This window comes from Inquilinus sp. CAU 1745 (assembly GCF_039839375.1).
Taxonomy (GTDB): domain Bacteria; phylum Pseudomonadota; class Alphaproteobacteria; order DSM-16000; family Inquilinaceae; genus JBDOQU01.
This window is the reverse complement of the sequence record NZ_JBDOQU010000013.1, coordinates 1-57,412: the sequence shown is the minus strand read 5'-3', so window position 1 is coordinate 57,412 and position 57,412 is coordinate 1. Positions and strand designations below refer to the sequence as shown.

The 57,412-nt window shown below is 65.1% G+C and carries 47 protein-coding genes; 26 read left to right on the top strand and 21 right to left on the bottom strand.

Annotated features, from left to right (window positions below; genetic code table 11):
• Window positions 1-178 precede the first annotated feature (178 nt).
• Both AAFN89_RS15020 and AAFN89_RS15015 read right to left on the bottom strand, forming a co-directional pair.
• Complete coding sequence (locus AAFN89_RS15020; protein WP_347539904.1) at window positions 179-619, bottom strand: hypothetical protein; 441 nt, start codon at window positions 617-619, stop codon at window positions 179-181.
• Between the two features lie 142 nt (window positions 620-761).
• The gene (locus tag AAFN89_RS15015; RefSeq protein WP_347539903.1) at window positions 762-935 is read right to left on the bottom strand and encodes a hypothetical protein; all 174 of its coding nucleotides are present in this window, start codon (window positions 933-935) and stop codon (window positions 762-764) included.
• 545 nt (window positions 936-1,480) lie between these two features.
• On the opposite strand from AAFN89_RS15015, the gene AAFN89_RS15010 reads away from it, so the two are divergent.
• Entirely contained in the window at window positions 1,481-2,257 is a 777-nt protein-coding gene (locus AAFN89_RS15010; protein ID WP_347539902.1) for an alpha/beta fold hydrolase, read from the top strand.
• Between the two features lie 304 nt (window positions 2,258-2,561).
• Here the strand turns inward: AAFN89_RS15010 and AAFN89_RS15005 are convergent, their stop codons facing one another.
• The 6 genes from AAFN89_RS15005 to AAFN89_RS14980 all read right to left on the bottom strand — a co-directional run bounded on the left by AAFN89_RS15005 (window position 2,562) and on the right by AAFN89_RS14980 (window position 12,227).
• On the bottom strand, window positions 2,562-3,506 hold the full coding sequence (locus tag AAFN89_RS15005; protein ID WP_347539900.1) for a DUF2493 domain-containing protein: 945 nt from the start codon (window positions 3,504-3,506) through the stop codon (window positions 2,562-2,564).
• Between the two features lie 313 nt (window positions 3,507-3,819).
• Window positions 3,820-4,878, bottom strand: a complete 1,059-nt coding sequence (locus AAFN89_RS15000) for a toprim domain-containing protein (RefSeq protein ID WP_347539898.1) — start codon at window positions 4,876-4,878, stop codon at window positions 3,820-3,822.
• The gene (locus AAFN89_RS14995) at window positions 4,879-9,159 is read right to left on the bottom strand and encodes a strawberry notch family protein (protein WP_347539994.1); all 4,281 of its coding nucleotides are present in this window, start codon (window positions 9,157-9,159) and stop codon (window positions 4,879-4,881) included.
• 165 nt (window positions 9,160-9,324) lie between these two features.
• A complete protein-coding gene (locus AAFN89_RS14990) occupies window positions 9,325-9,573 on the bottom strand; it encodes a DUF6117 family protein (RefSeq protein ID WP_347539896.1) in 249 nt (82 codons plus the stop codon).
• Window positions 9,570-9,989 (bottom strand): hypothetical protein, encoded by a 420-nt coding sequence (locus AAFN89_RS14985; protein WP_347539895.1) that lies wholly within the window; start codon window positions 9,987-9,989, stop codon window positions 9,570-9,572. The genes AAFN89_RS14990 and AAFN89_RS14985 overlap by 4 nt, the downstream gene beginning before the upstream one ends.
• A gap of 99 nt (window positions 9,990-10,088) precedes the next feature.
• Window positions 10,089-12,227, bottom strand: coding sequence for a ParB N-terminal domain-containing protein (locus AAFN89_RS14980; RefSeq protein ID WP_347539894.1), 2,139 nt, complete (start codon window positions 12,225-12,227; stop codon window positions 10,089-10,091).
• A 268-nt stretch (window positions 12,228-12,495) separates the two neighbouring features.
• Between AAFN89_RS14980 and AAFN89_RS14975 the strand changes: the two genes are divergently transcribed.
• Window positions 12,496-12,819, top strand: a complete 324-nt coding sequence (locus AAFN89_RS14975; RefSeq protein ID WP_347539892.1) for an antibiotic biosynthesis monooxygenase family protein — start codon at window positions 12,496-12,498, stop codon at window positions 12,817-12,819.
• Window positions 12,820-12,823: 4 nt separating this feature from the next.
• On the top strand, window positions 12,824-13,255 hold the full coding sequence (locus tag AAFN89_RS14970) for an EVE domain-containing protein (RefSeq protein WP_347539891.1): 432 nt from the start codon (window positions 12,824-12,826) through the stop codon (window positions 13,253-13,255).
• Between the two features lie 23 nt (window positions 13,256-13,278).
• On the opposite strand, the gene AAFN89_RS14965 is transcribed toward AAFN89_RS14970, so the two are convergent.
• Window positions 13,279-13,494: a hypothetical protein gene (locus AAFN89_RS14965; RefSeq protein ID WP_347539890.1), complete on the bottom strand. Its 216-nt coding sequence runs from the start codon at window positions 13,492-13,494 to the stop codon at window positions 13,279-13,281.
• Entirely contained in the window at window positions 13,494-14,456 is a 963-nt protein-coding gene (locus tag AAFN89_RS14960; protein ID WP_347539889.1) for a zincin-like metallopeptidase domain-containing protein, read from the bottom strand. The genes AAFN89_RS14965 and AAFN89_RS14960 overlap by 1 nt, the downstream gene beginning before the upstream one ends.
• Before the next feature lie 311 nt (window positions 14,457-14,767).
• Here AAFN89_RS14960 and AAFN89_RS14955 point away from each other — a divergent pair, with 311 nt between their 5' ends.
• From AAFN89_RS14955 to AAFN89_RS14945, 3 genes are all read left to right on the top strand, one after another.
• Window positions 14,768-18,850, top strand: coding sequence for a PAS domain S-box protein (locus AAFN89_RS14955; RefSeq protein ID WP_347539993.1), 4,083 nt, complete (start codon window positions 14,768-14,770; stop codon window positions 18,848-18,850).
• Window positions 18,851-18,995: 145 nt separating this feature from the next.
• The gene (locus tag AAFN89_RS14950; RefSeq protein WP_347539888.1) at window positions 18,996-19,589 is read left to right on the top strand and encodes an SOS response-associated peptidase family protein; all 594 of its coding nucleotides are present in this window, start codon (window positions 18,996-18,998) and stop codon (window positions 19,587-19,589) included.
• A 22-nt stretch (window positions 19,590-19,611) separates the two neighbouring features.
• Window positions 19,612-19,956 carry an MmcQ/YjbR family DNA-binding protein gene (locus AAFN89_RS14945; protein ID WP_347539887.1) on the top strand — a complete coding sequence of 115 codons (345 nt, stop codon included), beginning with the start codon at window positions 19,612-19,614 and terminating at the stop codon, window positions 19,954-19,956.
• Between the two features lie 11 nt (window positions 19,957-19,967).
• Here the strand turns inward: AAFN89_RS14945 and AAFN89_RS14940 are convergent, their stop codons facing one another.
• The 5 genes from AAFN89_RS14940 to AAFN89_RS14920 form a co-directional block, all read right to left on the bottom strand.
• Window positions 19,968-20,264 (bottom strand): hypothetical protein, encoded by a 297-nt coding sequence (locus AAFN89_RS14940; RefSeq protein ID WP_347539886.1) that lies wholly within the window; start codon window positions 20,262-20,264, stop codon window positions 19,968-19,970.
• Window positions 20,227-20,487, bottom strand: coding sequence for a hypothetical protein (locus tag AAFN89_RS14935; protein WP_347539885.1), 261 nt, complete (start codon window positions 20,485-20,487; stop codon window positions 20,227-20,229). Before AAFN89_RS14935 ends, AAFN89_RS14940 begins: the two co-directional genes overlap by 38 nt.
• A 74-nt stretch (window positions 20,488-20,561) precedes the next feature.
• Window positions 20,562-23,834, bottom strand: a complete 3,273-nt coding sequence (locus tag AAFN89_RS14930) for an error-prone DNA polymerase (RefSeq protein ID WP_347539884.1) — start codon at window positions 23,832-23,834, stop codon at window positions 20,562-20,564.
• Window positions 23,831-25,351: a DNA polymerase Y family protein gene (locus AAFN89_RS14925; RefSeq protein WP_347539882.1), complete on the bottom strand. Its 1,521-nt coding sequence runs from the start codon at window positions 25,349-25,351 to the stop codon at window positions 23,831-23,833. Before AAFN89_RS14925 ends, AAFN89_RS14930 begins: the two co-directional genes overlap by 4 nt.
• Complete coding sequence (locus AAFN89_RS14920) at window positions 25,266-25,991, bottom strand: ImuA family protein (protein WP_347539880.1); 726 nt, start codon at window positions 25,989-25,991, stop codon at window positions 25,266-25,268. The genes AAFN89_RS14925 and AAFN89_RS14920 overlap by 86 nt, the downstream gene beginning before the upstream one ends.
• 180 nt (window positions 25,992-26,171) lie before the next feature.
• Here AAFN89_RS14920 and AAFN89_RS14915 point away from each other — a divergent pair, with 180 nt between their 5' ends.
• The 6 genes from AAFN89_RS14915 (at window position 26,172) to qatD (ending at window position 31,731) form a co-directional block, all read left to right on the top strand.
• Window positions 26,172-26,555: a type II toxin-antitoxin system RelE/ParE family toxin gene (locus AAFN89_RS14915; RefSeq protein WP_347539878.1), complete on the top strand. Its 384-nt coding sequence runs from the start codon at window positions 26,172-26,174 to the stop codon at window positions 26,553-26,555.
• A gap of 4 nt (window positions 26,556-26,559) precedes the next feature.
• Complete coding sequence (locus tag AAFN89_RS14910; RefSeq protein ID WP_347539877.1) at window positions 26,560-26,889, top strand: helix-turn-helix transcriptional regulator; 330 nt, start codon at window positions 26,560-26,562, stop codon at window positions 26,887-26,889.
• 130 nt (window positions 26,890-27,019) lie between these two features.
• Window positions 27,020-28,891 carry a P-loop NTPase fold protein gene (locus AAFN89_RS14905; RefSeq protein ID WP_347539876.1) on the top strand — a complete coding sequence of 624 codons (1,872 nt, stop codon included), beginning with the start codon at window positions 27,020-27,022 and terminating at the stop codon, window positions 28,889-28,891.
• A gap of 205 nt (window positions 28,892-29,096) precedes the next feature.
• Window positions 29,097-29,702: a Qat anti-phage system associated protein QatB gene (qatB, locus tag AAFN89_RS14900; RefSeq protein ID WP_347539875.1), complete on the top strand. Its 606-nt coding sequence runs from the start codon at window positions 29,097-29,099 to the stop codon at window positions 29,700-29,702.
• Window positions 29,699-30,985: a Qat anti-phage system QueC-like protein QatC gene (qatC, locus tag AAFN89_RS14895; RefSeq protein WP_347539874.1), complete on the top strand. Its 1,287-nt coding sequence runs from the start codon at window positions 29,699-29,701 to the stop codon at window positions 30,983-30,985. The genes qatB and qatC overlap by 4 nt, the downstream gene beginning before the upstream one ends.
• Window positions 30,982-31,731, top strand: a complete 750-nt coding sequence (qatD, locus tag AAFN89_RS14890) for a Qat anti-phage system TatD family nuclease QatD (protein WP_347539873.1) — start codon at window positions 30,982-30,984, stop codon at window positions 31,729-31,731. The genes qatC and qatD overlap by 4 nt, the downstream gene beginning before the upstream one ends.
• Window positions 31,732-31,802: 71 nt before the next feature.
• Here qatD and AAFN89_RS14885 read toward each other — a convergent pair whose 3' ends face one another.
• The gene (locus tag AAFN89_RS14885; protein ID WP_347539871.1) at window positions 31,803-33,155 is read right to left on the bottom strand and encodes a tyrosine-type recombinase/integrase; all 1,353 of its coding nucleotides are present in this window, start codon (window positions 33,153-33,155) and stop codon (window positions 31,803-31,805) included.
• 455 nt (window positions 33,156-33,610) lie between these two features.
• Between AAFN89_RS14885 and rhuM the strand changes: the two genes are divergently transcribed.
• Window positions 33,611-34,642 (top strand): RhuM family protein, encoded by a 1,032-nt coding sequence (gene rhuM, locus AAFN89_RS14880; protein ID WP_347539869.1) that lies wholly within the window; start codon window positions 33,611-33,613, stop codon window positions 34,640-34,642.
• A gap of 21 nt (window positions 34,643-34,663) precedes the next feature.
• Here rhuM and AAFN89_RS14875 read toward each other — a convergent pair whose 3' ends face one another.
• Window positions 34,664-35,563, bottom strand: a complete 900-nt coding sequence (locus tag AAFN89_RS14875; protein WP_347539868.1) for a LysR family transcriptional regulator — start codon at window positions 35,561-35,563, stop codon at window positions 34,664-34,666.
• Between the two features lie 133 nt (window positions 35,564-35,696).
• Here AAFN89_RS14875 and AAFN89_RS14870 point away from each other — a divergent pair, with 133 nt between their 5' ends.
• Entirely contained in the window at window positions 35,697-36,860 is a 1,164-nt protein-coding gene (locus AAFN89_RS14870; RefSeq protein WP_347539867.1) for a mandelate racemase/muconate lactonizing enzyme family protein, read from the top strand.
• 30 nt (window positions 36,861-36,890) lie between these two features.
• On the opposite strand, the gene AAFN89_RS14865 is transcribed toward AAFN89_RS14870, so the two are convergent.
• On the bottom strand, window positions 36,891-40,706 hold the full coding sequence (locus tag AAFN89_RS14865; protein ID WP_347539866.1) for a hypothetical protein: 3,816 nt from the start codon (window positions 40,704-40,706) through the stop codon (window positions 36,891-36,893).
• A gap of 520 nt (window positions 40,707-41,226) precedes the next feature.
• Here AAFN89_RS14865 and AAFN89_RS14860 point away from each other — a divergent pair.
• The 10 genes from AAFN89_RS14860 (at window position 41,227) to AAFN89_RS14815 (ending at window position 52,933) form a co-directional block, all read left to right on the top strand.
• The gene (locus AAFN89_RS14860) at window positions 41,227-41,586 is read left to right on the top strand and encodes a hypothetical protein (protein WP_347539865.1); all 360 of its coding nucleotides are present in this window, start codon (window positions 41,227-41,229) and stop codon (window positions 41,584-41,586) included.
• Window positions 41,587-41,704: 118 nt separating this feature from the next.
• The gene (locus tag AAFN89_RS14855) at window positions 41,705-41,971 is read left to right on the top strand and encodes a hypothetical protein (protein WP_347539864.1); all 267 of its coding nucleotides are present in this window, start codon (window positions 41,705-41,707) and stop codon (window positions 41,969-41,971) included.
• Between the two features lie 98 nt (window positions 41,972-42,069).
• Entirely contained in the window at window positions 42,070-44,307 is a 2,238-nt protein-coding gene (locus AAFN89_RS14850) for a type I secretion system permease/ATPase (RefSeq protein WP_347539863.1), read from the top strand.
• Entirely contained in the window at window positions 44,304-45,635 is a 1,332-nt protein-coding gene (locus AAFN89_RS14845; RefSeq protein WP_347539862.1) for an HlyD family type I secretion periplasmic adaptor subunit, read from the top strand. Before AAFN89_RS14850 ends, AAFN89_RS14845 begins: the two co-directional genes overlap by 4 nt.
• Before the next feature lie 20 nt (window positions 45,636-45,655).
• Entirely contained in the window at window positions 45,656-46,465 is an 810-nt protein-coding gene (locus AAFN89_RS14840) for a transglutaminase-like cysteine peptidase (protein ID WP_347539861.1), read from the top strand.
• Window positions 46,462-48,552: an HD domain-containing phosphohydrolase gene (locus AAFN89_RS14835; RefSeq protein ID WP_347539860.1), complete on the top strand. Its 2,091-nt coding sequence runs from the start codon at window positions 46,462-46,464 to the stop codon at window positions 48,550-48,552. Before AAFN89_RS14840 ends, AAFN89_RS14835 begins: the two co-directional genes overlap by 4 nt.
• 64 nt (window positions 48,553-48,616) lie before the next feature.
• A complete protein-coding gene (gene nudC / locus AAFN89_RS14830; RefSeq protein WP_347539859.1) occupies window positions 48,617-49,543 on the top strand; it encodes an NAD(+) diphosphatase in 927 nt (308 codons plus the stop codon).
• A 71-nt stretch (window positions 49,544-49,614) separates the two neighbouring features.
• Complete coding sequence (locus tag AAFN89_RS14825) at window positions 49,615-50,727, top strand: S-(hydroxymethyl)glutathione dehydrogenase/class III alcohol dehydrogenase (protein ID WP_347539858.1); 1,113 nt, start codon at window positions 49,615-49,617, stop codon at window positions 50,725-50,727.
• Window positions 50,728-50,779: 52 nt separating this feature from the next.
• Window positions 50,780-51,616 carry an S-formylglutathione hydrolase gene (gene fghA, locus AAFN89_RS14820; RefSeq protein ID WP_347539857.1) on the top strand — a complete coding sequence of 279 codons (837 nt, stop codon included), beginning with the start codon at window positions 50,780-50,782 and terminating at the stop codon, window positions 51,614-51,616.
• A 360-nt stretch (window positions 51,617-51,976) separates the two neighbouring features.
• On the top strand, window positions 51,977-52,933 hold the full coding sequence (locus AAFN89_RS14815; protein ID WP_347539856.1) for a DMT family transporter: 957 nt from the start codon (window positions 51,977-51,979) through the stop codon (window positions 52,931-52,933).
• On the opposite strand, the gene hppD is transcribed toward AAFN89_RS14815, so the two are convergent.
• Window positions 52,908-53,987, bottom strand: a complete 1,080-nt coding sequence (gene hppD / locus AAFN89_RS14810) for a 4-hydroxyphenylpyruvate dioxygenase (RefSeq protein ID WP_347539855.1) — start codon at window positions 53,985-53,987, stop codon at window positions 52,908-52,910. The genes AAFN89_RS14815 and hppD overlap by 26 nt on opposite strands.
• Before the next feature lie 140 nt (window positions 53,988-54,127).
• Here hppD and AAFN89_RS14805 point away from each other — a divergent pair, with 140 nt between their 5' ends.
• Entirely contained in the window at window positions 54,128-54,616 is a 489-nt protein-coding gene (locus AAFN89_RS14805) for an Lrp/AsnC family transcriptional regulator (RefSeq protein ID WP_347539854.1), read from the top strand.
• A gap of 20 nt (window positions 54,617-54,636) precedes the next feature.
• Here the strand turns inward: AAFN89_RS14805 and AAFN89_RS14800 are convergent, their stop codons facing one another.
• Window positions 54,637-55,818, bottom strand: a complete 1,182-nt coding sequence (locus tag AAFN89_RS14800) for a cupin domain-containing protein (RefSeq protein ID WP_347539853.1) — start codon at window positions 55,816-55,818, stop codon at window positions 54,637-54,639.
• A 49-nt stretch (window positions 55,819-55,867) separates the two neighbouring features.
• Here AAFN89_RS14800 and AAFN89_RS14795 point away from each other — a divergent pair, with 49 nt between their 5' ends.
• On the top strand, window positions 55,868-56,569 hold the full coding sequence (locus tag AAFN89_RS14795; protein WP_347539852.1) for a YggS family pyridoxal phosphate-dependent enzyme: 702 nt from the start codon (window positions 55,868-55,870) through the stop codon (window positions 56,567-56,569).
• Here AAFN89_RS14795 and AAFN89_RS14790 read toward each other — a convergent pair.
• Complete coding sequence (locus tag AAFN89_RS14790) at window positions 56,553-57,071, bottom strand: L,D-transpeptidase family protein (protein WP_347539851.1); 519 nt, start codon at window positions 57,069-57,071, stop codon at window positions 56,553-56,555. The genes AAFN89_RS14795 and AAFN89_RS14790 overlap by 17 nt on opposite strands.
• Between the last annotated feature and the right edge of the window lie 341 nt (window positions 57,072-57,412).

Below are 57,412 nucleotides of genomic sequence, written 5' to 3'. Positions count from 1 at the left end.
CGATACGGTAGGTGACGCAAAGCCGCTGCCCAACGCTTCCCATCAACGCTTCCCATCAAAGGGTCGATCACGACAGGCAAGCGACGACGTTTCTCAACGCCGTTCACCTGCGCCATCCCGCACCGACGTCGGGACTTTGCGCGTCCCGCCCTGGGCCTTCCCCCGTCGAAGCAGTCGGTCAGCCCCGCGCCGCTACCTGCCCGGTCTGACCGGATGGGGCCATCGCCACCACACGGGTCCACGCGGTTAGGCCGATGGCGATGGCGCCGAGAACGGAAAAGGCCATCTGCCACTCTTCCGACGGCATGGTCAGGCGGGTGAGGCCGAGCGTGGCGTGGTAGCCGGTGAAGGCCGCCGGGGCCGCGAACGCGAGGGCAATCGCGAACCGCACCCAGACCGCCCGGACAGTGGTGAACATGAGCTGGCCGAGGCCGAAGGTCAGACCGGCGGCGAAGGCGCCGACGAGGAAGGCGCCGATCGGTCCGGCGCCGGAGTCGTAGGCCCACAGCCCGACCGTCATACCGGCGAAGAAGGGGAGCGCGTAAACAGCCAGGGTGAAGAGCAGCCAGCAGAAGAAGCCGATGCCGGCGACGGACAAGAGGATTCCGAGAGCGATCATGGTGGTGTCTCCGTGACAAAGGGTCGAACGGTCGCGCCTCCACCACCACCACGGCGCGTTATCGAGCATATCCGAAAATGGCCGGTGACGGGAGCGGAAATCCTTGCGGGACTTCCGCGTCGCCAGGCGAGACCGCGCGTCCTCATGGCTGGAAAGGATCGAATTCGTGAACGATGGTGGCAGGGTCACCGTCGTACTCGGCGGTCGGCATGACGCCGAACTCGCCGTTGCCGGCCTGGAAGACGACGATGCAGACCATCAGGGTGGTGGCGAGGCTCCAGCCGAGGGCGTGGGCGTTCGATAGGGATTGCGACATTGTTCCGGCTCCTGTCTGGAGGCGGGGACCATCCCCGCTCGACAGGCGCCCGATGTGTCCGGGGCACGGCCGCGATCACCGCGCAGGCGTCAGCCGGAGTGGCCGCACGCTGCGCGTAGCGGACCCTTCACGGGTTGATCGTGGAAGGCCGGAACCGGACCAAGGATTGCGCCAATGAGAGCGGGGTGATCGTCGAGAAAAAGAACAGCCGATGGTTATCGCGCAGTGAGAATGCTGTAACTGCGGCTCGACATGCCCGTCCGTTTACGGGTGGGAAACGGACTGGCAGGTTTCGGGCGGTTACACGGCAAAGCTGCCTTTCACCTAGTCATCGAGCTTTGGCGGCAGCCGCCGCATTGAAGACGCTCAGGCTGATTTTGACCGTGCCCGGAAGCGGACCAGGAACATTAACGCTCTTACCGGCTTGTGCAGGAAAGTCGGTTGTCGGAACACCTGCAAGGTGACGGACGCGCGGAGACGTGCTGGTCACTGGCCCCTAATGCGGATCGCGATCGTCAGCGTTTTAAGGTAACAAAAGAAGCAGTATGATTAAGCAGATTAAACGGGGCACGGGCCGGAAGCTGCTATTAATCCACGGCCTCGGCGGAAGTTGGCAATCGTGGAGCACTATCCTGGATGCACTTAGCGCCAATCGAACGGTGATCGCGATTGACCTTCCGGGGCATGGGGCCACCCCGGCGGAACACGACAGCGGGACTTTCGACGGTCTTGTCGGCAGCGTCGAGCGCTATATTGCGGACAGCGGACTGGCAGGGATTGACGTTGTCGGCAGCTCGATGGGCGCGCGGATCGTGCTCGAACTCGCTCGACGCGGCAATGTCGGCAACGTGGTGGCGCTTGATCCGGGTGGCTTCTGGCGGGGTTGGGAACGAACCTTCTTTAAGACCACCATAGGAGTTTCCGGGCGCTTGCTCCGGGCAATCCAGCCCAGCCTGCCAATGCTGAGCAAGAATGCGGCGTCGCGCACTGCGCTGCTAGCACAACTATCCGCGCATCCTTGGGCGCTCGATCCGCAGGTAGTTGCGACGGAATTGGCAAGTCTCAGCACTACATCGACATTCGACGCACTGGTCCGTGACCTTGCAAGCGGTCGCGAGCAGACCGGTCCTGCCGCCGATGCCACTGGTCGGATCGTGATTGGGTGGGGCCGGCATGATCGTCTATGTCTGCCAAGGCAGGCGGCGCGGGCAATAGCCGCTTTTCCTTCCGCTGATCTGCATTGGTTCGAGTCCAGCGGCCACTTTCCTATGTGGGACATGCCCGAAGAGACTGTGGCCGTCATTCTTGCCGCGACTCAATGACGTCTCACCACAATTCCGCCAGTCGGCGTGAGACGATTAGCACCTTGCCGCCAGACAATTATCATGTGAACGCCGGCCTGCGGATCGATTATAAGGTGACCGAGGGTATCCAACTGGGAACTGGAAGCCGCAATTTGTTCGACGACACCTATCAGCTGCCGGACGGATTTCCGAGCAGTGCCGCAGCGGACGGGCCGATTTCGGGCCAGTTCTGCCGTCTCTGGGAATTGAACGAACGACAGGTTTCGGGCGGGCACAGAAGCATTCCGAACGGCGACAATGGGGTCGAGAGCGGAAACGCCGCTCACGCGCCGCCTCCTTTCGCGCGGAAGTCGAACAGCGGGATGCCGAGCTTGCGGGCCTTGTCGGCGAGGTTGTCCTGGATGCCCGTGCCTGGAAATACGATGACGCCGATCGGTAGGACGTTGAGCATCTGATCGTTGCGCTTGAACGGCGCAGCCTTGGCGTGCTTCGTCCAGTCGGGCTTGAAGGCGACCTGCGGCACCTTGCGGGCTTCGGCCCATTTGGCAGCTATCAATTCGGCACCCTTCGGCGATCCGCCATGCAGCAAGACCATGTCGGTGTGCTTCGCACGAACCTGATCGAGCTTCGCCCATACCAGTCGGTGATCGTTGAAGTCGGCGCCGCCAGTCAGGGCGACTTTCGGTCCAGCAGGCAGCATCACCTCGGTTTCGGCACGACGCTTGGCGGCGAGGAAGTCGCGGCTGTCGATCATGGCCGAGGTCAGGGCGCGATGGTTGACCATCGAACCGCTGCGTGGCCGCCAGGATGATCCGGTATGGCGCTCGAAGTGCTCGGCCGCCTGGTCGCGCATCAGCTCGAAGGCGTTGCGGCGCTCGAGAAGGGTCTGTCCCTCGGCGACATGGCGCTCCAGCTCGACGGACTTCACCTCGGAGCCGTCCTGTTCACGCTGGCCGCGGCGCTGCGCCTGCTCGTTGTCGTCCAGCTCGCGCTCGATCCGGTCGGTAGCGCGGTGAAAGAGATTGACGGTCGACCAAAGCAGGTCGTCGAGGTCGAGTTCTAGGCGAGTGTCGCTCAAGGTGACGATTAGGGCGTCGAAGATGTCGGCGATTGCGCCAGCGACGATGTTGCCTTCCGGGAGCGGCCTTGGATCGGGTTCGTCCTGGAAGGGGCGAAAGCCGTAGAGCTGGAGTTCGGAGAGGACGTGGTCGGTGGGCGAAGAGGCATGATGGGGTTCGAAGCCGGTGTCGTCGTGATCGGTGGTCATGGGGTGCTCCCTCATCGGATCGACCGCGACCGCCGCGGCCTTCATGGCGACGAAAGGCGGCGGGCGGAGCGGGCCAGCACCGCCGAGCGCAGCGGGAGCGGCCGAAGCGCAGCGGAGGATGGCGAAGGCCGGTTATTTTGCTTCGCGATGCAAAGCGCGGTGTGCCGCGCGGCGGAAAAGAACCGGGCGCAGCCATTGCCGGACCGGGCCGCTTGCCGTTCCGATCGCCCTCTAAGAAGGCCGTGGTCGCGGCTCTCTCCGACCTCAGGGGAACGCCCGCCTGCGATGCATTGCACCGGCCGCGAGACCAACCTCACACCTCCGTTCCGGCCAAAGCCGGCAATTCCATGAAGCGGGCGACGTCCTCCGGGGCAATCTGAACCCTGAGGGCCGCCAGAAGCGCGTTCGACCCAAGCGTGCGGAGATCCTCGTTGAAGTCCCCGAGCCGTGGCGACAGGGTGATCGCCTCGATCCCGGCCGCCTGTGCGCGTTCGATCAACGTCCCCATCGCGCCGTCACCGGCGGGATCGTCGTCGCGGGCGATATAGAGGCGGCGGAGTGTCGCGGGGAACAGGATGGCCGAAAGGTGCGCGGCGGAGAGCGCCGCTGCCGCCGGCATGTGGGGCAGCACCATTCGCAGCGACAGCATGGTCTCGATGCCTTCGCCGGCCGCCAGTACGTCGTGCGCCAGATCGAACCGGACCGCGTTGCCGAGAAGATCGCCCATCGCGCGCCTCGGCGTGTCGACCGGCGCCTTGTCTCGTCCAGATGGGTCGAGCCAGGTGCGATGCGCCCCGGTGATCCGGCCGCCCTGATCGGTGACCGACGCGATCATCGCCGGCCAGGTCTCGGTGGGGGAATGCTTGTCGGGGCGATAGTAGCAGCGCGGGTGGAACCGCAGAGCGCCGGTTCCGTGCAGAGCCGTAATGCCGCGTTCGCGCAAATACGCCTCTACGACCGTGCCCGAAATCAGCTGCGACATGGCGAACAGGCGCCGCGCCGATTCCGGCGATCCGGCTGGTGTCGACGACGGTCGGGGTTTCGGATTGCGCGCCGGTTCCGGTCGAGGCAGGCTGAGGAAGCGCCGCGCCTCCTCCGCGACGTCCTTGAAATCGAGCAGGCCACAGCTCTCCCTGATGACGTCGAGGAGATCGCCGTGCTCGCCGGTGGCGGCGTCGGTCCATTTGCCGGCCGCGCCCTTGCCGGATTCGGCTCCTTGCAGCCGGACGAACATCGATCGGCCGGAGCTGTTCTGAACATCGCCGACCAGCCAGTAGCGGCCTTCGCGACGACCGTTGGAGAGATACTCGCGGCACACGGCCTCGGCGCTGCGGCCAAGACGTTGTGCCAATTCAGAAGCGTCGCGGGCCATTTACGCGGCCTCCCGCTCGGCGACGCGCTGGACCGGATAGCGCTCCAGCACCTTTGCCAGAATGGCGGGACCGCCCGAACCGGTTGGCACGAACATCCGCAGCTTCCACGAGATGATCTCGTGGAACAGGCCATAGGCGCGCAGCCGATCGCGCATCGTGTCGGTGAAGCCGGTCAGCTCGATGCGATTGATGCCCATGACGCGCGACCGCCGGAGCTGGAGGCCTTCGGCCAAGTCGATGATGGTCCTGCCATCTATCAGCGCGGTGAAGGCGTGCTCGGGGCTCAGGGTGCCGCCGCCTGTCGCTATCGCGCCGGCGACCCAGGCGGGGGAGACGCGTCGGCCGACGATGCGCTCGCCGGTGTCGGTCTGAAGGCGATAGACCCGCGTCGACTCGTTCGGCAGGCGCTTCCAGATCGGCAGCAACAGGCCCGACACGATATGGATGGTGCTGTCGGTGAACGCCGGCACCTCGGCCAGTTCGGCCTCCCAGGCGCGGGCGAACGATTGGCGGTCGGTCTCGGCCCAATGGGTCTGAGGCATCATCGCCAGCGGCATGGCCGGACGCTCCATCGGCCGGATGAGCCGGACCCTGCGCTCGACCTCGCCATCGTCGAGCATGACGCTGGTGGTCGGGATCTGCACCGCGGCCCGGCCCGACTGCCCGTTGACGAGCAGAACGGCGCGCGGGTCGGAGGCGTGATCCAGCGCATCGTCGAGGGTGACCGGCCGATTGCGCTCGCGCTGGGTGATGGTGAGCAGCCGTGTCTCGGCCGAGGTGCCGGGATGGGTGTAAATCGCCTGCCGGTCGGTGACGACGAAGCTCTCGGCTGTGAGCGTCTCCAGCCCGACGTCATAGACGCCGGCCGAGATCGCTCCCTCGATGCGCGACGCGAGCAGCTGCTCGAACGCCGTGAACAGGGTGTTCTGAAGGTCGATGGTGAGTGCCAACAGACGGTTCAGGAACGTGGTGATCGGCGGCAGCTCGTCCTTGATGCCGCTGGCGTCGGTCAGCGACAGGCCCGTTGCATCCTCGAACGCCTGCAGCGTGCAACCCTCTACCTTGCCGCCGACAAGTAGCAGATAAAGCCGCCGCAACGCGTCGCGGGCATAGGCGCTCTCCAGATTGTCCTCGGGTCGGAACAGGCCCTGGCCGCCGGTCTGGCGCTGCCCCTTGGTGATGGCGCCGAGCGTGTCGAGCCGCCGGGCAATGGTGCTCAGGAACCGCTTCTCGGCCTTCACATTGGTCGCGATCGGCCGAAACAGCGGAGGCTGCTGCTGGTTCGTCCGGTTGGTCCGCCCGAGCCCCTGAATCGCCGCGTCGGCCTTCCAACCCGCCTCGAGCAGATAGTGGACGCGCAGACGACGGTTCCGTGCCGACAGCTCGGCGTGATAGCTGCGGCCCGTGCCACCCGCGTCTGAGAAGACGAGGATGCGTTTCTGGTCGTCCATGAAGGCGCTGGTCTCGGCGAGATTGGCCGAGCCGGCGCGGTTCTCGACCATCAAGCGGTCGCCCCTGCCGTCGGCACCGGACTTGCGGACGATGCGGCGCGAGCGGCCGGTCACCTCGGCCACTACGTCAGTGCCGAAGCGCTGGACGATCTGGTCGAGCGCGCCCGGGACCGGGGGCTGCGACGCCAACGTCTCGATCAGCCGATCCCGCCTAGCGACCGCCTCGCGGCTCTCGACCGGCTGACCATCACGATAGACCGGCCGCGACGACAGCTTGCCTTCGCTGTCGCTGAACGGCTCGTAGAGCTGAACCGGGAAGGAATGGGCGAGATAGTCGAGGACATATTCTCGGGGTGTGATGTCGACCTGGACGTCGCCCCACTCGTCGGTGGGGATCTCGGCCAGGCGGCGCTCCATCAGCGCCTCGCCGGTGGAGACGATCTGGATGACCGACGCATGGCCGTCCTCGAGATCGCGCTCGATCGATCGGATCAGCGACGGCGTCTTCATGCTGGTGATGAGGTGGGAGAAGAAGCGTTGCTTGGCGCTCTCGAAAGCGGATCGCGCGGCCGATTTGGCCTGAGCATTCAACGTGCCGGTCGAGCCGGTGATGTTGGCGGCCTGCATCGCGGCGTCGAGATTGTTATGGATGACCGAAAACGCCCCGGCATAGGCGTCGTAGATGCGGACCTGCTCGTCGGTCAGCGTATGCTCGACCAGCTCGTATTCGACGCCTTCATAGGAGAGTGAGCGCGCCGCGTAGAGTCCGAGCGCCCGAAGATCGCGGGCGAGCACCTCCATCGCCGCAACGCCGCCGGCCTCGATCGCCTCGACGAACTCGGCGCGCGTGGCGAAGGGAAAGTCTTCGCCGCCCCAGAGGCCGAGGCGCTGGGCATAGGCGAGGTTGTGGACGGTCGTGGCGCCGGTCGCCGAGACGTAGACGATGCGGGCGTTCGGCAAAGCGTGCTGGAGCCGAAGCCCCGCGCGACCCTGCTGCGAGGCAGCCTGGTCGCCGCGTTCGCCCTTGCCCCCGGCGGCGTTCTGCATGGCGTGGCTCTCGTCGAAGACGATCACTCCATCGAAGTCGGAGCCGAACCAATCGACGATCTGCTGGACGCGGGAAACCTTGTCCTCGCGCGCGTCGGACCGCAGCGTGGCATAGGTGGTGAATAGGACGCCTTCCGCCAGACGGATCGGCATGCCCTGGCGGAACCGCGACAGCGGCGTCACCAGCAGACGCTCCATGCCGAGCGCCGACCAGTCCCGCTGGGCGTCCTCGATCAGCTTGTCGGACTTCGACACCCACACGGCGCGGCGTCGTCCCTTCAGCCAATTGTCGAGCAGGATGCCCGCGACCTGACGACCTTTGCCGGCTCCCGTTCCATCGCCGAGGAACCAGCCGCGCCTGAAGCGGACGGCGTTCGCCGCATCATCGCGGGCTGCCGAGACGAGGTCGAAGGTCTCGTCGACCGTCCACGATCCTGCGAGGTGGTCGGTATGGGCTTCGCCCGCGTAGATGACGGATTCGAGCTGGGCGTCCGACAGCAGGCCATCGGAGACGACGGCAAGTGGAAGATGCGGCCGATACGTCGGCGTCGGCGGCGCGACCGAGGCCATCGCGGCCGACTGCACCAGCTTGGTGGGATGCGCCCGAGAGCCAGGAATACGGATCGCCTGCAATCCGTATTCTTCATAAAGCGCCTCGGTGATCTGGCCGCCTTCGGCCGGTTTCCAGTCCACGGTCTCATAGGCGAGCTCAACGCCCTGAGGTTCGGCCGCGGTGGCCCGAGCGGAGGACGGACGCATGACGTAGGCGCGGACCGAGCGGGGAATGGCCGGAGGTGCGACCGTGGCGACCGCGACAGACGCGGCGATCGGGAGCCGAGCCGGGACCTGGCTTTCGACCCAGCCGAGCAGCGTGGCGACATCCGGTGCGATACCGGGCGATGCCGGCAACACGGCGGCATCATTGGCCGCAACCTTGTCGATGACGGTCAGCCGGGTGTCGATCGTGGTCCCATGCTTGGCGTAGACCGACCCGTCGATCGCCGCCGAAAAGACGACGCGCCCGCGTTCCTGCAACCGCGCGAACGCATCGGCCCAGGCATGATTGTCGGGTGAGAAGCTCGATCCGGTGATGGCGACCAGACGCCCGCCCTCGGCGAGCCGCGCCAGCGCTGAGGCGACATGCCGGTAAGCGGCATCCGTCATGCGGCCGGACACGTTGGCCATGACGGAGAACGGCGGATTGATCAGCACGACGCTGGGCACGATGCTCGGGTCGAGATAATCGTCGATTTGCGCCGCGTCGAAGCGGGTGACGACGGTGCCAGGAAACAGGTGGCCGAGCAGCGAAGCGCGGGTCTTGGCGAGCTCGTTGAGCACCAGCGACCCGCCCGCCAGCTCGCCGAGGATGGCGAGCAGGCCAGTGCCGGCCGATGGCTCCAGCACGCGGTCGGCGGGCGTGATAGCGGCGGCGGCGCGCGCCGCGAGGCCCAGCGCGATCGGCGTCGAGAATTGCTGGAACGCCTGGCTCTCCTCGGAGCGACGGGTGTGAGTGGGGAGAAGGCACGCGATCTTGCCGAGCATCGGCAGCATGGCGGCGGGCGACGCGGCCCTGCCGCGAAGGGCCGGACCGAACTTGCGCAGGAATAGGACGGTCGCCGCCTCGCAGGCATCGTAGGCGGTTTTCCAGTCCCAGGCGCCCGACGCGTCGGAGGCGCCGAAGGCGGCTTCCATCGCGGCGCGCAGCATGGGCGCGTCGATGCGATGGCCGCGTTCGAGATCGGGGAGGATGAGCTGCGCGGCGGCGAACACGCGGGACGCCATGCCGGCATCGGCGGCTGTGCAAGACTGTGACGCAGCCGGGAGGGCAAGCGCGGAAGCGGTGGACGTGATCATGAAGGAACCTCGGGAGAGCGGGGACGGTTCGAACCGCAGGGCGCTCTCTCTCGACCCCACCGGCTCAAACCCGTCCCGGCCTTCCTCTCCCTCTCAAACCGGCGCTGGGTCGCTCGCCCCGCCGGAAGCATCGGGCGGCACATAGGCGTCATAGGGACTGCCATCGGCGAGATGCCCAAAGGGCGTCATCACGAAGTCGCGGCCTTCGCGGCCGACAGCGCAGATGACGTATCGCGTCGCGCCGGTGATCGCGTCGGCGCATTCCATCAGCGCCAGATTGCCGTCTTCGGCGGCGCGCAGCAGGGTGTTGAAATTTGTCCGGGCATGATCGGGGATGCTCATCGTCCGTCCTCCGCTCCGTCCGCCAGGGTCAGCGCGAGCCAGCCATTGGTGTCTGTCCAGGCGACGGTCGAGCCATCGGCAAGGTCGAGAACATGGGCGCCGCCGCCGAACGCATTGACGCGCGGTCTGGAGCAGGTGTTCGCCCATTCGAAGCCCCAGCGGCCCGCCAGAGAAAATGCCTTGGCGCATCGCTTGACGAACGTGAGAACCTGCTCGGGATCGCCGGTCACGTCGTCGCGGATCCAGAGCTGGGTGCCACCGTGCTCGGGCTGGATCGACATGACGAAGCCGACGACGCCGATCTCCTCGCGCTCCACCTCCTCGGCGAAAGCAATGTAGAGATCGAGCGCACGGGCGGCGTTGGCGGGCGTGCCGACGTCGAGCAGGCACGAGAAATGGGTGAAGAAATCGGCCATCGGAAAGTCTCCTGAAACGAAGAAGCCCGGCGCGGTGGCCGGGCTTCTTGAAGGGCTGGGAAGGTCGCGGGGCGACGGATGCCGCCCCGCAGGTTCGGGTCATTCGGCGGCGATGGCGTGAGCGGACACCTCGTCCGGGTCGGCGGCACCGTCAGCCGGCTCATCCTCGTCGTCGGCGAGGAAGGCCGGCAGCGCCTCGGCTTCGGAGCCCGCGTCGGGCTCGCCCGTCGCCTCGGCGACCGCCAGGCGCAGCGGTTCCGGCAGCCAGCCGGTGCCGTCGAGAAGCCGTTCTGCCTCTTTGGCCATGTCGGCTTTCTTCAAGTGGTCGATGAGTTGCGCCGACTGTTCGCCCTTGGCCTCACGCACCGCTTCGAGGATGCGCGGCTTGGTCACGCGGCCGAGATAGTTGTCGACCGTCGGCCGCCATCCCGCCTCCACCATGTCGAGGCCAACGGCGTGGGCCAGCCGGTCGGCCTGCGTCAGCCGACGATCGAGCCCGTGCTGCGAGAGCCCGCCGCCGAAGCGATCGACTTTCTCAGAGAGGGCGTTGACCCCATAGGACACGCAGTGGGCCAGCAGCGCGGTGCGGCTGGCGTCGTCGAGACGGACCAGCCAGTCCCACAGCGCATCCTCGTCGCCCGGCATGTCCGCCTTCCAGCCTTCCTGCCGCTCGGCGATCGCCTTGGCGGGCGGGCTGTCCTTGAGGTCGGCGGCCTGAACGGGGAAGAAGACGTGCCGGACCGAAGCCTCAAGGCAGCCGCCGGACGACGATGTGCGCTGGAAGGTGTCGAGCACGAGCTTGTGCAGCAACGCCGTGACCGCGACATGCGGGTTTGCGGCCAGCGCGTCGCGCAGCGCGAGCGTGCGGTGCGCCGTCAGCTCGCCGACAAGCCGCTCCGGCAGCGGCTTGATGACGTCCTCCTCGTCATCCTCCGGCTCAGCCTGGCCGCCGATCGTGATCACCGCGCGTTGGACGCCCGGCGCGGTCGGATCGGATGCTGTGGTCGGGTGCTCATCGCCATCCTCCCCACTGTCGGCCTCGACGTTGGGAGCCTCGTCCTCGGGGCGGACATAGCCGCGGTCGACCGACAACCTGCCATCGGCGCCGATGCTGACGAAGACGCCGGCGCGGGCGATGTCGGCCGGGTCGTAGATGACCGGGCGTTCGTCGAAGGCGGCCAGCGCCGTCTCGATCTCACCGAGCCGCTCATCCACCTCGTCCGGCAGCTCGTCGGCACCCTCATATTCGGCTTCGAGCTTGGCGTATTCGGCTTGAAGCGCCTCCTGCGTCGCTTGTTCGTCGGTGGTCAGCTCGGCGGGGATGCCTGTCAGCTCCCGCAGACCATAGGCGCAATCGTAGGGCGTCTCGACGGCGACCGAGATCCACTTCCAGCCCTCAGTGGCGATGATCTCCGCCTCGGCCTTCAGCTTGTCGGCGACGAGTCGATCGAGCAACGCCACGTCCTCCAGCCAGCCGCCATCGTCGTTCTGGAACAGATCGCGCATGATGACGCCGCCCGCGTCGGCATAGGCTTCCAGCCCGACGAACTGCGCCCGCTTGTCCGAGGCGCGGACCGTGGTTTCGGTCAGCATCCGGCGAATCTGATATGGCTCCTTGCTGTAGGACCGCGCGAGCCCCTCCCAGACCTGCTCCTGGCGGGTGTGGTCATGGGTGACGGTGAAGGCCATCAGCTGTTCCAGCGTCATGCCGTCTTCAGCATAAAGGTCGAGGAGCGTGTCCGAGACCGCGGCAAGACGCAGCCGCTGCTTCACGACGTTGACGGGCACGAAGAAGGCGGCGGCGATGTCCTCCTCGGGCTGGCCCTTCTCCCGCATCGCCTGAAAGGCGCGGAACTGGTCGAGGGGGTGCAGGGCGACGCGCTGGATGTTCTCGGCAAGCGAGTCGTCCTCGGCCAGGATGTCCGTTGACGGATCGCGCACCACGCAGGGCACGGGCGCGGTCTTGGCGAGGCGCTTGCCCTTGACCAACAGCTCGAGCGCCCGGTAGCGGCGGCCGCCGGCGGGGATCTCGAACATCCCGGTCTCGGCGCCATCGGCGTCGACGACGGGGCGGACGTTGAGGCCCTGAAGCAGACCTCGCCGGGCGATGTCCTGCGCCAGTTCCTCGACCGAAATGCCGGCCTTCACACGCCGGACGTTGGCCTGAGACAGGATAAGCTTGTTGAAGGGGATGTCGCGCGAGGCGCAGAGGGTGATCTTCTGAACGGCGGTAGCCATGTCGGTAGTCTCCGTGACGAACGCCGAGAGCCTCTCTCTCGAACTCAATCCGTCACGAAACCGGCGCAGCCCTCTCACTCTCTGGACGAGGAACGCAAAGCAGGAGGCCCGTAAGGGACAACGCCGGATGATCGGATAATGCGGCAAGATCGTTCGATACTGCCAAACAGATCATCGCACCCGAGCATCAATCGCGACTTGCAAGTGCATCGCTCGTTTGATTGGGATGACACTCACTCCCCCCAATACCATTCTTGGAGCAGGCCACATGACCCACATCCAACCGAACGACAGCCAGATCGCCCTGATCAATACCTTCAAAGTCGATCCAGATAAGGCTGAGGCGCTCATCGCCCTGCTCGATAAGGCGACCGAAACCGTGATGAAGCACCGGGTGGGATTCATTTCGGCCAACATCCACCGCAGTCTCGATGGCGGCCGAGTGGCCAACTACGCGCAATGGCGGACGAAGGCCGATTTCGAAGCGATGCTGGCCGATCCCGCCTGTCAGGAGCACATGAAAGCGGCGGCGGACCTGGCGGATTCCTTCGATCCGGTGCTCTACACCGTCTCGTCCGTTCACGGAGCCTAAGCGTTTGGCCCGTTACTGGATCGTGGTTGCGTCCGCCGATCACATCCGGACGGCGGTCGATGGCCATTTCGTGCAGGCCGGCCATGGACGGCGGGCACCGGTTGAGACATTCCATCATGGCGACGGAGTCGCCTGCTATGCCCCGCGCGAGCGGATCTCGGCGGGCGCCAAAGTCCAGGCATTCACGGCCATTGGCGAAGTCAAAGGCGATCAGGTGCTGGCGGTCGACCGTGGCGCGATTGGAATGCACCACCGCCGTCGTGTCGCATGGCAAGATCATGCGTCGTCCGCCCCGATCCGACCCATACTTGATCAGCTTGGATTTACGCGGGACCGGGGGGCAGCGTGGGGGCTGGCGTTTCGACGCGGTCTGTTTGAAATTTCGAAGGACGACTTCCAGATCATCGCCGAAGCGATGGGCGTTGCGCGACCCTAAGTAAGTCATGTGACGCTTGGGTCTTACGCGGTCACCGTAAGACGAAGTTGCGCCGCCTGTGGCTCCCAGCCGGTGTCGGCGAAGATGCCGCAATCGGGCATCGGCTCGATCTCGCCATGCGCCGCCATCAAGGCGAGGGTCGTGGACTGGACGCCGGCGCCCAGGCTGAGGACCCGCAGCCCGATCGTCGGGGCGGGTTGAGGTTCGGCAAAAGCTGCCGCTGACGCGAAGGCGTTCATCAGGCCGCCTCACGCTTGTCGTCCGCAGGAGCGGAGACCTGCTGTTCGGGGCCGGGTCGAAAGGCGAGCAGGTAATCGGCGGCTTTGGACGCGGCCGAGGCCGCGCGCACGATCACCTTCGAGTCCTCGCGCAGCACCTCGAGCCAGGAGCCGATATAGTCGGCGTGGCGAACGGTCGGTGTGATTCCGAGTGTGGCGCAGCAGAAGGCGGCGCACATTTCGGCCACCAGTTCCTCGCGCGCATATTTTCCGGAGCCGAAGCCGCCGGAGAGATCGCGCGCGAGACGGGAGGCGTGGCCGCTCCAGTGGCCGAGCTCATGCAGCGCTGTGCGATGCCAGTTGATCGGCTCGAAATATGCCTCGGGGCGAGGAACCTGGATGTAGTCAAGCGCCGGTGCGTAGAACGCCCTCTCGCCGCCGAGCCGGAGATCCGCGCCGCTCGCCCGGATCAACGCCTCGACCTCCGGCAGGATCAGTCCTTCGCGCACGGGCGGCGGAGCGGTGACGAGCTCTCCCGGCAGGCCCTCGCACTGGTCCGTCGAGAACACCGTGAACCGCTTCAGAAAGGGGATCGCCTGCGCTTCCTCGCCGGTTTCCCGCGCCCGCCGGCGTTCGTCGTCGGGCACGAAGCGGTCGGCATAGACGACGGTCGTGCCGCGTTCGCCCTTCCGGACATTGCCGCCGAGGCTGAGAGCCTGGCGGAAAGTGAGCCAGCTCTGGCAGGAGAAGCCACGGGCGACAACGGCGCCCCAGAGGATCAGGATGTTGATACCGGAATAGGTCCGGCCGGTCGCCGCATTCTTCGGCATGGCGAGCGGTGCCGAGACGCTGCAGAAGCCCCAAGGCTGGACCCAGGGCAGACGGCCGGATTCAAGCTCGGCAATGATGTTCGAGGTGATCTCGTCGTAGAGGTTGGTGCGATCGGCCGCGGAGGCGGATCGGGAAGGATTTGAACGAGGCATCGCGGATCTCCGCGACGGGCCGGCCAGGAGCCTTTCTCTCAGCCTCCAAACCCGTCACGGTGAAAGCCGCCGTCCTCTTCCTCTCGGGGCGTTGCGGGGTGTCCCCGCAGAAGGGGTCCGGCCAGACCGTGGCTGGCCGGCAGGGGAAGGCGTTCCTCTTTAGGGCATCTCTCACGGATCACGATGGCCCCGCATGCCATTCTACGATTGAATAGGCCTGTGAAGAGGCGGCGTGTCTGCTATGGATTGAATGCCCGACCGAGTGAACCAGCACTATAGCGGTCCGACGTTAGGGTCAGGCGCCAGGCTTCATCTGCACGCTGAGGGGACCGGATCACGTCTTCGATTTCGTCAACAACGCGCACAAGCGGCTGTTCGGCGACCGCGATGCCGTCGGCAAGCCGTGGCGCGAGGCCTTCCCCGAGCTGATCGGGCAAGGTTTCGAGGAGCTTCTGGACCGGGTCTACGCGACCGGCGAGCGCTATGTCGCGCATGCGGCGCCGGCGCGGTTTCGCGAAACGCCCGAGGCGCCGGAGGAGGAGCTTTTCCTCGACTTCATCTACGAGCCGATGGTGGACGAAGCCGGGCAGATCATCGGCATCTTCTGCGAAGGCCACGATGTCACCGAAGCGCATCGGCGCCAGGAGGCGCTGCGCGAGAGCGAGGCGAGACTCGCGCGCGCGCTCGAAGCCGGCGATCTGGGCGTGTGGGAGCTGGATCTTGTCACCCATGGTGCCTGGCGTTCCCTGCAGCACGACCGGATGTTCGGGTACGATTCGCTGCTTCCCGAATGGACCTACGAATCGTTCCTTGAGCATGTCCTTCCCGAGGATCGCGATGTGGTGGACCGGAAGTTCCAGGAGGCGCTTGCCAGCGGGCTTTGGAACTTCGAGGCCCGCATCCGGCGCGCCGACGGCGCCGTGCGCTGGCTCTGGGCGCAAGGCAAGGTCGCGTTCGACGCCCGCGGGCAGCCCCGGAGCATGAAGGGCATGGTCCGCGACATTTCCGAGCGAAAGGAGGCCGAGGAGGCGCTGGCGCAAAGCGAGGCGCGGCAGGCGTTCCTGCTCAAGCTCAGCGACGCGCTGCGGCCGCTCGGTCATCCAGTCGAGATTCAGTACGAGGCTTGCCGCCTCTTGGCCGAGTGGCTCGATGTCGACCGGGCCTATTACGTCGAGATCGACGAAGCGGTGGGCGTAGCGCGAGTCGCGCGCGATTTCGTGCGTGACGGAGTGCAATCCCTCGCGGGCACGCATCGGCTTGCGGACTACGCGTGGTCCATCGCGATGCTGCGCCGCGGCGAAAGTTATGCGATCCCCGACACGCAAGCCTCCGAGCTGGTGCCAGATGCGGAGCGCTCCGCCAGCGCCGCCGTACAGCTCATAGCGAACATAGGCGTTCCGTTGATCAAGGATGGGCGACTGGTTGGAGCGCTGTGCTTGAGCAAGAGCCGACCGCGGGACTGGTCGGAGGCCGAAGTGGACCTCGTGCGCGAAGTGAGCGAACGCATCTGGGCTGCTGCCGAACAGGCGCGAGCAGAGGCGGCGCAGCGCGAAAGCGAGGGGCGCCTCCAGCTCGCTCTCGAAGCGGCATCGATCGGCACGTTCGTCTGGTATCCCGGCGAAGACCGGGGCGAGCCCGACGCGCAGATGCTTGCCCTGTTCGGGCAGCCGCCCGAGGGGGGCTTGAACCTTCAGAGCGCTCTCGAAGCCATGATCCATCCCGGCGACCGGGATCGCTACGCCGAGGCGGCTGCCCGGGCGACCAACCCCGCCGGGGGCGGCGTGCTCGACGAGGAAATCCGGCTCGTCCTGCCCGACGGAACCCGGCGCTGGGTAGCGATCAGGGCGCGGGCGCAATTCGAGGGCGATCCGCCGCAGCCCACTCGCATGCTGGGCATGGCGCTCGACATCACCATGCGCAAGCACGCCGAGGAAGCGCTTCGCGAAAGCGAGAGGCGCCAGGCGTTCCTGCTGAAGCTCGGCGACGCGCTGCGCACGCAGCCGAACGAGGACGCGGTCGTGGATGTTGCCGTTCGGATGCTCGCCGAAGAGCTGGGGCTCGACCGATGCTATGCGACCGCGATGTATCCGGCCGAGGATCGGGTGGACGTCATCCAGGAATTCCGGCGCCCCGATCTTGCGCCGATGCCCTCGCCGCTCCGCTTTTCCGATTTTCCGGAAGCAGGCAAGCGAACCTTCGATCGAACGCTGATCTTCAATGATACGGCGAACGATCCTGAGCTGACCGATACCGACAAGCACTCGCTCGCGGCGATGAGTTTCGGGGCGCTCCTCTCTTCGCCGCTGCGCCGTGGAGCAGGCAATCCGATCTGGGCCTTGGGCGCGGTGAGCTCGCGGCCGCGGCGTTGGACGCCCGGCGAGGCGGCGCTAGTGGAAGCAGCCACCGAACGCACCTGGGCGGCGGTCGAGCGGGCGCGCGCCGAGGCGGCGCTGCGCGAGAGCGAGGCGCGGTTCCGGCTGATGGCGAACGCGGTGCCGCAGATCGTCTGGATCACCGACCGGGACGGCCGCATGGAGTTCCTGAACCGGCAGTTCGTCGACTACACCGGCGCGTCCGACGAGGCGTGGACGCACGCCGAGATGGCGGCGAACTTCATGCATGCGGACGATGGCGCGGCCGTCGTCGCAGCTTTCGAGGCGGCGCTGGCGACGGGCGAGCCGTTCGAGATAGAGCACCGCATCCGCTCGGCCTCGGGCGAGGACCGCTGGTTCCTCGCGCGCGCCGAGTCCTATCGCGACCCGCAGACCGGCGAGATCACGCGTTGGTTCGGCGCGTCGGTGGACATCCACGACCGCAAGCTCGCCGAAGCCGCGCTGCGCGAGCTGAATGAGACGCTTGAACACCAGGTTGCCGATCGCACCGTCGAACTTCGCAGGTTTCGGGATATCATCGAGGCGACCGCCTCGCCGATCTGCGCCTTCGATACCGACTATCGCCTGATCGCCTTCAACAAGGCGCACAACGACGAATTCCGTCGCGTGAACGGCTTCGACACGAAGCTGGGCGACGTCTTTCCCGACCTGTTCATCCCTGAGCAGCGGTCGGTCATGCGGGCGCTGATGGACCGCGCGCTGACCGGCGAGCATTTCACCGTCACGGAGGAGTTCGGCCGGCCGGAGCTCGGCGTGCCGCTCTGGGAGATCAGTTACACGCCGCTTCGCGACGGGAATGACGTGATCATCGGCGCCTTCCACCTGGCGACCGATATCTCCGATCGCTTGCGGGCCGCGGCGGAGCTGGCGGCGGCGCAGGAGGCGCTGCGACAGAGCCAGAAGATGGAGGCGATGGGGCAGCTCACCGGCGGCGTCGCGCACGACTTCAACAACCTGCTGACGCCCATCATCGGAAGTCTCGACATGCTGATGCGCCGCGGCGTCGGCAGCGAGCGGGAACGACGCTTGATCGAGGGCGGACTGCAGTCGGCGGACCGGGCAAAAGTCCTTGTGCAGCGCTTGCTGGCCTTCGCCCGCCGCCAACCGCTACAGCCGAGTGCGGTCGATCTGAAGCGGCTGATCGGCGGAATGGCCGACCTGATCGCGAGCACGTCGGGACCCAAGGTCGACGTGCGCGTGCAATTGCCGGACGATCTGCCGCCTGTCAGGGCCGACGCCAATCAGCTCGAAATGGCGCTGCTGAACCTGGCGGTGAACGCGCGAGACGCCATGCCGGATGGCGGCGTGCTGACAATTGCGGCCACGCGCGAGTCAGTCCGCGAAGACCATCGTTCCAGGTTGCGCCGTGGACATTACGTCCGGCTCTGCGTCTCGGACACCGGCACCGGCATGGACGAAGCGACGCTTGCGCGCGCGATCGAGCCGTTCTTTTCGACCAAGGGCATCGGCAAGGGCACGGGTCTCGGCCTTTCGATGGTGCATGGGCTTGCCGCGCAGCTCAATGGCGGCCTGACCATCTCCAGCAAGCTTGGCCAGGGCACGACCATCGAGCTCTGGCTCCCCATCAGCGCCGTCACGTCTGACGACGAAGATCAACAAGTCGGCGAGAGGCTGTCTCCAAAAGCGCTCGGCACGGCGTTGCTGGTCGATGACGAAGACCTCGTCCGAATGAGCACGGCCGACATGCTGATCGACCTCGGCTTCGAGGTGATCGAAGCGGGCTCCGCCGAAGAAGCTCTGCGACTGGTCGGGGAAGGTCTCAAGCCCGACCTGCTCGTCACCGATCATCTGATGCCCGGCATGACCGGAGTGGAATTGGCCGATGCGCTGCGTTCCGGGCAGCCGGAGCTGCCGGTTCTGGTCGTCTCGGGCTATGCAGAGGCCGATGGGGTCGCGGCCGGCTTGCCGCGGCTGACAAAGCCGTTCCGGAACGCCGAGCTGGCGGCAAGTCTCGCCGCTTTGGTTCCGGCGGCGGGGTAGCGGCGGGGCGTTGCGGGGCGGCAGCCCCGCTCGAAGGGGTCGGCCGAGACCTCGGCTCGGCCGCAGGGGAAGGCTTTCCCCTCATTCCGGTTTTCCGCAGAGCCGCCATCCCGTAACGTCGCTTCCACGGAAGGACGGATCGCGGATGTGTAACGACTACGAACAACACGTCGCCTGGGCCGAATACTGCAAGATGATGCAGGCGCTGGAACTCGGCATGCCAACCCACCAAAGTGAGTTGGACCTGCCGCAAGCCGACGACATCAAGATCAACGACATGGCACCGGTTATGCGCGCTGCCGGCAACGGCATCGAGCTCGTGCCGATGAATTTCAGCTTCCCGCCGTCAGGACCACGCGGCGGCCCAGTCTTCAATTTCCGGTCCGAAGGACGGCACTTCGACAAGAGCAACCGTTGCCTGATTCCAGCCTCAGCGTTCTTCGAGTTCACGGGCAAGAAATACCCAAAGGCCAAACACCGCTTCACGCTGAACGATGCGCCGTTCCTAGCGATCGCCGGCATCTGGCGAGAGGGCAAAGATGGCGCTCCGCCCGCGTTCACGATGCTCACGACGGATCCCGGTCCCGACATCGAACCCTACCACAACCGTCAGATCGTGATCCTGCGCCCGAAGGACTGGACTGCATGGATCGACTTGACCAGACCGGAAGCCGAGTTGTTGCGGGCGTTGCCCGAAGGTTCTCTGCATGTGGAAACGGTGCGCGAAGGCAGCGACTAGACACGAGGATCGAAGAGCGATCATGGACCGAAAAGGCGTCGGAAGGGTGTGCCTGGCGTTCACAGGCGCGACCCTGGATCACCCTTGGGGCGAGGACCACGACGCCTATAAGGTCGGCGGCAAGATGTTCGCCATGATTGGGGCGATGGGCGGTTTGTCGTTCAAAGTCTCCGAGATCGCCTTCGAGGTGCTGACCGAGAGCGGCAGGGCGCGCCCGGCGCCATATCTCGCCCGCGCCAAATGGGTGCATCTCGATGATCCGAACGACTGGCCAGACGACGAACTAGCGGACCATCTGCGAGCGGCGCACACCCTGATCGCGGCCAAGCTGACGAAGAAGGTTCGGGCCGAATTGGGGCTGGAATAGCCGACCAGGCGTCAGCCGTTGTGGGTTCGGTGACGTTGCGCCATCTCGTCATCAGCGATCGAGCGAACCGTCGCGATGTCCATCTCGGCGCACGGTGACAGCCTGGCAACCTCGGCCGCCACCTTCGCCCAGTGCATGAATTCTCGTTGCTCGCCCAAGGCGCGGGAGCGTGCCGCCAAGCGCTGCGCCGCACAATAGGCGCCACGCTCATCTTGCGCGATCAGCGACCGCGCGTCTCGTTGCCAGCGGCGCCGTATCGCTCGACGGCGATCAATCCAGCCGCGAACGTGCGAGATCACGCTCCACATCAGTGCTACCTCCAGCCGGTTCCGGCGTCGTCTGGCGAAGAGCGTCTTGTTCCAGCGCCTCAAGGCGCTCCGACATGTCGAGAAGTTTGACAGCCGCTGCGGCGATCGCCTCGCCCATGGTCGGATAGGTTTCCGCGGAGCTGATCGAGGTCGCTCCCGCGAATGTCACCGTCGCTTGATACCCATTGCCCTTGGGCGTCGCCGACAAGGTGACATCGGTCATGTCCCGCATTCCATTGATTGGACTCGTGAAGCTGGACGATAGCGCCGAAACTCCGGGTGGGACAGCCGCACCGGTCAGCGGAAATCCCGCGTCTTCACCTTGATCGTGTCGATGTGCAGGTCCGGGATGTAGATGTCGCGGGTGCGCAGCCCCTTGGGCGGCAACCCGCGCGGGTCGGGCGCTGGACTGCCGTGGTGGAATTCATCGCCGCGTCCGTGCGGTAGTGGGAACGCGGCGTCGCGATCGCCGACGCTGGCGAGTTCTGCCGAAAGGTCGGTGAGCTGATGTGCGACGAGGTGTAAGACTTCGCCTTCGCGCTGGACGCGGCCGCGCACGGCGATCATGCCCGCCGACAGGACGACGCGCCGGTATTTTTCGAACATCTTTGCCCAAACGACGAGATTGGCGATGCCGGTTTCGTCCTCCAGGGTGATGAACATGACGCCTTTGGCCGACCCCGGCCGCTGGCGAACGAGCACGATGCCTGCGGTTTCAAGCCATCTCCCGTCACGCGCCTCCATCGCCTCGGTGCAGGAGACGATCCGCCGGCGCCGCAGATCCTCACGCAGGAAGGACACAGGATGGCTGCGCAAGCTTAGCCCGACATGGCCGTAGTCCTCGACGACCTCGCCGCCGGCGGTCATCGGGCGGAGGAGCACGGCGGGCTCGTCGACCTCCGGCACGGGCCCGGCCTCGCGGGCGGAAGCAGCCGCGAAAAGCGGCAGCGGTTCGTCGCGCAACGCCTTGATCGCCCAGAGCGCCTCCCGGCGGGCCAAGCCAAGCGCGGGGCCGAAGGCATCGGCCTCCGCGACCTGAACAAGGGCTGCAGTGGGCACGGAAGCGCGCCGCCAGAGGTCATCGACTGACGCGAAGGGCTGATCGGCGCGCGCCCCGACGATGGCGGCGCCGTGGGCATTGGCGAGGCCCTTGACCATCCGTAGTCCGAGCCTGACGGCAAAGCGGCTGTCGTCGCCGGTCGGCTCCAAGGTGCTGTCCCACCGCGAGGCGTTGACGCAGACGGGTCGGATTTCGACGCCATGCTGTTGGGCATCGCGCACGATCTGAGCCGGCGCGTAGAAACCCATCGGCTGCGCGTTGAGGAGCGCCGCGCAGAAGACGTCTGAGTGCCAGCATTTCAGCCAAGCGCTGGCATAGGCGATCAGCGCAAAGGAGGCTGCGTGGCTTTCCGGAAAGCCGTAGCTGCCGAAGCCTTCGAGCTGCTTGAAGGTCTTCTCGGCGAAGTCGCGTTCGTAGCCATGATCGACCATACCATCGACCAGCTTCGCCTTGAACGCCGAGACGCCGCCGGTGAATTTGAAGGTCGCCATCGACTTTCTAAGCATGTCGGCTTCGCCGGGCGTGAAGCCCGCACATTCGATGGCGACGCGCATCGCCTGCTCCTGAAAGAGCGGCACGCCGAGGGTTTTGCCGAGCACCTTCTCAAGCTCGGGCTTGGGATAGTGGACCGGCTCCAGCCCTTCGCGGCGGCGCAGATAGGGATGCACCATGTCGCCCTGGATCGGCCCGGGGCGGACGATCGCCACCTGAACGACGAGATCGTAGAAGGTGCGCGGCTTCAGCCGGGGAAGCATCGACATCTGGGCCCGGCTTTCGATCTGGAAGGTGCCGAGGGTGTCGGCCTTGCGGATCATCGCGTAGGTGCGCGGATCCTCGGCCGGGATGGTCGCGAGATCGAGGCTGATGCCTTTGTGCTCGTCGAGAAGATCGAAGCCGCGCTTCATGCAGGAGAGCATCCCCAGCGCCAACACATCGACCTTCATGAACCGCAGGCTGTCGATGTCATCCTTGTCCCACTCGATGATCTGCCGGTCGATCATGGCCGCTGGCTCGATCGGCACCAGCTCGTCCAGCCGGTCGTGGGTCAAGACAAAGCCGCCCGGATGCTGGCTCAGATGGCGCGGCGCGCCCATGAGCTGACGAGCGAGATCGAGCGCCAGGCGCAGCCGTCGGTCGTTCAGGTTGAGGTTCAGCTCCGCGACGTGTTTCGGCTCGACGCCTTCTTCCGACCAGCCCCAGACCTGGGACGACAGCATCTTGATGAGGTCCTCGGTCAATCCGAGCGCCTTTCCGACGTCGCGCAGCGCGCCCTTGGAGCGGTAACGGGTGACGGTGGAGCAGAGCGCGGCGCGGTCGCGGCCGTAGGTCTCATAGACCCATTGGATGACCTGCTCCCGCCGCTCGTGCTCGAAATCGACATCGATGTCAGGCGGCTCACGTCGCTCTTCGCTGACGAAGCGCTCGAACAGCAGATCATTGCGCCCTGGATCGATCGAGGTGATGCCGAGCACGAAGCACACCGCGCTGTTCGCCGCCGACCCGCGCCCCTGACAGAGGATGTCCTTCGAGCGGGCGAACCGCACGATGCTGTTCACCGTCAGGAAGTATGGCGCGTAGTCCAGCTTCGCGATCAGCCGCAGCTCGTGCTCCAGTGAGCGGCGCACCCGGCCGGGCAGCCCCTCCGGATAGCGCTCGGCAGCGCCCTCCCAGGTCAGCTTCTCAAGGGTCTGCTGCGGCGTCAGCGCCGGATCGTCGCGCTCCTCGGGATACTGATAGGCCAGCTCGCCGAGGGAAAAGCGGCAGCGGTCGACGATCTCATTCGTCCGGGCCAATGCCTCCGGATAGCGGCCGAACAGGCGGTACATCTCCTCGGGCGGTTTCAGATAGCGATCGGCGTGCCGCTCCCGTCGGTCGCCTAGCTCGTCGATGGTGCAGGTATGGCGGATGCAGGTCACCACGTCCTGCAGGATGCGGCGAGCGGGCACATGAAACAGGACGTCGTTGGTGACGACGGTGGCGACGCGCATCTGAGCGGCGAGATTGGAAAGCTGCCATAGCCGGAGCTGGTCGTTGGGCCGTCGGCGCAAGGACAGCGCCATGTAGGCACGGTCGCCGAAGACCTCGCGCAGCCGGCGCAGGCGCAGACCGCAGGTCTCGTCCGCCACGTCGGGAATGAGAACGGCGATCAGGCCTTCGCCATAGGCGACGAGGTCGGACCATTCGAGATGGCATTTCGCCTTGCCCGCCCGCTTCTTGCCGAGCGATAACAGGCGGCAGAGCCGCGCATAGGCCGGCCGGTCGGTCGGATAGACGAGCACGGACATGCGATCCCTGAGGTCGAGGCGACAGCCGACCACCAGGCGCACACCCGTGGTCTTGGCGGCTTCATGGGCGCGGACGATCCCGGCGAGCGAGTTGCGGTCGACGACGGCCAGCGCCTCGACGCCGAGCAACGCGGCCTGCGCGAACAGCTCCTCGCAGGAAGATGCCCCGCGCAGGAAGCTGAAGTGGGAGGTGACCTGCAGCTCGGCATATCGGCGACCGCTCATCCGAAGGTTCCATGCAGAAACCAGCGGTGGGAGCCGGTCGCGGCGTCTTCGCCATCGCCGGAGCGGAAGATCCAATAGCGCTCGCCCGCATCGTCTTCGACCTGGAAATAGTCGCGAACGGCGACCAGCTCGGCGTCGCGCTTCCACCACTCCCCGAAGACACGCTCCGGGCCATCAGCGCGGCGGACCCGCCGGCGGATGCCCCGCCAGGTGAAGGAGACGGGCGGCTGGTCAGGAAGCAACGCCACCGTTTCGATCGCTTCGGGGGAGACGAGCAGGCGCGACGGCCGCGGCCAGTGACCGGGCCAGGCCGCGCCCGTGTCGGGCGCCATCGCCGGAATGCGGCAGACGGAGCGCTCGGGCACGTCGCTGGCGACCGGCGCGATCCGGTACAACCGTCTCTCGCCGACCCGGTTCGCGAGGATGTCCATGAGGTCGGAGACGTCCGCCTCGGGCTCGTCAACGAGCGTCGTTGAAGCCTGCTTCTGAAGGAGCGGCTCTGCGACCGTCGCGGCGAGGGTCATGATTTCGATGCCAAAACCCGGCTCGATCGTCTCGATCTTTTCGCAGAGGAGCCGGGTCAGGCGCTTGACGTCCCGCACCGGCTGGGCCGTGCCGACGCGGACGGCCTGGGCGCGGTTGTCGACGCGGTGGCAGACGAGATCGAGCCGGCGCACGCCGAGCCCGTTCGTCTCCAGCGCCTCGCAGAGCTGGACGACGAGCTTGCCGATATTGCGGGCGATGGTCTCGGCGGCGCCGATCGGTTCTGCAAAATTGCGTCGGACCTCGATCAGCTCCGCCGGGCGGATCGGCTCGATGGGCTCGCTGACACGGCCGAGCGCCTGATCCAGACGGCGGCCGAGCTCAGGTCCGAACCGCAGTGTGAGCGGCGCGCGCGGCTGCTCCAGGAGATCGGCGATGGTCTCGAAGCCGAGCACGCGCAGGCCGGCGACCACGTCAGGCGGCAAACGCAACGCGGCGAGCGGCAGCGGCGCGATAGCGGCCGAAACCGATCCCGGCGGGATGATCAACGTCGTCCGCGCGGCGAAGCGGGCGAGCGCATGGGCCGCGCCCCAGGTTTCGGCGATTGCGCCGCGCGCTGCCACGCCAGACGCGGCAAGCCGATCGACAAGCCCCGCGAGCATCGCGAGTTCGCCACCATGGAGGTGGTCGGCGCCGGTCGAGTCGATGACGATGCCGTCCGGCGGATCGGCGGCAACGACCGGCGCGTAGCGCAGCATCCACGCGGCGAGCCGATCCAAACCCTCGGCATCGCCAGCCGGATCGGCGTCTTGAATGACGAGGCCTGGGACCAGAGCCTGGGCCTTGGTCGCGGCCATCCCGACGCGCAGGCCCGCTGCTTGAGCCGCTGCGGACGCGGCCAGCACCACACGCCGTCTCCCGTCACGGCCGACTAGGACGAGCGGCGCCTCAGGCGGAGGCGACGCGTCGCCGGACTTCCTTCTGACCCGATCCGTGGACCAGGTGGGAAGGAAGAGCGAGACGACCCGTGTCATCGCAGGCCTCCAAGGTGAAATCTGCGCTTTCGCCCGCGCGGCAACGGACCAACTCGACCAGCCAGCGGGCCCGTCCGACGCCCGGCACGGGCAAGGGTGTCGATGGCAGCACCGATATTCGCCAGCGTGTGGTTGCGGCGGTCGGCTGGCCGAAGTCGGTCGCCTCGGTCTGGCGCCGCCACCGGCGCACCGCGATCCCGATCGTTCCCGATTGCTCAGCGGCGAGCTGGAGGCGCCGCGAGGCGGTCATCGACAGCCGCGCCACCTCGGCGACGACCGCGCCCAATCCCCCGTGCCGGAGGCCTTCTTCAAAGCAGGCCAGCACCGTCTTGTCGTCCCCGGCTTCGACATAGATGGCGCGGTCGGACGAGAGGCCAGCCTGGGCGAGCGCCGGGGCGAAAAGGTCGGGACGCGTCATGCACCAGAGCACCTTGCCCTTCGTGCGAGCGGCCACGCCGGCGGTAAACAATGCCGCAGCCGCGCCGTCAACGGCGCCGTTACCTCCGCCCGCCACCTCGTGCAGGGCGCCCAAAGCCAGACCGCCGGCGGGGAGTCGCGAATCCAGTTCGGCGATCCCGAAGGGGAGCACCGATTTTGCGCGCCTGTTTTTGCTTTCGATCTTTTGGATCTGGGCGCGCAAGGACTCTATGGCGGGCTCGGGCCGCACGTTTGACGTACACCTCCTGAAACAGACGGATCAGCATGTTCACTATCTGTTCTATCGTCGATGGTTCAGAGTCAAGGGTCGACTGTCGTAAATCCATCGGCGAACACCTGTCGAAAGCCTTGAAAGATTATCCCGAAAGTGGGATATAAGGCGATGGCTCGCGCGATGACGGCAGGTGAGAAGCCGCTCGATTGGGTGGGTTCATCCAAAAAGGACTTTCTCGGCTTTCCCGAGCCGGTGAAGGACGAGATGGGCAACGCGCTGGGGTTGGCGCAGTTCGGAGGCAAGCATCCGTCGGCCAAGCCCTGGAAAGGTCAGGGCGCAGGTGTCTTCGAGGTGGTCGAGGACCATTCGGGCAACACCTACCGGGCGGTCTACACGTTACGCTTCAAGGAGGTTGTCTACGTGCTGCACGCCTTCCAGAAGAAGTCGCCAAGGGGAATCAGGACGGCGCAGGTCGATGTCGATCTCGTCGAGCGGAGACTGAAGGCCGCGCAACAGGATTATGAGGCTCGTTATGATAGGCCGAGGCGCTGAGACGATGAAAGACGACGAAACGATCACGCGCGGCACCGGTAATGTCTTCGCTGATCTCGGTTATGCGGACGCCGGTGAACGACAGACCAAGCTGCGTCTGGCGCACGCCATCAACGACGTGATCGGCCGTCGACGACTTACGCAAGCGGCCACGGCCGAAAAGCTCAACGTCAGCCAGCCAAAGGTCTCAGCGCTGGCCAACTACAAGCTGGACGGCTTTTCGGTCGAACGGCTGATGACCTTCCTGACCGCGCTCGATCAGGACGTCGAGATCGTGATCAAAAAGAAGCCGCGTTCCCGTCCGGCTGGTCGAATCTCTGTGGTTGCAGCGTAGTTGTGCTGACACACGCACTTCGTGCTACGCAGTCAGTAAACTAGCGCAGCGTCATTTTTGAAAGTGGTGTTCGCTGCTGGCATTCGAGTGTTTCCGGAGAGTGGCTCCGTAATGTCAATGAACGGAGCGTATGGTGTGGGCTGATAACGAGACGACACGAGATTTTCTGAATTTCTCTGGCGTCGCCGATACAGTGGCGGAGATTATCGTACAGGCGCGCGGCCGACCGATATCGATCGGCGTATCCGGCGCCTGGGGCATTGGGAAATCCTCGCTAATAAAGCTTACGCAAGCGTCGTTGGCAGCGCGGCCCAACAAGGACGGTGACCGCGACTTCATCTTCGTGGAGTTCAACGCGTGGCTCTACCAGGGCTACGATGATGCCCGCGCAGCGCTGATGGACGTGATCGCCACCAAGCTGCAAGATGAAGCGGCCAAGCGCGAGACCGCGATCGACAAGGTCGCAAGCATTATGAAGCGCGTCCGCTGGCTGCGCGGCGCTAGGCTCGTCGCGGGCGATGCCGCAGCGCTGGCGCTTGGCTTGCCACCGGTCGGGCTGCTCGGCGGCGTCTGGGGACTAGGCAAGCGAGCGCTCGATGGCGTGGACGCTGAGGAGTTGGACGAAGCGCAGAAGAAGGTGGGTGATGCCGCCGCCGCCGCCGGTGGTCTGCTCGCCGCTAGAGCCGAGACCTCGCCGCCGAAGGAAATTCAAGCGCTGCGCGACAGCTTTGAGGAGGCGCTGGAGGAGTTAGGCGTCACATTGGTTGTGCTTATTGACGACCTCGATCGCTGCTTGCCACCGACGACGATCTCCACCCTGGAAGCGATCCGCCTTTTCCTGTTTCTGAAGCACACGGCATTCGTAATCGCCGCCGACAATGAGATGATCAAGCACGCCGTGCGCAAGCATTTCGAGGGCGTCAACGACGACCTTCTCGTGACCAACTATTTCGACAAGCTCATCCAGGTGCCGATCCGTGTGCCCGGCCTAGGCACTCAGGAAGTGCGCGCTTACATGATGCTGCTGTTCATTGAGAACAGCGACCTTGCCGAAGACGTGACGGAGAAAATCCGTGTCGGCGTCTGTCAGCAGCTGCGACAGACTTGGCAGGGTAAGCGCGTCGACCGCGCGTTCGTTCAATCGCTTCACACAGCATTTCCTGACGAACTGGTAGGCAAGCTCGACACTGCGGATCGCCTCGCGCCGTTGATGACCTCAGCCTCCGGCATCTCCGGCAATCCGCGCTTGATCAAGCGCTTTCTCAACGCGCTTGCCATCCGAATGACGATTTCGCGGGCGCAGGGCGTAGGCGTGGACGAAGCTGTACTGGCGAAGCTGCTGCTGTTCGAGCGCCTCGGCAATCCGAAAGCCTACTCCGAGCTGATCGCCGCCGCGAGCGCGAGCGACACCGGCAAGCCTGCGTTTCTCGCTGACTGGGAAGCCAAGGCGACAGCCGGTGCCGAACTTGAGCTCCTACCGCCTTGGGATGACCCGTTCGTCGTGGAATGGCTGACCCTTCCGCCGGCCCTGGCCGACTTGGACCTGCGGGGTGCATTGTACGTTAGCCGCGAGCACGCACCGCTGATCACCCCCGGCGATCGTCTGTCGTCGGACGCCGCCGACCTGCTGTCGGCCTTGCTCGAGCACCCCGACATGGCCGCCTCATTGAAGGCGCGATTGGTCAAGGTAGCGAGGGCTGAGACAACCGTCATGATGGATCGCCTCCTCGATCGAGCGCGTCAGGAACAGGCATGGGGCGTTCCGCCAATCCTGGAGGCTTGTCTCGCCATGTCGGACGCAGACCCGACCCAGGGGGCCCGTCTGGCCGCCTTCCTGCGCGAGCGGCCGAGCGCCCAAATCGAGCCGAACATCGTGCCGAAGATTGGAGACCAATCTTGGGCTCCAGGCTTGTTCCGGGCTTGGGAGAGCGGCGATGTGAGCAAGCCGGTGAAGGCAGCCATCAAGAAGCGGAGGGATAATGGGAACGTCGCAGTCCAGTAAAGGTCCGGGGGCGGGCGTTTCGATGGTGCCGTCTTGGGTAGACGATCCACCGCCCGAGGCACCGACGGCCGACGAACCGGCGGCTGACGACGGGTCGCCAGCGCCCGCCGCTGTCCCGCAGCCGGCACCGTTGGCGCCAGATCGTCGCTGGATGGGAGTCAGTCGAAGCCTCGGCGACTACGCGAGCACTGGCGACACACGGGCGATGCGGCGCGGTTTCGGGCACTACGTGCGCAGCGGCTACGGCGGTGCTGGGACGGCCGCGCGCCGAATGAGAGGAACAGCGGCGACCGCCAGCGCGCTTGGCGGCGCCTTGGCGGGACTAGCCGCCGGCAAGCCTGCAGCACCGGGGAGTTCGCTCGATCCTGCTCTGCTAGCCGGCCGTTCAGCCGATGAGATTATGGATGCCGTAGTTGAGGCGGTCAGACCGGTGGATGGCACGCAAGACGCCGAGGCCGCACGCGCGGCGATCCGGGATGCCCTGTCTGAGCTGCTTACCCGCTTTCCGGACGCGGATCTTCTCAACCTCACGCCCGAACAGCGGGAAATGGCGATCGAGCGCTTTACAGCGCACGATGTCTTTCGCCGTTTCGACCTCGATGTCGGCCAGACCATTCGAGAGAAGGCACCCAGTGCCACCACGGCACTTTCTCGGCTGAAGCAAGCTCGGGACTACGTCAAGGAAACCGTCGCTGCGGCCTTTCGTAGACTGCGGGAGGCCGGCCGCGTCCTGACCGCGGGTCGTATCAGCGAGGTGGTTCGAGCCGCGCTCCGCGAGACTTTTGATGTGTTCGAAGGATATGCGGAATGAGGCTGGTCTGCGCGCCGGAGGACTTTCCGTTCCAAGAGAATGGAGCGCTGAACGTCGTCCTATACGGCCGACCCGGCTTGGTGGAGGACGGTCGCTCGGCCCGGGCCAGCGCTGGTCAAGCCGCGAGAACGGACTTTCTGCGTGCGCGGCTCGAAGCCGCACCCCGCGCGTGGGATCTGCTGTCGTTGGCACTTGCCATTGTGGCCGCCGATCTGGCCGTCTGGCGTTCGCAAAGCGCCGACGGATGGACGCGCGAGATCGAGCTGACGGTGGCCGTCGCCGACGCGGCGTTCTGGAACAGCCAGGCCACAGCCTTAGAGACCGCCCTCAAGTTCCTGTCGACTGACCGCTGGCGGCTGACATTCATTGACGGTGGCATGCAGCCGGCACCGCCGCGAGACCCAATTCGCCCGGACCAGGATGGCGTGGTGCTACTGTCTGGCGGACTCGACAGCCTGATCGGCGCAATCGATCTCGCTAGCTCCGGCCTCAACCCGCTCGCGGTCAGCAACATCGTTCGCGGCGACGGCGACAACCAAGCCGGTTTCGCCGCGGCGATTGGGGGCGGGCTAAGTCATGTCGCGCTCAATCACAATGCGACGCCGCCTTGGACGAAAGAGGCTTCGCAACGCGCGAGGTCGTTGATCTTCATCGCGTTTGGCGTGCTGGCTGGGACGTCGCTTGCCGCCTACCATGATGGTGGCGAAGTGCCGTTCTACGTCTGTGAAAACGGATTCATTGCGATCAATCCGCCTCTGACCGGCTCACGATTGGGAAGTCTCAGCACACGCACGGCCCATCCCGAGTTCCTGAACCGAATCCAAGACGTGTTGGACGCGGCGGGACTGCGCATCCGGATTAAGAATCCCTACGAGCACAGCACCAAAGGTGAGATGCTGAAGGGCTGCGCCGACCAGACGTTGCTGAAGGCGCTCGCGGTGCAATCGGTGAGCTGCGGCCGTTATCGCGTCTTCAACTACAAGCATTGCGGTCGATGTATGCCGTGCCAGATTCGGAGGGCCGCCTTCCATGCTTGGGGCGAACCGGACACCACCTTCTACAAGTTCGCCCCGCTCGGTCGTAACGATGGGGATCACTCGAATTTTGACGACGTCCGATCCGTGGCGATGGCGATCGCTGAGGCTCGGTCAGACGGGTTCGACGCCTGGTTAGGGTCCGCACTGGCCTACCCACGAATGGGCGATCTGGCGCCGATAAGGGCCTTGGTTGAGCGTGGTCTTGAAGAGTTGGCGACGCTGCACAAACACTACGGCGTCAAGTGATCGACTTCCATTGCCACCTCGATCTTTACCCGGATCCTCATGCCGTTGCGCGTGCCTGCGCGGAGAAGGGACTCTACGTCCTGTCCGTCACTACCACGCCGTCAGCTTGGTCCGGCACCTCGGCTCTGACGAGGGGCGCATCGCGCATACGAACGGCGCTAGGCATTCATCCCCAGCTGGCGCATCAACGTAAGGGAGAGATGGCGATCTTCGAGCGTCTCATTCCGGAGACACGCTACGTCGGTGAAATCGGGCTCGACGGCACGCCCGAGTTCAAGAGGCACTGGGAAGACCAAATGCTGGTTTACGGCCGCGCGCTAGATATGTGCAGAGCTGCGGGGGGACGTGTGCTGTCGATACATAGCCGGCGCGCGGTTACCCCGGTCTTGGACGAACTGCAAGCTCGACCTGGGGTCGGCACGCCGATCCTGCATTGGTTTTCCGGCAGCAACCGCGAGCTCGCCCGCGCAATCGAGGTTGGGTGCTGGTTCAGCGTCGGACCCGCAATGTTGCGTGGAGACAAAGGCAGAGAGCTGACGAAGCGAATGCCGAAAGATCGGCTGCTGCCCGAGTCTGATGGCCCGTTTGCGCAAATCGACGGGCGCGCAGCTTGGCCCTGGGAGGCTGGAAACGTGATCAGCGAACTCGAGAAGCTGTGGGCTCAGCCTGCGGCCGAAGTCGAGTTGCAGCTTATGGAAAATTTGTCGCGTGTTGGGCGGCTCGCCGGACCTGCGTCGGCAACTTGAGATAGCATAGCCGCTGATTGGCTTGCTGCCGTTGACGGGCATTCCCGTCAACGAACCGACCGCCGCTCGCTTTAGGCTGCCAGACGTTGGGCTTCGCCTTCCGGCTCCACGGCCGCCTCGGCCAGGAAGCTTGCCAGCGCTGCCTTGCGGGAGTCACGATCGAGCGCATAGGCGGTCTGTTTGAACTCGATGCCGTCGAGTAGTCCCTGGATATACCCAGAGATAGTGTCCGCGGCCATAATCAGCGCCGTGTCGAGCGAATGAATGTACTTGCTCGTAACCGAGCCCTTGGCATGGCCAACTAGCGCCGCGATCGTAATTTCGGTGAACCCGAGATCGTTCGCGATACTTGCGAAGCTGTGACGGAGGACATGCGGCGTCACGTCCGATAGCGGAGAATTGGCGAAGATCTGTTCCCAATGGTTGGCGAAACCGCCGAACGCACCATCATCCGCTCGCGGGCCTGGAAACACGTATGTGCCGGTGCGATGCTTCCTCCTCTCCTCCAGATATTCGATCACGGGCAGACCGATCGGACGGATCGAGGCGCCTTCCTTGCTCTCGACTAGGCGCAGGCAACTGGAATCCGTATCGGCCTCCGTCCACATCAGCCTTATCATCTCGCTGCGGCGGCAGCCGGTCAGGGCGATCTGGCGGATGATGTCCACGGTCATCGCATATTTCTCATTTACGGCAGCTGTCCTGAGCATCTGGCCGAGGATGCGGTATTCCGCCTCGGTGAGCCGACGGTCGCGCACTCTGTCCTTCGGCTTGCGGAGGCCGTGGGCGGGGTTGTGTTCAATGATGCCAGCCTCGATGGCGTAAGTGAGGATGCCGCCGAGCAGCCCGACCGTTCTGGTCGCTGTTCCAGCTCCGCCGCGCACGATGGCCCTGCCGCGCAGCTTCTTTGTTTTGACGGAAGCGCGCGTCTTCCCGGCCATGATGTCCTTCATGACCTTGTTGATGTCGGCCTTGGTGAGATCCTTCACCCTGCGCGTGCCGATCAGCGGGATGATGTGCCGATGGATGCGACCGGTGTCGGTGCTGGCGGTCGTTGGCTTTTTTGGCCGCCCGCCCTTCCCGAGAATGAGGCCGGCCTCAAGATCGGCGATATAGAGGGTACACAGTTCCTTGACGGTGATGGCCTTGTGATCGAGCTGCCGTTCTTCGGCGGGATTGTCACCCTGGGCGACCTTTCCAAACTGGACCTTCGCCTCCTGACGGGCAGTTTCGGGCGTCCAGACGCCGTGGAGGCCGATCGTGTAGCGGCGTGAGCGGCCGCTCGCACGATACTGGATGACGTAACTCCGCTTGCCGGACGTGAAGACGCGGAGACCGAAACCCGGTAGTTCGTCATCCCAGAGGACGTAATCCTTCTTCCGGGCCTCGGCGGCATCGACGACCCGCTTGGTGATCTTAGCCATCACGTTCTCTCCGCTTGACGCCGACCTCTCGCGTAAGCACCACGTAAGCACGCGGGCGGAAATCGCAGCGTAATTTCGGATAGGAACGTGATGCCCCTTTCTCGGGAAGTCCAGTGTTTTCAGCTAGATAGCGTGCCATAGCGTGCCCTATCGCGTTATTCGGATGGACAGTCTAAATTGCTCCGAAGGCAGAGGTCACAGGTTCGAATCCTGTCGGGTCCGCCAGTCTTTTCAGAGACTTAGCAAAATTCGCTCCCTCATCTGCGGTGTTTTTGGCACAGTTCCGGTGCACTGAGTCGCTTATCGCCGACGGCAATCAAATGAACGCGCAGTCGTTCAGCCGCATGGGGGCGATCGAGATTCCTTAGCATCCGGGAGCAGATACAGAGGTTGGACGAGTGTCCGGCTGTGAAAGTTGCTATAATGTTCTCTTTCAAATGAGTCGGACGACCTTGATGACTGCCGATGAAAGTGAGCCTGTGCATCTGGTGGAAGACGTAGAGACCGGCGACCGGTTCCTCGTCTATGGAGCCGATAAGGGACTGCAACTCGACATCCGCTATGAGGGTGAGACTCTTTGGATGTCACAGGCGCAAATCGGCCAACTCTTTGGCCGTGATGTCTCGACGGTGTCGCGACATATCGCCAACGTGTTCGAGGAAGGCGAACTGGACGAATCGACTTCTTTGCAAAAAGTGCAAACAACCACAGGTCGGCCAGCGACTGTCTATAATCTCGATGTTGTGATCTCCGTTGGCTACCGCGTATCCTCGACGCAGGCGACCATGTTTCGCCGATGGGCGACGGGGGTGCTGGTCCAATTCGCGAGGAAAGGCTTCGTGGTGGACGCCCCTCGCCTCAAGCAGCCTGAAAATATCGACCGGGTAGCTGAGCTACGCGAGATAATCCGTGATATTCGCTCCGACGAAGCGAATGTGTACCGTGAGTTGCGCAGAATTTGCGCCATGTGCCAGGACTATAATGGCACTACCGAAGCCGCGCGTGAGTTCTACCAGCGGACGCAAGCCAAGCTGGTCTATGCGGTTACATCCCAAACGCCAGCGGAAATTGTCGCCCTCAGAGCAAACCATGAATCCGAGAACATGGGTTTGCATACTTGGCAAAACGACCACATCAGAAAAGCTGATGTTACCGTCTCAAAGAACTACCTTGCCGAGGCGGAGATCAGGGAGCTGAATCGCCTTACCACAATCCTGCTCGACATATTCGAGGACCAACTCGATATGGGCAGGCTTGTGGTGATGCAGGATGCCCAAACCCTTCTGGACCAGCAGTTGCGCCAGCTTGGGCGAGCCGTCTTGCGATCCGGCGGCTCCATGAAAGCCTCCGACGCAAAGCGCCTTGCTGAAGCGCAATATGAGGAATTCGATCGGCGGCGAAAACTTGAGCGTCAACAGGAAGCTGACGAACGCATCGCAGCCTTGGCGAAAGAAGCGAAAAAGCTTCCGAAGACGCCGCGCCGGTAGAAGATGAAAGGTGGCAGAGGCCTATGATGCCTCCACCACCGCCTCCCACAGCGCCTCCGCCGTGGCGCTTTGCCTTGCGATGGGGCGGAAGAGGCGGATTTGCAGGGGGATGTGGAGGGTTTCGTCGCCGGCCTCCACGAGATGGCCGGTTTCCAGATCGTGTTCCGCGAGCGTGCGGGGCAGCCAGGCGACGCCTTCGCCGGCGCGCGCCATCGACAGCAGGGTGGCGGCGAGGTGGGAGATGAAGGCCGGCTCCGGCCAGGCGTCGCCCCCTGACGGGCGGTTCGCCGCGACGATGCGGCCGAGGCCGGATTCCGGGCTGTAGGCCAGCCGCCGCGCGGGCGCGCCCGGCTTGCCGGTCAGCGGCCAGAGCGGGCGGCCCTCACCGTCGGGGGCGCTGAGCGGCAGCAGAACATCCGTCGCCACGACGGCGCTGGCGAACCGCTCCGGGTCCAGCCGGCAGGGTGCGCTCTCGTGATGGTGGCATAGCAGGAACTGCGCCTCTCCGCGCAGCATCACCTGCTCGCAGGCCTGCATGCTGTCGGAGATGAGGTTGAGCGCGCCGGATGACGCCGCCTGGCCCTGTTCCCTGATCCATCGGGGGAAGAAGGTGAAGGAGAGGGCGTGCGTCGCGGCGAAGGAGAGGGCGGCGCTCTCCCGGCCGGCGACGTCCAGCGTCTCCCGGCGGAGCTGGTGGAGGTCCCGCGCCAGCGCCTCCGCGCGCGGCCGGAAATGTTCGCCGGCCGGGGTCAGCGAGACGCCGCGCGGCGTGCGGAGGAACAGCGGCGCGCCGATCCAATCCTCCAGCGCGCGGATCCTGCGGCTGAAGGCCGGCTGCGTGACGTTCCGCGCCTCCGCCGCGCGGGAGAAGTTCCCGGTCCGCGCCAGCGCGGCGAAATCCTCAAGCCAGGTCAGTTCCATCCGCCCCGGTTTCCTCCGTTCCCGTTTCCTCTGCGATGCCCGATGCGCATGGCGGGTTCCGCAATCGGCATTGGCCCTTCAGGTCAGCCGGCAATACCCTCCGGCCGATCATTTGAGCCGGAGCATAGACCAGATGCGCATCGTCGAAGTCCTCGAAGTCACCAAGCCCATCGCATCGCCCATCCGCAACGCCTATATCGATTTCTCGCGTATGACGGCGAGCCTCGTCGCGATCGTGACCGACGTGGTGCGCGACGGGCGGCGGGTCGTCGGCTACGGCTTCAACTCCAACGGCCGCTACGGGCAGGGCGGGCTGATCCGCGAGCGGTTCCGCGACCGCATCCTGGAGGCCGCGCCCGAGACGCTGCTGGACGATGAGGGGACGAACCTGGACCCGGCCCGGATCTGGGCCGCGATGATGGCGAACGAGAAGCCGGGCGGACATGGCGAACGGTCCGTTGCGGTCGGCACGCTGGACATGGCGGTCTGGGACGCGACCGCCAAGATCGCCGGAAAGCCGCTCTTCCGGCTGCTGGCCGAACGGCACGGGCGGGAGGCCGACCCGCGGGTCTTCGTTTATGCCGCCGGCGGCTACTACTATCCCGGCAAGGACGATGCGGCGCTCAGGGCGGAGATGCGCGGCTATCTCGACCGCGGCTACAACGTCGTGAAGATGAAGATCGGCGGCGCGCCGATCGAGGAGGATCGCCGGAGGATCGAGGCGGTGCTGGAGGAGATCGGCAGCCAGGCGCGGCTGGCGGTGGACGCCAACGGCCGGTTTGGGCTGGAAAGGGCGATCGCCTACGCCAAGATGCTCCGCGACTATCCGCTCTTCTGGTACGAGGAGGCGGGCGATCCGCTGGACTACGCGCTCCAGGCCGCCCTGTCGGAATTCTATCCGGGGCCGATGGCGACGGGGGAGAACCTCTTCTCCCACCAGGATGCGCGCAACCTGCTGCGCTATGGCGGGATGCGGCCGGACCGGGACTGGCTCCAGTTCGACTGCGCCCTGTCCTACGGGCTGGTGGAATATCTCCGCACGCTCGACGTGCTGGCGCAGTTCGGCTGGTCGCCCGAGCGCTGCATTCCCCATGGCGGCCACCAGATGTCGCTCAACATCGCCGCCGGGCTGGGGCTGGGCGGCAATGAGAGCTACCCGGACCTGTTCCAGCCCTATGGCGGCTTCCCCGACGGTGTCCGGGTGGAGGACGGCCATATCGTGATGCCGGATCTCCCCGGCATCGGCTTCGAGGGCAAGAGCGACCTGATCGCCGAAATGCGCAAGCTCGCGGAGTAGAGGCACCGGAGAGGATGAAGCTGGGAACCGCTATATCGCTGTATTTGCGATGGAATCTTGATCCTGCATCATGCGGTTTGCTGTTTCGATCAGGTCGCCGAGCGGGCAAGAATGGGCGTCCGGGGTTTCCTCAAGCATGTAGAAATTCATGGGCTGTGGAGCGTCCACTACCATGAGGCCGTGAATCCGAGGCTGTTCTGGTAGCCCCAGACGCTTCCAAAGTCTCTGAGCATTTTCGCGAAGATATTGAACGCGCCGGATGTGCCGGAGCAGCTTGTCCGGCTTTTCACGGCCTTTTGAATCTTGCCGCATTTTTCCCGCATAGTCCGTCATTCGAGCTGCCACTTCGGCTTCAGTGCGACAGAGCTTCAGGTTCTTTGCTTCTATAACAAAAACGTCGGTACGTGTCGGAGCAATCGCAAAGACATCAACGTCGCCTAAATCTCCCTCCACGGCATCTTCAAGAAGAGCGGTGACTTTCTGACGGGGTCTTGCGACAAATCCCACATTATTGAGAACGCTGGCGACCTTGTCCTCAAATTCGGCGCCAATTTCTTTGGCCCGCTGCCCCGCGTAAGCGCTCGCTTCTTTCGAATCCCAGAAGACGTCATTATGCACGGTCGCGTAGTGCATGCCGCCCACTTGGTACACCGTGGCGTCACTCACGAAGGCCGGAGATACGACGAGCATTGGATCGGGGTCGCTTGTGATGGCGAGTAGCGGGCGATTGATGAGGGAATACCTGCGATCAAATCGCCAAAGCTCCAGATCGCGGTTGCTGTATTCTTCGGGACGAGCCTTCCAGTCATCCCGTCTCGGCAAGGTCAGGCGCTCCAGCAGCAGCGAGATATTACAGTCGGGAAATTGTTCGTTCGCCGTCACCGACGATGCCAACTCGGACCGCCGCATGACCAGGATGCCTTTACCTAAGGACTCGCAAAGCTGAATCAGGGCTAGTTGAAGATCGACAAACGCTTCGGGAGAGCAATTGAACTCAGCGGAAACGGCATTTTTGAATTCGGCGCTCCAAGGAAGGTCTTCCGGCTGCTTCTCATCCGGTTCAAAGCGCGTGAGGTAGTCGTTGGATGCTTCATTGAGTGCTTTGGTGTGCGCCCGCTGACTCGAAGGTACGAAAGTCTTCTCGAACACCGATCGGTCGCTGAGCAAGTCGCCTGCTGGGCTGATCTTGAGATGGGGCTTAACGAGGCCTCCGCGTATTGTCGCATATAGCTGGCCGTTCCCGAAGATCAGAAGCGCACGCGCGAACATTTCGTCGAGGTCTTCGTGCGCGGGCTTCGCGCCACCTTCCGCCGTCGCCTCGCAAGCGCCAATCTCGCATATTGTTTTCGCTGCGCGTTGAACGGCGTTGAACTCAGAAATGCGCTGCAAAGCGTCGGCGTCAATTTCGCTGCCATGTATGGACCGCATCGCGCGGATAGTCCGCTTCCATAGGTCGTGTTCCAGCCGGGCGGACACATAACGAGTGGCCGCAAGTTTCAGAAGCGCTTCGCGATTGAACAGACGAATTTGGTCGATCAGCTCAGTGAGAATGAAGTCGTAGTAAGCGGTCAGAAAGTCGCGGCACTGTTCTTCGTCATTAAGCTCGCGCCCCTTCGTCCGGTCCCAAAACCTCCATACAGTGCCACAACGAACCAAAGACGCAGCCGATTTTGGGATGCGTCTGAATTGAGGGAAGATGCCTAGCGCCGCCAGGCGGTCCAGTGGATATTTCACTTTCTGCGCATGAAGATATCGCCAATCGGTGGACGGAATGGCGATTCTAATTTGGGCTTCGATGTCTTCCACACTCAGATTGCCACCGCTTGCAGCGGCAATTTGCATTACAACAGCAGTCGCAAGCGCAAGCTCGGCGTGATTCTCGGCTCGCTTGAGGAAGTAAAGCCAGCCTTGGTTGATTTGGACCTCGCGGACCCCATCGGGCGCTTGCGTCAAGACAATGTGGTCCAGCGGTGCACCTGTCGGTTCCTCATCCCCGAATTCAGGCTCACCGACCCCGGACAATACGACCCGAACTTCGCAGGAAGCGGGAGCAAGCTCTGCTCCGAAAGCGGAAATCAGTCCCGCAGCCGAAGCTCCGAGCCATTGCAGGACGGAGTTCCAAATCTGGTACTGCCATTTGCGAACCGCTCGGCTTTCGCTTGCCGCGACGGCTTCAACCCACCATGTCCGGTCTTGGAGGGTGATCACGCCAGCAAGGCGGCCCTCGGCGATGGCGCGAAAACTACCATAGATCGGTTTTAGTGGCGCATGCTGACCCCACTCAGAGCGCTGAACGACCTCAAAGGTGCCATCGGGCCGTGGGACAGAACGGACGTCACGGTTCTCTTCCCCTTCTGCGCGGACCTTTAGAAGATCGTCTAGCGGCAAATAGAGGAATGCAGGTGGGTCGGCGTCCCAATGCTCGGGAACGAAGTTGCCCCCAGTGGTGCGCCAATTGCCGAACAGATTGATCGACCCGTTCATGCTCTGAACCTGATACCCCGCCTGTTCGAGGATGATCAACTGATCGCATATTCTCCTGAGATCACGCAGCTTCCCGTCTTCGCATGCACCCATGGTCGCTGCATCGGCAAATGATACAGGAATGAACTGCCAGGTAGATGGCGCTATATTCTCGTCGATTTGGGGGTTTACCGCGATCGTGCCGCCCCAACCTGAAAGCAGGATAACCGTAAGACTTTCCCGGTTATCCGGCTGCGATGCGAGAAATGTCCAAAAACGGGTCACCTCATCAACAATCGCGGCGTCAGTTCCGGGCTTGAGCGCGGCCCTCCCGCCAAATCCGCCCATCGCAAACTGGACGAGATCAGGGAGCACCTGCACGACATGGAGATAGCGGCCCGGCGCAATACCAATGACGGTTGCGCGCAGGTTGTGCCTATCAAGCGGACCGAGCCGAAGTTCTGATCCGGGAAAGAACCCAGTTGAAACGGCAAAGCCTTCTTGGACCTCGGCCATGTATGAAGTGAGGGCATCGCCAACACCACCCCGATTTGCCGTATCGAGTAGCGTCGCTCGGACGGCCAGCGACATTGTACCTGGACTGGCGACGATAATTCCGCCATCCACTTCAAGCAGTGGAAAATAGTCGAGAGCACTGCCGCCTGGCGGTGATCTGTGTACTTCGGCATACTGGTCGGGCTGCAAAATATATGGTTGCAAATCCGCCAGCGATATTCCTAGCGTCTCCAGTTCGGAGACGGTGAAACGAACGCGACGAGCAAGCCGTTGCAAGACCTCGTCTGACGGGGGAGCGATGACGCCCTTGGGTTCGCCAGCGCTGAGCGAACGACGATGCAGTCCACTTCGGACTACCAGCGCGGTGCTTAGCCGGAGTAGAGCGTATGCTGTGTTGAGCGCAGCAGATTTGAGCGGGTCTTCGGGAAGCCCCTCGAAAGCGCGCACTACGGTTTCAGTGTATTGGGCGGCACCTTCCCAATGCCCTTCGAATATTAGAGCGTCGCCTCTCTGAGTCGGGACGGACTCTACGAAGAAGCCTTCGATGCCGTCTTCCATCAAAGTGACGCCAGCCGCGCTCATCCCTCCATTCAACATTTGTGAGAGGTCTTTGCGCTTCACCTTTTTCCGCCCATCAGCTTGTGCGATCACAAGCCGTTGCAGCCAGTCCAACCGGATCACATGGGCATGGTAGCGCAGATCGGTTTGAAGCCCTGCAACGACGGCGGTAGCCTGAGATCTCTTCCAGGTGCGTATCAAATCAAGCTGGCCGGATGCACTCCCCGCAGAGGCAAGCGGCGTGTCGGGAAGCGCCATCCGCGATAACAGGTCGGCCAGTTCCGGCGGTATATCTTCTTCGTTGTTCATACTCATTGCTTTCAATTCTTAGTATTGTACGGCAGTGCCGCACTGCTTGACGAAGAAAATGACTTAGAAAAAATCGTTAGCCCCTATCCCCCAGCTTGGATGTGAGGCGCCATCGCGCACCAACAATGCCGTACCGACTGATCTTCCGGTTGTTCCTAGAAGGCGACGGCACGGGCGGGCCGATGGGCGTGAAGGCTGTCGCCGCCTGGCTCAATGCCACGGCCACCGCACCCGCCGTGGCGTTCGCTGGGGCATCGGGCCGCTGCATAAGCACGTCGCCAACACGATCTATAAGGGCGAGTATCGGTTCAACCGCAAAATCTGGAAAACCAAGGCGGACAAGCTGGAGACCGAGCAAATCCTCGTCCTGGTCGATCCGATCACCGGCCTTGCGACCTGTGCTAACTGCGGTCCCGCCTCGAATCCAACGATTCCTTGCGGACTCCTTAAGAAACGGGCATTTTAGCTTTATCGTTTGAAGTCATTCGCGGGTTTCGGATTCCAGGGTGAGTCTAAGGGCATGGGCGATCGTAATCTGATCGATGATATCGTTGTCGACGTGATCGACACCGGTTCGTTCGCCGCGCCGGAGGCTATGCCGCATCCGGGGCCGGCGCCGGAGGCGGAACCGTTCGTCTCGCCGGAGATATGGTCGCTGTCGCTGGAGGACCTGCTGCCCGACGAGGGGCGGGAGGTCGTCCTGTCGCCGCCCGAGAACGCTTCCATCGAAGTCGCCTCCAGCGCGCCCGTGCTGGGCACCGGCGTGGCCGACGCCCATGTCACGGCGAGCGGAATCGATGTCGAGGGCTTCCATTTCGTGCGCTTCGAGAGCGGGATGACGCTCTATTACGAAGGCGACCTGACGGTCACGCCGATCTGACCAGGCGTCTCCCGATATCCTTCCCGACCGATAGTCCGCCTTTCGACGCAGCGGCCGTCATTTGGCGTCCGTTAACCTTGTCGCGGCATCATGGCGTCATGTCCGGAAGAGGAAACCGATGCAGGATCTGATCGACCAGGCGACCGCGTGGGTCGCCGCAGCCTGGGGGAGCGCCGTCGCCTTCGCCGACGGCCTGATCGACGATCTGGCGGCCTCCGGCGCGGCGGACGCGGCCGGGGCGGCGGTGGCGCAGGCCTGGAACTGGTGGGCGACCCTGTTTGACGTCTATGCCTGGACCGGTATCGGCGCGTTCCTGACGCCGTTCCTGCTCCTGATCATCGTCGGAATGTTCTGGGCGATCACCCGCCTGCATCTGCAAGGGTGAGGGCCGAGGGAGATTGGGGGCGTGGCGGCTGCCGCATTCACGGTCCATTAAGGTAAATTTGAGAGAACCCGCCGGGTCCCTCGGGTCAGAGAGTCAGCATGCTAGGTCGGAACGAAGAAGAAGAATGGTCGCTCCAGCCCGGTGAGTTGGAAGCCAGCCGCATCGACCCGCTGCTCGCCGCGCTGGTCACGCTGACCAAGCATTTCGACCGCCCGATGTCGCGCGACGCGCTGGTCTCCGGCCTGCCGCTCACCGGCGGCAACCTTTCGCCCTCCCTGTTCGTCCGCGCAGCCGCCCGCGCGGGGTTGAGCGCCCAGCTCGTCAAGCGCCCGCTGGACCAGATCACGCCGCTGGTGCTGCCCGCGATCCTACTGCTGAAGGGCCACCGGGCCTGCGTCCTGACCGCCCTGCCGAAGAAGGGCGAGGCAGAGATCGTCCTGACCGAATCGGGCGAAGGGCGCAGCCGGATATCCCTGCCGGAACTGGCGGCCGACTATACCGGCTTCGCGCTTTTCGTCCGGCCGGAATACCGCTTCGACGGGCGCACCGACGGCGAGGATCTGCCGCGCCCGAAATCCTGGTTCTGGGGCACGCTCGCCCGGCTCTGGCCGTCCTATCTGGAGGTCATCGTGGCGGCGGCCGCCGTCAACATGCTGGCGCTGGCTTCCCCGCTCTTCGTCATGAACGTCTATGACCGCGTGCTGCCCAACCAGGCCTTCTCCACCCTCTGGGTGCTGGCGTCGGGCATGGGCATCGCGCTCCTCTTTGATTTCCTGCTGCGCAGCCTGCGCAGCGCGCTGATCGACACCGCCGGCCGGAGGGCCGACGTGCTGCTCGCGGGCCGGTTGTTCGAACAAGTGCTGAACATCCAGATGAAGGCGCGGCCCGCTTCCACCGGGGCCTTCGCCAACCATCTGCGCGAATTCGAAACGGTGCGCGACTTCTTCACCTCCGCGACGCTGGTGACCCTCACCGACCTCCTGTTCATCGGCCTGTTCATCTTCGTGATCTTCATGATCGCCGGCCCGCTGGCCTGGGTGCCGACGATCGCCGTCATCGTCGCGCTTACGGGCGGGCTGCTGATCCAGTTCCCGCTCAACAGCGCGGTCCGCAAGACCCAGCACGAGGCGGCGCAGAAACATGCGATCCTGATCGAGACGGTGAGTTCGCTGGACACGATCAAGAGCGTCGGCGCCGAAGGCCGCATGCAGCGGGCGTGGGAATCCTTCGTCGGCGCGACCTCCCGCACCAGCCAGAAATCGCGCTTCTATTCCACGCTGGGCAGCAACTTCACCACCATGACCCAGCAGTTCGTCACGGTGGCGACGGTGATCCTGGGCGTCTATCTGGTCAGCGAGGGGCTGATGACGATGGGCGCGATCGTGGCCGCCGTGATGCTGGGCGGCCGCGCCGTCGCGCCCTTGGGCGGCGTCGCCAACACGCTGTCGCGCTATCACCAGTCGGTGGTGGCGCTGGGCACGCTGAACCGGCTGATGGAGATGCCGGTCGAACGGCCGAGCGACCGCCGGTTCGTCAGCCGGCCGATCCAGGAAGGCGGGTTCGAATTCCAGAATGTCAACTTCGCCTACCCCGACGCCGGCGTCCCGGCGCTGGACCAGGTGTCGTTCAAGGTCAAGCCCGGGGAGCGGGTCGGCATCATCGGCCGCGTCGGGTCCGGCAAGACCACGATCGGGCGGCTGCTGATAAACCTCTACGAACCGACCGGCGGCGCGGTGCTGATGGACGGGATCGATTTGCGCCAGTACCACCCGTCGGACATCCGGCGGGGCGTCGGCTTCGTGATGCAGGATGTGACGCTGTTCTTCGGCTCGGTCCGGGACAATATCGCGCTGGGCGCGCCCCAGGCCGACGATTCGATGATCCTGCGGGCGGCGCGGCTGGCCGGGGTCGACGATTTCGTCGGCAGCCATCCGCAGGGCTACAACCTTCAGGTCGGGGAGCGCGGCCAGTATCTTTCCGGCGGCCAGCGCCAGTCGATCGCGCTGGCCCGCGCGCTGCTGACGGACCCGCAGATCCTGATGCTGGACGAGCCGACCAGCGCCATGGACAATTCGTCGGAGCAGAATTTCATCAACCGGCTGTCCGGGGTGCTGGACGGGCGGACGCTGCTTCTGACCACCCACCGGATGAGCATGCTGCGCGTCATCGACCGGCTGATCGTGCTGGATCGCGGCAAGATCGTCGCCGATGGCCCGCGCGACCAGGTGCTGCAGGCGCTGCGCGGCAACCCCGTCCCGCGCCGCCAGACGACGGCCGCCGACGAGGCCGGCGAGGGCGAGGCCGTTCCCGATCCGAAACGTGAGCTGGCGTCATGAGCATCGCCAAGAAGTGGGGCGATTTCGACTTCGCCACGGAAGTCCAGGCGGCGGTCCATCAGGGTCCCCGGCTCAGCCTCCGCATCTTCCTGTTCACCATCGTCGCCATGCTGGCGGCCGCGATCTTCTGGGCCGACCGGGCGATGGTCGACGAGGTGACGCGCGGCGAGGGCAAGGTGATCCCGTCCAGCGAGATCCAGGTCGTGCAGTCCCTGGAGGGCGGCATCATCCAGGAAATCCTGGTCGATGAGGGCCAGCTGGTCGAGGAAGGAGAGATCCTGCTGCGCATCGACGATACCGGCTTCGCCTCCTCAAGGGGCGAGCTGGAGGCGCAGCGCATGTCGCTCGCGGCCCAGATGGCCCGGCTGGAGGCGGAGGTCTCCGGCGCGACGGAGCTTACCTTCCCGCCGGAATTGATGGAGGAAGCGCCGGAGGTCGCCGCCGGCCAGATCGACCTTTTCCAGGCGCGGCAGGCGACGCTGGAGAACCAACTTTCCATCCTGCGCCAGCAGGCTGGGCAGCGGGAGCAGGAGCTGCAGGAGTTGCAGAACGAGGCGGATCAGGCCGAAAGCAGCCTCAGCCTGGCGCAGCAGGAACTGAACATCTACCTGCCGCTCGCCCAGACCGGCGTGGTGCCGCAGGTCGAGATCCTGGGCCTGCGGCGGGAGGTGAACGATCTGCGCGGCCAGCTCGAAGCCGCGCGGCTGGCGATCCCGCGGGCGGAATCGGCGATCCGCGAGGCCTATGAGAAGATCGAGGACCAGTTCCTGACCTTCCGGTCGGAGGCCCAGTTCGAGCTGAACCAGCGGCGCGGCGAGCTGGCGGTCATCCAGCAGAGCCTGACGGCAGCGACCGCGCGCGTGACCCGCGCCAATGTCCGCGCGCCGGTGACCGGCATCGTCAACACGGTCAGCGTGTCCACGGTCGGGCAGGTGGTCCAGCCGGGAGCCAGCATGGTCGAGATCGTGCCCGTGGAGGATACGTTGAGGGTGGAGGCGCGCATCCGGCCGAGCGACGTCGCCTTCATCCGTCCCGGACAGGTCGCGACGGTCAAGCTGACGGCCTACGACTATTCGATCTATGGCGGGCTGAAGGGCGAGATCGAGCGCATCAGCGCCGACACCATCCTGGACGAGGAGACGGGGGAGAGCTTCTACCACGTCACCGTGCGGACGGAGCGCAACACGCTGGGCACCGAGGAGAATCCCCTGCCGATCATCCCCGGCATGATCGCCACCGTGGATATCTTAACGGGTGAGAAAAGTATTCTGGACTATCTCTTGAAGCCATTGAACAAGGCGCGAAGCGAAGCCTTGCGCGAACGGTGATGCAGGAGATTGCGGTGGTGTTGACGCGCCTTCCAGGCCGCGCCGGACCGGACCGGGGACACAAGCGTCTCGTCCGCGCGATCGGCGCCGTCGCCGCCATGGCGACCGCTATCGCCGCCGCGCCGTCGGTCGCGCAGGAAACCGCCGCTCCCGTCACGCCTGTTGCCGCGCCGGCCCATACCCCGGCGCCCGCCCAGGCTCCTGCGGGCGGGCTGTTCGGATCGCTGGAATTCCGGGGCGGATCGCCGGAGGGCATCCCCCAATGGCAGAGCGTCCTTGAGCGGATCGAGGCGGAGCGCGACGCCTATCGCCGCTGCGACGAGGACATCGCGGCGTGCGAATCGCCGCTGATGATCGCCTGGCGGTCGAAGATACGCTCCCTCCAGGGCCGATTCCCGTTGACCCAGATCAACGAGATCAACGTCTTCGTCAACGAGATCGTCCCCTATCTGGAGGATTCGGACAATTACGGCGCCAGCGACTATTGGGCCTCGCCGCTGGAGTTCATGGACAATGCCGGGGATTGCGAGGATTTCGCGATCATGAAGTTCGTCAGCCTGCTGGAGCTGGGCTTCACCAACGATCAGATGCGGATCGTGGTGCTGGAGGACAGCCTGCGGAACGTCGCCCATGCGGTGGTCGCCGTGCAGCTGGAGGGCGAGAACCTGATCCTGGACAGCCTGTTCAGCGTCGTTTTGAACGACACCCAGATCACGCAGTATATTCCGCAATACTCCGTCAATGAGACCACGCGCTGGGCTCATATCGTCGTGCCGGAAATCCGGTCTCTCTATTATGCCCGGGCAGCGGGAACAGGAGCGCCACAATGACGACGCCCGATCTGAGCGATCTTCTGGTCGATATCCCGCGCTCGACCCCCGCGCCGCGCCGCGCCCGCTTCGTTCTGGGCATCCTGGCCGTCCTGATCCTGACGACCGTGGCCGTTGCCGCCATCGGGATCTCGATCCTCGGCCAGCGGGAGGCGCAGCTCTATCGCACGCTCCAGCAGCGGCTGAGCCTCCAGGCCGAAAGCCGGGCGGAGGTGATCGACACCTGGATGGACGGCACTGCGCGACTGGGAACACAGTTGGTCAACAGCGACCTGTTCCGCCTGTTCGCCACGGAAAGCGGCATGGTCGATCCCGAGGATCCGCTGGCGGCGCAGCTTTCCGCCCAGGCGCCCTACATGGCGCAGGTGATGACCGAATTCGTGCGCCAGAACGGCCTCGCCGCCGCCTATGTGATCGGCGCGGACGGCCGCATCCTGCTGGCGAGCGGCGGAGCGCCCCCGCTGTCGACCGGTCAGTCGGCGCTTGCGGCGGGGATCCTGGACAGCGGCGCGACCGTTTTCGCGCCGGTGACGGCGGCGGAAGAGGAACTGCTGCTCGATATCGCCCGCCCGATCCTGGAGATGCAGCCGGCCGATCCCGACCAGGAGCCGGCCCCGGCCGCGACCTTCCTGATGACCGTGCCGGTGACCGGTGTCGTCGCCGATTTCCTGGCCCCACGGCCGCTGACGGAGCATGGCGAGGTCACGCACATCCTCCAGATCGGCGGCCCCGAAGGTCCGGTCGAGCTGACGCCGGAGGAGATTCCGCCGGTGCGCGACGTGATCTCGGTCGAACTTGGGGACGCCGCCGCGCTGCCGTTCGGGGAGCGGCCGAGCGTCAGCCTGGAGGAGACGGAAGAAGATTCCGGCGGCCAGGTCTTCTCCGTCGCGGCGTCTGTCTCGACCACGCCCTGGCTGGTCGTCCAGGAGATCGACCGGTCGATCGCGCTGGCGCCGCTGGACCGGGCGCGGAACATCGTGCTGCTGATCGGCGCTCTCGCGGTGTTGGTCATCACCGGCGCGGTGGTCGCTGTCTGGTCCTTCCAGGAGAGCAGCCACAACAAGGCGCTGGCGACGCAATATCGCGATCTCGCCGCGCGAATCGACGCCCAGAGGCGGCTGCTGGACGGCATCAACGGCGCGATCCGCGAATATATCGGCCTGAAACGTCCCGACGGGGCCTATACCTACGTCAACCCTGCCTTTGCCCGCGCAGTGGAGCGGCCGGTCGACCGGATCATTGGATCGGACGACGCGGCCGTGTTCGGCCACGCCACCGCCCAGCGGCTGGCCCAGTCCGACCGCACGGCGCTTGAGACCGGCGCGGCCGTGGCGGTGGAGGAGCAGGTCTATCTGGGCGGGAACCTGCATTATCTGGAAATTTCCAAGGTGCCGCTCCGCCGCGACATAGACGGCGACGGTCAGGTCGACGGCATCGTCTCGGTCGCCCGCGACGTGACCGAATTGGTGGAGCAGCGCCGGCGGCGCGAGGCGACGCTGAAGCAGGCGATCCGCGCGCTGGTCCGGACGGTGGAGTTGAGCGATCCCTACCTGGCCGGCCATGCCAGGCTGGTGCAGGAATTCAGCCTGCTGGTTGGCCGCCGGATGGGCCTCGGACGGGACGAGCTTTCGACGCTGGAGATCTCCGCCAGCCTCGCCCAGCTCGGCAAGCTGTTCGTGCCCAGGGCGATCGTCGCCAAGCCCGACCGCCTGACGCCAGAAGAGATCGCGATCATGCAGACGCATATCGATCACGCCTCCACGGTCCTGCGCGACATCGATTTCGACCTGCCGGTGCACGACACGATCTACCAGATGTATGAAAGGCTGGACGGCACCGGCTATCCCCGGAACCTGACGGGGACGGAGATCGGCTTGCTGCCGCGCATTCTGGGCGCGGTCGACGTGTTCAGCGCGCGCATCCGGGCAAGGTCCTATCGCGGCTCGATCTCTCCCGAGGCGGCGGTGGCGATCCTGGCCGACAACGACCAGAAATACGATATCGAGGTTGTCGCGGCCCTGCGGGAGACGCTGACGACCCCCGAAGGCGAAAGGCTGATCCGGGAGGAGAAGCAGGCCGCGCGCTGAGAGTTGCCGGCAGGGTCGCCAGCCGGGGGTTGCCCGCACCCGACGGCCGGGGCAGAATCCGCCCATGTCGCACAATGTCTATGATCATCCGACGCTCGACCGCCTCGCAGAGCGCCGCCGCGATCCCGCCTGGATCGCCGAACGCCTCGCCGCCCCGGAAACCGTGATCCTGCCCGTCTGGCAGGGCAAGAACCTGATCGACGGGCCAAGGGAGGCGCCGCATGTCGCCCGGCTTTCGGGCCGGGACGATTGGTGGCGGCCGCTGGCGTCGGAAATCGCGCTTCTAGGCGAATCGGGGGGGCGTGTCTGGTTCGCGGCCGATCTCAGCGCATTGCCCGAACCCGCTACCCATGAGCGTCTCGCGGCGCTGGGGTTGTTCGTCGATCTGCGCGCCATCGGCCCGATCCTCGGCCGGGAGGACGCCGCGCTGCTGGCCTATGCGCGCGGGCTCATGTGGTGGCACCAGCGGCACCGCTTCTGCGGTGTCTGCGGCCATCGAACCGAAAGCGGCGACGCCGGCCATGTCCGCCGCTGCACCAACGCCGCCTGCGCCATAAACCATTTCCCGCGCACCGATCCGGCGGTCATCGTTCTGGTCCATGACGGCGACCGCTGCCTCATGGGCCGGCAATCCATCTGGCCCAAGGGGATGCATTCGACCCTCGCGGGATTCGTGGAGCCGGGCGAGAGCCTGGAGGCGGCGGTGATGCGCGAGGTGTTCGAGGAATCGGGCGTACGCGTCGGGGACGTACGCTACCATTCCTCCCAGCCCTGGCCCTTTCCCCAATCGCTGATGATCGGCTTCACCGCTTGCGCGGAGACGACCGATATCGTCCTCCGCGACGGGGAACTGGAAGGTGCCGGCTGGTTCGACCGAAGCTTCCTGCGCGCCGTCCCGCCGGACGCGGTGGCCGGGGAGGCGGATTTCGTCCTGTCGCGCCGCGATTCGATCGCCCGGCGGCTGGTCGACGACTGGATCTGGGCCGACTGAGGGTTTCCCTTCGGCGTATGCATGTTAACGTCCCCCTCAGGGATCAGGCACCAACACGGAGACCAGGGAAAATGGATGTCCGCGCCGCCGTCGCACACAAGGCCGGAGCGCCGCTGACGATCGAGACCGTACAGCTCGATGGTCCGCGCGAAGGGGAGGTGCTGGTCGAGATCAAGGCGACCGGTGTCTGCCATACCGATGCCTACACGCTGTCGGGCGACGATCCGGAAGGCCTCTTTCCCGCCATCCTCGGCCATGAAGGGGCGGGAATCGTGGTCGATGTCGGCCATGGCGTCACGTCGCTGAAGAAGGGCGACCATGTCATCCCGCTCTACACGCCCGAATGTCGGGAATGCGAATACTGCCTCTCGCGGAAGACCAACCTCTGCCAGAAGATCAGGACCACGCAGGGCCGGGGCCTGATGCCCGACGGCACCAGCCGGTTCTCGATCGGCGGCGAGCCGATCCACCACTATATGGGCACCTCGACCTTCGCCAATTTCACCGTCCTGCCGGAGATCGCGCTGGCGAAGATCCGCCCCGACGCGCCCTTCGACAAGGTCTGCTACATCGGCTGCGGCGTCACCACCGGCATCGGGGCGGTCATCTGGACCGCGAAGGTGGAGCCGGGGGCGAACGTGGTTGTCTTCGGCCTCGGCGGCATCGGCCTCAACGTGATCCAGGGCGCACGCCTGGCCGGCGCGAACATGATCGTCGGCGTCGACCTCAACCCGTCGAAGCGGGCGCTGGCCGAGAAGTTCGGCATGACCCATTTCGTCAACCCGAAGGATCTGGGCGACAAGGACATCGTCGGCCATCTGGTGGAACTGACGAAGGGCGGCGCCGATTACTCCTTCGAATGCATCGGCAATCCGACGGTGATGCGGCAGGCGCTGGAATGCTGCCACAAGGGCTGGGGCGTGTCGGTCATCATCGGTGTCGCCGGCGCGGGGCAGGAGATCGCCACCCGGCCCTTCCAGCTCGTCACCGGGCGGGTCTGGAAAGGCTCTGCCTTCGGCGGCGCCAGGGGGCGGACCGACGTGCCGAAGATCGTCGACTGGTACATGGACGGGAAGATCAACATCGACGATCTGATCACCCACAAGGTGCCGCTGGACCGCATCAACGACGCGTTCGACCTGATGCATGAAGGCAAGTCGATCCGTACCGTGGTGACCTTCTAGCCGCCTTCCCAAAACCGAAGACCCGGCAATCAAAGACAGGGAGTTCGCGGATTTGGAAACCGTGAAGGAATGGAAATCGTTCGGCGGCGTCCAGGGCGTCTATCGTCACGTATCGGCCGCCACCGGGACGGAGATGGAGGTCGCTGTCTATGCGCCGCCACAGGCCGCCAAGGGGCCCGTCCCGATCCTCACATATCTCTCCGGTCTCACCTGCACCTGGGAGAATGTCGTGGCCAAGGGTGGGTTCCAGGCCCATGCCGCTAAACATGGGGTGATGATCGTCGTTCCCGACACCAGCCCGCGCGACGCCGGCATCGAGGGGGAGGACGGGAGCTACGATCTGGGGACCGGCGCCGGCTTCTATGTCGATGCGACGCAGGAGCCGTGGTCGGACGCTTACAGGATGTATTCCTATGTGACCGAGGATTTGCCGGCGCTGGTGGCGACCCATTTTCCCGGCGACGTGGCGCGGCAGGGCATCTTCGGCCATTCGATGGGCGGCCATGGCGCGCTGGTCTGCGGCCTGCGCAATCCGGATCGCTACCGCTCGATCTCCGCCTTCGCGCCGATCTCCGCGCCCTCCAAATGCCCCTGGGGGCGCAAGGCCTTCACCGCCTATCTGGGCGGCGACCGCAATGGCTGGAAGAAATACGATGCCTGCGAGCTGGTTGGTCATTCCGGCTGGTCGACGGAGATCCTGGTCGATCAGGGCACGGCGGACGAATTCCTGGAGGAACAGTTGCGGCCTGAGCTTCTGGAGGCCGCCTGCGACACGGCCGACGTACCGCTGACCGTGCGCCGTCAGGAAGGCTATGACCACAGCTACTATTTCATCGCCAGCTTCATGGCCGATCACGTGGCTCATCATGCACGGCTGCTGAGGGATTGACCGCCTCTCGGCTTCCTCCTCATCCCGAGCCCGCCACCTCCTCACCTTGAGCCCGTCGAAAGGTGTGGGCACGCATGGTTCGACAAGCTCTTGGTTGGTCATTCCCGGCTTGACCGGGAATCCAGGGGCCGCGCCGTTTCGGCCCTCTCCACCCGATGAGGATGCCTCCAGCGGCAAGGCGCCTGGATGCCGGATCGGGGTCCGGCATGACGTTTTGGCGGGAAAATGCGCCTTTCTTCCTCACCTTGAGCCCGTCGAAAGGTGTGGGCACGCATGGTTCGACAGGCTCACCATGAGGTTTTCCCTTTTGGTCATTCCGGTCCCTGTTCCAGCATGACGTTCTGTGAGGAAATGTAAGGCATGCCCGACGCTCTCAAGGATGAGCAGGAACTATCCGCGCCCGGCGCGCAGCCCGATCAGCGTACGGCGCTCTGGCTGCGGGGCGCGCCGGCGCTGTTCCTGCTGCTGTGGTCGCTCGGCTTCCCGGTCGCCAAGATCGGCGTCGCCCATGCCGACCCGATCACCTTCCTGGCGCTGCGCTACGCGCTGGTGCTCGCCGTCCTGCTGCCGCTCTTCGCGTGGCTGCGCCCGCCGCTTCCGAAGAGGGGGCGCGACTGGCTGCATCTGGCGGTGGTCGGGTTCCTGATCCAGGCTGTCTATTTCGGGCTCTGTTACACCGCCTTCGCCTTCGGCATCTCCGCCGGGCTGCTGGCGCTGGTGGTGTCCTTGCAGCCGATCCTGGTGGCGTTGCTCGCGCCGGCCTTCGTGGGAGAAGCCATCGGCGGGCGGCGCTGGATCGGCTTCGCGCTGGGATTCGCGGGCGCGGCGATCGTCATACTGGGGCAGTCGACGGTCGAGACGCCGTCGGCCATCGCCATGGCGTGCGTGGTCGGCGCGCTGTTCGGGATCACCGGCGCGACGCTCTATGAGAAGCGCTTCGGCGCGACCCATCACCCGGTGACGGCGAACTTCGTCCAGTACGCGGTCGGCCTGCTGGCGACGCTGCCGCTGGCCTATGCGCTGGAGCCGATGCGCGTCGACTGGACCGGCGAGATGATCGCCGCGCTGGCCTATCTGGTCATCGGCAATTCGCTGATCGCGATCACGCTCCTGCTGGCGATGATCCGCCATGGCGAGGCGTCGCGCGTTTCGGCGCTCTTCTACCTCGTGCCGCCCTCGGCGGCGCTCCTGGCGTGGCTGCTGATCGGCGAGGCGATGCCGCCGCTCGCCTGGGTCGGCATGGCGGTCGCGGCGGCAGGCGTCGTCCTCATCAGCAGGCCGGGGAAGGGCCTCAGGCGCTCAGCACGCCGCGCTTGATCTGGTCGCGCTCGATCGATTCGAACAGCGCCCGGAAATTGCCCTCGCCGAACCCTTCGTCGCCCTTCCTCTGGATGATCTCGAAGAAGATCGGGCCGATGACGGTCTGGGTGAAGATCTGCAGCAGCAGCCCGCCGCCGGGCGCGCCGTCGACCAGAAGGCCGTTCTTCCGCAGCCGCGGCACGTCCTCGCCATGGTTCGGCAGCCGTTCCTCCAGCATCTCGAAATAGGTGTCGGGCGGGGCGTCCATGAAGCGAACGTCGATCTTCCGCAGAGCCTCGACCGTCTTGTAGATGTCGTCGGTGCCCAGCGCGATATGCTGGATGCCTTCGCCCTTGTAGGCCTTGAGGTATTCCTCGATCTGGCTCTTGTCGTCGGAGGATTCGTTGATCGGGATGCGGATCTTGCCGCACGGGCTGGTCATCGCCTTGGATTTCAGCCCGGTCAGCTTGCCCTCGATGTCGAAATAACGGATCTCGCGGAAATTGAAGAGCCGCGTGTAGAAATCCGCCCAGACATCCATGCGGCCGCGATGGACGTTGTGGGTCAGATGGTCGACATACGTCAGGCCGACGCCTTCGGGCACGGCGGGCTCACCCTCCACAGGCTCGAAATCCACATCGTAGATGGAGCCGGCGGGGCCGTAGCGGTCGACCAGATAGATCAGGCTGCCGCCGATCCCCTCGATCGCCGGGATGTTCAACTCCATCGGGCCGATACGGCTTTCCACCGGCTTCGCGCCAAGCTCGATCGCGCGCTTGTAGGCGTAGCGGGCGTCGGCGACGCGGAACGCCATGGCGCAGGCGCTGGGGCCGTGCAGCTTGGCGAAGGCCTGGGCGAAGCTGTCGGGTTCGGCATTGACGACGAAATTGATGTCGCCCTGCCGGTAGAGCGTGACATCCTTCGACCGGTGCTTCGCGACCGCCCGGAATCCCATGCCTTCGAACAGCGTTCCCAGCATGGCGGGGTCGGGCGCGGTATATTCCACGAATTCGAATCCGTCCGTGCCCATCGGGTTCACATCGTCGATTCGTGCGGGGCCGGCATAGGCCATGGCGCGTCCTCCCTCATTCTGCGGGTGATGATGAATTGCTTCCCCGAAGGGTACGCCGAAGGCGATGGAGTCTCCGTGCATTCTGGGGCTAGGATCGGGGGCGCTGCGCGTGGTTCGCGCATGGACAAGGCACCTGACGCATGAATCCGCCAATCATCGATCTCGACGCCTTCGACCGGCGTATCCTGACGGCGCTGATGGAGGATGGCCGCCTCACCAACGTCGCCCTGTCGGAGGTCGTGCATCTGTCGCCCTCCCAATGCTCCCGCCGCGTCCAGCGGCTGGAGGAGGCGGGCATCCTTCAAGGCTACACGGCCCGGATCGATCCGGCGGCGGTGGGGCTGGGGGTGACGGCGCTGGTCAGCGTGACGCTGGAGAAGCATGGCCGCAATCCCGCGACGGACTTCCACGAGGCGGTGGCCGCCGCGCCGGAGATCCTGGAATGCGCCATGACCACGGGCGACGCGGACTATCTGCTGCGGGTGGTGGCGCCGGACCTCCGGCGGTTCTCACGCTTCCTGATGGATCATCTGATGCGCGTGCCGGGCGTCCAGCATGTCCGGTCCAGCATCGTCCTGGAATCGATCAAATCCACGACATCCCTGCCCCTGCCGCCGCCCGCCCCTTAGGTTCGGATGAGGTCCGGGCGTCAGGCCGCCTGGAGGACGCCCATGTTGGTCAGGTCCTGGAGCAGCTTGGCGCGGGCCGGGGGTTTCAGGGCGGGGAAGGCGGCGGCGAGGTCGGATTCCTCGAAGGCCGGGCGGTCGAGCGCCCAGGCGATCGGCTTGTCCAGTCCGGGCGGGATCGGCACGCCCTGCTTGCCGTCGGTCAGCACCCACGCTCCCTTGTGGCGCACCAGCTTGATGCCGCCCTCATTGCGCCGGAAGGTCCGGGCGAGCGCATCGTCGGGCACGGTGATGAAACCGCGCGAGTAGCGGAAGCCCTTCATGAAGGCGTCGGTCTGGGCCGCCATCTCATCCTCCCGGACATAGGCGGCCAGTCGGTCGCCGAGCTGGCCCAGATGATCGGCCAGCGTGGCGCCGGCGGGAAGGTTCGTCCGGAACAGCGGATCCTTCACCGCGCGTTCGAACAACATCGGGAAGAGGTCGAGGCCGATCGGCCCTGTCGCCCCGAAGGCTACGTGGATCGTCGCCTCCGACGTCGCCAGCGCGTCATGGTACCAGCCGCGCGGGATATAGAGCAGGTCGCCCGGCTTCATGCTCACCGTCTGGCTGATCGCGCCCTTGTGCTTCTCATGGAACTCATGGCCGAACGTCTTGAAGTAGGGGTGGCTGATCGGGTCCTCGAAGTGCTTGCCGTAGATCTTCCAGGTCTTCTCCCCGGCGACATGGATGGCGAACACCTCATGGGTGTCGTAGTGGGAGCCGAAGCCCTGATGGGCCTTCCAGGAGCAGTAGAGGTTCGCCTGGACCTTGCAGCCCAGCGCCCGCTCCAGCGCCCCGGCGGCGGCCTTCATGCCGGGCGATAGCTGGTCGATGTCGTTGCAGACCATCGACGCGCCCTGGCGCAGCCAGCCGCGCACCTTCTCGATGTCCGGAACCATCACCGGCGCGCCGTCGCGGTTGGCGCCGGGGACGCAATATTCCGGCGGCTCCAGCTTGCGGCCGTCCTGCACCAGTTGCAGGGTCGCCGCCGACCATATAGTGGTCTGGTTGATCAGCGCCGTCAGCGCCTCCCACGACATGACGGAGGCGAACTTGTCGGCCGCGCCCTGCACGTGGAGGGGTTTCTGGTACCGGATATCCTGGAAGAATTCCTCTGGCGTTGTCGGCGCCAGGATGTCGGCGAAGCTGTCGATCTTCTGGGTCACGGGTCCGGTCCCCCTCTCACGAGCCATGTCGTCCCTTGGATAGCAGAGAATGACTCGCATCTCCACCGATCCCGATAACGCAATCTCCCGGAATCTGGCCGGCATCCGCGCCGCCATCGCGGCGGCCGCGACCGAGGCCGGGCGCGACCCCGCCGGTGTGGCGCTGGTCGCCGTCAGCAAGGTCCAGCCCGAGGAGCGGGTGCGCGCCGCGCTGGCCGCCGGACACCTTCTCTATGGCGAGAACCGGGTGCAGGAGGCGCAGAAGAGGTGGGGTTCGCTGAAGGCGGAGTTCCCGGCTGTCCGTCTGCATCTGATCGGCCCGCTGCAGACCAACAAGGCGGCCGACGCGGTGGCCCTGTTCGACGCGATCGAGACGGTGGACCGGCCGAAGCTGGCCCGCGCGCTGGCGGTTGAGATGGAGAAGCAGGGCCGGCGGCCGGACTGCCTCATCCAGGTGAATACGGGCGAGGAGCCGCAGAAGGCGGGGGTCATGCCGGCCGACCTGCCGGAGCTTCTGGCGATCTGCCGGGAGGGATGCGGCCTGCCCGTCGCGGGCCTGATGTGCATCCCGCCGGTCGACGAGAACCCGGCCCTGCATTTCGCCTTGCTGGCCGAGCTGGCGGCGCGCTCCGACCTCAAGGTCCTGAGCATGGGGATGAGCGGCGACTACGAGACGGCGATCCGCCACGGCGCGACCCATGTCCGTGTCGGCAGCGCGATCTTCGGCGAAAGGGTCAGGCCGGAAGCCTGATCTCCATCGCGTCGCCGGGGCGGCAATCGGCCAGAAGGCGGCGCAGATCGTCGGGCGCCATGGCGACGCAGCCCTCGGTCGGCCCGTGATCCTCCCGCGCGACATGAAGGAAGATGGCGCTGCCCCGGCCGGGAACCGGCGGGTCGTCATTGTGGCCCAGCACGACGACGATGTCGTAGAGCCGGTCGTCCCGCCACATCCGCTCATGACCCGCCGGATGGGGCAGCGCCACGGGACGATTGTAGGCCGGATCGGCGGGATCGTCGCACCAGCCGTCCTCCGGCCCGATGGGCGCGACCGGCAGCGCGGTTTCGGGCGGCGCGCCCCGGTCCGGCCGATAGAGCGCCCGGCGCAGCGGGAAGAGCCCGACCGGCGTGACGCCGTCGCCTTCTCGCTTGACGGCGGCGACGCCCGACCGGCCGAGCGCGCAGCGCGCTTCATGGCTGTTCCAGCGGAGCAGGCCCTGCCGGGCTCCGGGTTCGGCGGTCACGGTGATGATCATGGTTGAACCGTCGCGACAGTGAGCAATCGCGGCGGAGGATGCGGCCGGTCAGGCAGCGATGTCCAGGCCTGCTCCTCATGGCGAGACTGTCAAACCATGTGGGCATCCGTCGCGAATGACCAGCAAAAACAACGTCATACTGGACTTGATCCAGCATCCATACGGTGTCGAAGGGAACCGGAGTTTCGCCTGTTCTTCGCCGCCGGTGAAGCGGCGAGGGCCTATGGATTCCTGTGTGTTGGATGGTTGCTATGATGGGAGCGGGAAGGAGGCCGTTGGATTCGAGGTCGCCCGATCGGTAGACCGTATGCTGGCCTGGCCCCTTCCCGCTCGTCTTGCAC

Excerpts from the sequence above, each read along its gene's own strand:
- AAFN89_RS15020 (WP_347539904.1), bottom strand. The coding sequence starts at position 619 with ATGATCGCTCTCGGAATCCTCTTGTCCGTCGCCGGCATCGGCTTCTTC.
- AAFN89_RS15015 (WP_347539903.1), bottom strand. The coding sequence starts at position 935 with ATGTCGCAATCCCTATCGAACGCCCACGCCCTCGGCTGGAGCCTCGCC.
- AAFN89_RS15010 (WP_347539902.1), top strand. The coding sequence starts at position 1,481 with ATGATTAAGCAGATTAAACGGGGCACGGGCCGGAAGCTGCTATTAATC.
- AAFN89_RS15005 (WP_347539900.1), bottom strand. The coding sequence starts at position 3,506 with ATGACCACCGATCACGACGACACCGGCTTCGAACCCCATCATGCCTCT.
- AAFN89_RS15000 (WP_347539898.1), bottom strand. The coding sequence starts at position 4,878 with ATGGCCCGCGACGCTTCTGAATTGGCACAACGTCTTGGCCGCAGCGCC.
- AAFN89_RS14995 (WP_347539994.1), bottom strand. The coding sequence starts at position 9,159 with ATGGCGTCCCGCGTGTTCGCCGCCGCGCAGCTCATCCTCCCCGATCTC.
- AAFN89_RS14990 (WP_347539896.1), bottom strand. The coding sequence starts at position 9,573 with ATGAGCATCCCCGATCATGCCCGGACAAATTTCAACACCCTGCTGCGC.
- AAFN89_RS14985 (WP_347539895.1), bottom strand. The coding sequence starts at position 9,989 with ATGGCCGATTTCTTCACCCATTTCTCGTGCCTGCTCGACGTCGGCACG.
- AAFN89_RS14980 (WP_347539894.1), bottom strand. The coding sequence starts at position 12,227 with ATGGCTACCGCCGTTCAGAAGATCACCCTCTGCGCCTCGCGCGACATC.
- AAFN89_RS14975 (WP_347539892.1), top strand. The coding sequence starts at position 12,496 with ATGACCCACATCCAACCGAACGACAGCCAGATCGCCCTGATCAATACC.
- AAFN89_RS14965 (WP_347539890.1), bottom strand. The coding sequence starts at position 13,494 with ATGAACGCCTTCGCGTCAGCGGCAGCTTTTGCCGAACCTCAACCCGCC.
- AAFN89_RS14960 (WP_347539889.1), bottom strand. The coding sequence starts at position 14,456 with ATGCCTCGTTCAAATCCTTCCCGATCCGCCTCCGCGGCCGATCGCACC.
- AAFN89_RS14950 (WP_347539888.1), top strand. The coding sequence starts at position 18,996 with ATGTGTAACGACTACGAACAACACGTCGCCTGGGCCGAATACTGCAAG.
- AAFN89_RS14945 (WP_347539887.1), top strand. The coding sequence starts at position 19,612 with ATGGACCGAAAAGGCGTCGGAAGGGTGTGCCTGGCGTTCACAGGCGCG.
- AAFN89_RS14940 (WP_347539886.1), bottom strand. The coding sequence starts at position 20,264 with ATGTGGAGCGTGATCTCGCACGTTCGCGGCTGGATTGATCGCCGTCGA.
- AAFN89_RS14935 (WP_347539885.1), bottom strand. The coding sequence starts at position 20,487 with ATGACCGATGTCACCTTGTCGGCGACGCCCAAGGGCAATGGGTATCAA.
- AAFN89_RS14930 (WP_347539884.1), bottom strand. The coding sequence starts at position 23,834 with ATGAGCGGTCGCCGATATGCCGAGCTGCAGGTCACCTCCCACTTCAGC.
- AAFN89_RS14925 (WP_347539882.1), bottom strand. The coding sequence starts at position 25,351 with ATGACACGGGTCGTCTCGCTCTTCCTTCCCACCTGGTCCACGGATCGG.
- AAFN89_RS14915 (WP_347539878.1), top strand. The coding sequence starts at position 26,172 with ATGGCTCGCGCGATGACGGCAGGTGAGAAGCCGCTCGATTGGGTGGGT.
- AAFN89_RS14910 (WP_347539877.1), top strand. The coding sequence starts at position 26,560 with ATGAAAGACGACGAAACGATCACGCGCGGCACCGGTAATGTCTTCGCT.
- AAFN89_RS14905 (WP_347539876.1), top strand. The coding sequence starts at position 27,020 with ATGGTGTGGGCTGATAACGAGACGACACGAGATTTTCTGAATTTCTCT.
- qatB (WP_347539875.1), top strand. The coding sequence starts at position 29,097 with ATGCGGCGCGGTTTCGGGCACTACGTGCGCAGCGGCTACGGCGGTGCT.
- qatC (WP_347539874.1), top strand. The coding sequence starts at position 29,699 with ATGAGGCTGGTCTGCGCGCCGGAGGACTTTCCGTTCCAAGAGAATGGA.
- AAFN89_RS14885 (WP_347539871.1), bottom strand. The coding sequence starts at position 33,155 with ATGGCTAAGATCACCAAGCGGGTCGTCGATGCCGCCGAGGCCCGGAAG.
- rhuM (WP_347539869.1), top strand. The coding sequence starts at position 33,611 with ATGACTGCCGATGAAAGTGAGCCTGTGCATCTGGTGGAAGACGTAGAG.
- AAFN89_RS14875 (WP_347539868.1), bottom strand. The coding sequence starts at position 35,563 with ATGGAACTGACCTGGCTTGAGGATTTCGCCGCGCTGGCGCGGACCGGG.
- AAFN89_RS14870 (WP_347539867.1), top strand. The coding sequence starts at position 35,697 with ATGCGCATCGTCGAAGTCCTCGAAGTCACCAAGCCCATCGCATCGCCC.
- AAFN89_RS14865 (WP_347539866.1), bottom strand. The coding sequence starts at position 40,706 with ATGAACAACGAAGAAGATATACCGCCGGAACTGGCCGACCTGTTATCG.
- AAFN89_RS14860 (WP_347539865.1), top strand. The coding sequence starts at position 41,227 with ATGGGCGATCGTAATCTGATCGATGATATCGTTGTCGACGTGATCGAC.
- AAFN89_RS14855 (WP_347539864.1), top strand. The coding sequence starts at position 41,705 with ATGCAGGATCTGATCGACCAGGCGACCGCGTGGGTCGCCGCAGCCTGG.
- AAFN89_RS14850 (WP_347539863.1), top strand. The coding sequence starts at position 42,070 with ATGCTAGGTCGGAACGAAGAAGAAGAATGGTCGCTCCAGCCCGGTGAG.
- AAFN89_RS14845 (WP_347539862.1), top strand. The coding sequence starts at position 44,304 with ATGAGCATCGCCAAGAAGTGGGGCGATTTCGACTTCGCCACGGAAGTC.
- AAFN89_RS14835 (WP_347539860.1), top strand. The coding sequence starts at position 46,462 with ATGACGACGCCCGATCTGAGCGATCTTCTGGTCGATATCCCGCGCTCG.
- nudC (WP_347539859.1), top strand. The coding sequence starts at position 48,617 with ATGTCGCACAATGTCTATGATCATCCGACGCTCGACCGCCTCGCAGAG.
- AAFN89_RS14825 (WP_347539858.1), top strand. The coding sequence starts at position 49,615 with ATGGATGTCCGCGCCGCCGTCGCACACAAGGCCGGAGCGCCGCTGACG.
- AAFN89_RS14815 (WP_347539856.1), top strand. The coding sequence starts at position 51,977 with ATGCCCGACGCTCTCAAGGATGAGCAGGAACTATCCGCGCCCGGCGCG.
- hppD (WP_347539855.1), bottom strand. The coding sequence starts at position 53,987 with ATGGCCTATGCCGGCCCCGCACGAATCGACGATGTGAACCCGATGGGC.
- AAFN89_RS14805 (WP_347539854.1), top strand. The coding sequence starts at position 54,128 with ATGAATCCGCCAATCATCGATCTCGACGCCTTCGACCGGCGTATCCTG.
- AAFN89_RS14795 (WP_347539852.1), top strand. The coding sequence starts at position 55,868 with ATGACTCGCATCTCCACCGATCCCGATAACGCAATCTCCCGGAATCTG.
- AAFN89_RS14790 (WP_347539851.1), bottom strand. The coding sequence starts at position 57,071 with ATGATCATCACCGTGACCGCCGAACCCGGAGCCCGGCAGGGCCTGCTC.